Below are 57,671 nucleotides of genomic sequence, written 5' to 3'. Positions count from 1 at the left end.
CTTGGAAAGACATGGGTTATCAACTTCTGTTTCCAATCGCGTTGATCATGATGCTGTGGTTTAGAAAAGGGTGGTTAGTGCAGTGGTGCGTGATTGTAATGATGAGCGGTACACTGTTGATGCCGACCAGTGCAATGGCGGAGAACATTTCTGTTAAAGCCGAGCAGCCACAAGTTGTGCAAAAAGTGACGACCTTCGACAAGGTGGCGCAATGGTGGTGGGATTTGTGGCTGACGCCAGACCAACAAGGACAGCGTTTGTTCAACCAACAAGCGTATTTAGAAGCTGCAAAACACTTTGTCGATCCATTACGCAAAGGTACGGCGTACTACTACGCTAGCGAGTTTGAACTCGCGCACAGTGCGTTTTTGGAGATGCAAAACGACCCGTCCGAAGAGGTTCGAGATTACGGTCTTTATAATGCGGCGAGTGCATTGGCGCGTCAGCGTGAATATTTGGCTGCACGTGACTTGTTAAAATCCCTAGCCAACAAACCAACGTTGAGCGAGAGGCTAAGACCAGATGTTGAGCATAACTTGAAAGTGATTGGTGGTATTGTAGAGGACATCAACCGGATGAGTGAGAGTCAGGCAGGAACAGAGCAAGAAGCATCAACCGAGCTAGGCGATAACCCTCAAACCGCAGAAGGGGCGGATGAAAAAACGTCAGCGGAGTTGATGATTAAAGAGACGTTAAGTGCAGACGACATCTTAGGTAGCCAAGAATTAGCCGACAAATGGTTAAAGCGAGTCGAAGCGGATCCTAAATACTTCTTAAATGCGAAGTTTCAGATTCAATTGCGTTCAATAGAAACCGGAGAATCAACCTCTACTGCGAACGAAAATACAGAGGAGGCGATGCAATGATGAAAAGCCACCGTTTTACGCACTTTGCTTTACCCTTGTGGTTAGTTATCTGTTTCGGTTTCCTCCTGAGCAGTAGTGTGTTGGCTCAAGATATTCGTGACGTTCAACGAGAGCATGGTGTTGAGTTACAAGCGTGGGTTGGTAAACAACCAACGGCTGGAGAGAAGCGTAAAACACCAAGTTTTAGCGTCAATGAGCAAGTTATTTTAACCATCGAAGTGGCAACGCCGCGTTGGTTTACGGGTGGTACGAGAATTGGCAATATTGAAATACCCAATGTTATCGCCAAACAGCGTAATCAACTAGCAACCAACTTTACTGAGCAAAAAGAGGGACAAACTTGGTCGCGTCAACGCTGGGAAGTGACTTTGTATCCACAAGCATCTGGTGATTTTGTGATTCCACCTGTCGCTGTGGGCGTTCAGGTGTCGGCGCCGGATGGCGAGAAGGTGTCAGGCACACTTTATACGCAGCCGATTAAGTTCAAAACTGTCTTGCCATCGGGATTGTTGAGCGGTGATACGCCTTGGTTTTCTGCAACGCACGTAGACGTAAAACAAGAGTGGGAAACCTCCACTGAGTCACTCAAAGTTGGGGATGCAATCACGCGTAAAATCACCATTTCGGCTCAAGATTCACTATCTGTATTGCTACCAGACTTGTTGAAAGGAGAATCAACAACCCGTTACCAAGCGTATCCTCAACCTCACCGTCTGACAGATACGCAAACACGTGGCGATTACCAGTCAACACGCACAGAAGAGAGCGTGTACGTGATTCAACAAGGTGGAGAGTTAACCCTGCCAGATTATGAGTTCCGTTGGTGGAACAGTATGACTCAGCAAGTGGAAACGGTGATGTTAGAGGGCAAAACTTTTGCCGCGAAGCACACGTTGAAGTCCTTTATCAGAACATACTTTGCATGGATTGTTTCCACGCTTGTGTTGCTGGGTTTTGTGATTATTTCATTGGTAGCCATTAAACGTTACTACCGCAACAGACCGACACCAGCATGGCTGACGTTCCACCGTTTGTTAAAGGCTAAACGTTGGTCTGAAGCAAGGACCATATTGTACAAACAATTGCGTTTAAATACGGCCGAGCTAGAAATGACCAAAGCCGATACGAGTGAATCGTGGCAAAAAAGTGCGTCGCGAATGCAAAATGGTGAAAATAGCGCTCATTTACTGAAGTCGATGTGGCGCAAAATCCAGACCAAACAAAAACGCTTTAAATTCCGTATTCCGCGAGCGTTACCAGAACTGGACAAAGTCATTGGAAGAGATGGCAATGAATAAAACGGGGCGCTAATATAGCGCCTCGTTTTTATTAGAGAATAGAGTTCAAATGAGCCAAGAGTTTATGCGCCGCGCATTGGAAGTGTCCAAAAATGCGCTTCCTGAATGTCAACCCAACCCGCCGGTTGGCTGCGTGTTAGTGAAAGACAATCAAATCGTTTCTGAAGGTCATACTCAAGCGATTGGTGGCAATCACGCGGAAGTGGAAGCGCTGAATGCGTATCAAGGCTCGTTAGAATCGGTGACGGCATACGTTACGCTGGAACCGTGTTCGTTTGTTGGTCGCACGCCTGCTTGCGCGGTGACATTAGTCAAATCCGGCATAAGCAAAGTCGTCGTAGCCATATTGGACCCCGACCCGCGCAACAGTGGTCGAGGTATCGAGATTCTAAAACAAGCAGGTATAGAGGTAGAAACGGGTTTGTGCGGCGAGGAAGTCAGCGAGTTTCTTACCCCTTACTTAGGCAAAGCCTAATCCAAGCTTTACGTTGCACTACGGTGCCAGTTTATGTGGTGAATGAAGTGCGTCAAAATTGAGTTAAAACTCATTAAAACAAGCGATACCGCCCATTTATTGCACTTGGCTGCGTGAACGATCATGCTGTTAGATTAAAATAGAGAAAGTGACTTTTGAAAAATTTAATAGCATGAAACCGACCGACCTTAATCTTATTCCCATTTTCACTGCCATCTATGAAGAGCGTAACTTGTCTCGGGCGGCGGCGCGTTTAAACATCACCCAGCCTGCGGTGAGTAAAGCGCTAGCAAGGCTACGTGATATCTACGATGATCCATTGTTTCATCGTTGCGTTAAAGGTGTCGAGCCTACCTCGTTTGCGATGGATATTTATCCTGCTCTTCTAGCTTCAGTACAAAATTTCACTTCGACATTATCGGCCTCTAGTGAGTTTGACCCTAAAGTGTCGAATAGAGTGTTTTCTATTGCCTGTGTGTCCGTTGCGAGCTTTGAGTTGCTACCTCAAGTCATGAAACAAATCCGTGTGTCGGCGCCAAATGTTGCATTAGAAGTACATCCGCTTTTTACGGAAGATTTTGAAAGTGATCTGCGGTTACAACGATACGATTTGATCATTGATATCACACCAAGAGCAAGAACGGTGCTAAAACTGGAAACTGTACTTACGGAGCGTTTGGTGGTGGTATGTAGCGAAACGCATCCACGCCTGAATGACGAGATTACGGCTGAACAATTTTTTGAAGAAGAACACGTAGTGGTTTCGCAGTGGCAGAGTCGTAAGAGCTTGTTAAACGCCGATGACATTGTCGACTTGGATAAGAGAAAGATTAAGTATCGAGCCTCAGGCGTACTAGAAATGCTCCCAATTATTTGTGGTAGTGAATACATTGGTTTAATGCCAGAGTCGATGATCAACTTGTTCAATAACACCTATCATGTTAAATCTTTATCAATGCCATTTGATGAACAAATGTATGAGCTTTGCACAATCTGGCATCCTAGTCGCACAAACGACAGCGCCCATCAATGGTTGCGTTCACAGATTAAGCAAGCAGGAAAAGTCATCAACCAATAGGAAGTGCAATGAAAAAGACAATACGTGCCATCCTTAACGGAAAAAAAGCTGGGAATCCAGAGTTAAGAGATGCAATCATGAAAATGAGAGAAAAAGGCATCGACGTACAGGTGCGTGTGACGTGGGAATCTCAAGACATGCCGCGGCTAGTGAAAGAAGCGGTTGATGAAGGCATTGAACGTATTGTTGTCGCTGGAGGCGATGGAACCGTCAATGAGGCGGCTTCTGCGGTTATTCAAATTGACGAAGAAAAACGCCCTGAGTTAGCCATTATTCCCCTTGGTACCGCCAATGACTTTGCTACCGCTATTCAAGTACCTAATTCCATTAAGGCGTCTTTATCTCTTGCTGTTGAGGGGCAGTCCGCTTTGGTCGATTGCGTCAAAGCGAACGATCGCTGCTTTATTAACGTGGCAACAGCAGGGTTTGGCGCAGAAGTTACAGCAGAAACGCCTGTTGAACTCAAAAACTTTCTTGGCGGTGGAGCTTACACGCTAACTGGTGTTGTAAAAGCACTTGGCTTTAAACCATATGACGGAACAATAACGATTGAAGGTGGTGCGTATCAGGGAGAAATGTTGCTCGGTGCGTTTTGTAATGGGCGCCTTGCTGGAGGTGGGCAAGAGTTAGCTCCAAAAGCGATGATTAATGATGGGCTGATGGATCTAACATTGGTGCGCCCATTTTTACCTCATGAGCTGCCTAAAGTAATCGACGAGATCAATAACCCGAGTGAGAAAGGAGAGTTTGTGAAGTACACAAGAGCAAGCTGGTTGGAGATAGACTTCCCGAATCCATTACCTCTTAATTTAGATGGAGAACCTTATCATTCGAGAACCATTAGATTTGATGTTCAGCCTAAGAGTATACGATTAGTCGTACCGCAAGATTGTCCTTGCTTGACTAGCTAAACGAGCGTTCTCCATGATTATTGCTTAACACAGCCACTAAAATGTGGCTGTGTTGCTTGTGTTGAGGTATCGTCAACTTCTTAACGTTTTTGAATGGTCTCAACGTCTATCTGCGTAGTTGTCCAATCTGAGTCAACCTCTCCTCGAATCATTACGGTATCTTTTGGTGTCACTTCTTGACCCATCCAATCTTCGTTGTCGATCTCTACTTCGATTTCACCAGTGTTGTCTTTGAACAAGTAAGTCTCGTTACCAAATGATTGAACAATATGCCCGGTTAGCACTACAGCGCTGTCGTCGGTTGCGTTGCGCGCCTCTTTCACCGTATTGATTGCACTGACTTCTGGGCCATTAAATGCGGCGAAAGCCGAGCTTGAAAGTAGGGCAAGCATGGATGTTAACAATACTCTTTTCATTATCCTCTCCTGATATTAGAAGTAATAAGTTGTGCCTACATTAAAGGATGCAGTGTTTGCGTAGCTGTCTAGTTGGTATTTTGCGTTTACACCTATGGTGAGCTGCGGGAAAATTCTGTATTCCGCACCCACTGAGAACATTGCGCCTAGCTCGTTGTTTTTCTCCGCGCTATGGAAAAGCGTGTTGGTCATTTCCACATCGTCGTTCGTGACAAGTTCGTATTCTTGATGTTTAGAAACCTTGGCATCGTATTGCGTGTAAGTTAAACCCGCTTTGAATTTTGTTGTCCATTTATCATTTAATGCATAGTTAAACACAGGAGCCAACGACACTTGCTTGGCTTTGATTGACGCATCCCAATCCATTTCATGATGGTAATCTTTGCCATCGATTGACTTGATACCTAGGTTTTTTGAACGACTATCATCAAGGTCAAACTGGCTGTAACCCAGTTCCAATGCCCAGTTGTCATTAAATGCGTAACCGACAAAGCCTGAGAAAATACCGTCTTCAAGCTCAGGGTTGAGTGTTACGTTGTCAGTTGAAAAGTGAGGTTCCAAATCATGGTCAGTGGTGCCTAGTCCATATTCCAGACCTACATAAGGAGCCGCAGATACCGAAACTGAGCAGGTAACAAGTAACGCAAGAAGTGTTTTGTTCATTTTATTTTGCCTCTTCAAATCAACTTAGTGAGTAGAAGCGCATTTTGTGTGAAGAAGCGTGAAGCGATCGTGAAGAAACGAAAAAATGTTTAGAAAAAAGAGCAAGGGGCGATAACCGAGGGGCGGTTTGAGTGAACAAACACCAAGCTCTTTATATAGAGTAAGTTAAGTTGCTGCGACGTAACACACCGCAAACGGGACATTAAGGCGAGTAAACTCTTTAATCCAACGCCATTGGTTGTCTTGGAGTTTATCGCCCGGCCCTTTTACTTCAATCCATTCGAACTCGTTTCCTTTAAAAGCAATCAGATCAGGCATCCCATTGCGGTAAAGCTTTAGGTCACTCAATTGTATTTTAAATAGCGCCATCAACATGTTAGTTGGGATAGTGTTGAGTGCTGTTTCGAGTAGCTCTTTACTTATTAAGTTCCAATGTACAAATGGATTACTGATGCCAAACTTCTCATCGTATTTTGTCAATAACATCTGGGTGTTGCCCGCTTCTAGTTCGGCAAAAGCGGTGTCTATCAAAGCTTGGCGCTTGGTAACAAAATCCGAGTGATATAAATCTAAAGGACGGTGTTGATAAGCGTTAATGAATGCCCCTTCAATAGGAGCAAAAATCGCATCCCAAAAAGTGAGACCAAGTAATGCATTAAGCAGTGCATTTTCGGCATAAAATACAGTCCAGCCTAAGGACTCAAAATACGCTTTGCTGGCGAGTTCGACTCTCTGTTGAGATAAATCCAGTTCAAGGCGGTATTCCGTACAGGTTGGCTTCGTCACTCTTGGCACTTTCTCGCCTTGTTTTCGTTTTAACCGTTGCTCAAGTTTTTGTGCAACTTCGAGCTCAGACACATCGATCGGTGAGTTAAGCATATCTGTGACAATGTCACAAAATAAATCATCATGGTTTAATTTGTCATAGATACGTGCGCGTCGTTCTCGGCTCGGTGTGAGTTGAGTTTGGCCAAATAGAGATAGGGCGGTCTCTAGATCATTAAGCCGTTCGTAATCACGTGCTATGTCATTCAACATGTGCTCGCGTTTACGATCTACGTAACGGTGTTTAACGGGCTGAGGCATTGCCTCAATTAATAAGTCGAGATTGGCTTTGTCTTTTCGGTCAAATTGCCAGTACAGGTTGGCCAACTGGCTCAGTTCAATTAAGCGGTCTATTTGCTCACGTGAATCAAAGAATCGACGCGCTTTACTTAACTGGTATTGTTCGAATTGGTGTAAGCCTAAGTCATCAAGCACGAACTGACTGAGGTCTTGATGGGTATTAGCAAAAAACAGCGTCAGCAAAACATCAATCATGTGTGCGGAGTTAAGCTTAATCACCGTGAAATCCAGAGCCTCAAATAGCTCGAAACGCTCTTCACTTAGACATGCCACTAATGCCTCTTTCTTGAGAGATTTAGGATGCTCAGGATAGAGCGTGACGATCTCTGGCTTGGTCAGTAGATTCGCTGCTAACTCCTGTATCGTTAGGTCAGGGGAGAGCGAGACAAAACCATGAGTTGCCAATTCATCCAAAGCCGACTGGATGTTCTCAATTTCTTGATAGTTGAGTTTGTCGCTACGAAACCAGCACCCTTTGCGGCTGTATAGGCGTACAAGAAGGCACTGTGCAGGCTTGCTTAAGCTCTCAAACGCGGACAGCCATTTGTGTTCATCTTGGCTAAGTAAGTCGCTGTACCACTCGGTAGCGTGCTGTGTGAGCTTAAAGAAGTTATCGAGATAGTAATCTGGCGCGAGTTCGACGGTGTTTTCCATAACCAACTAACAATAAAAAAGGCTTAACCCATAGGTTAAGCCTTTTTCGAATCAATTTCTGCAGATCTATTAGATAAATAGAACTGGACTGGCGATTAAGCGTTTTTCAGTTGTGCTACTTTCGCTTCAGTCAGTGGCTTAGTGATGAACGCTAGTACGATACACACTGCCATCATTACTGCTGAGATAGTGTAAGCAAGACCGTAGCCGTCACCGTTAGTCATTGAGAAACCAACAACAGCTGCACCGATTGCACCACCGATACCCCATGCTGTGTATAGCACACCGTAGTTAGTACCGTAGTTCTTCAGACCGTAGAATTCAGCCGTTAGAGTAGGGAATACTGCTAGAAGCGTACCGTAACCTACTGCTGCGATTGCTGTACCGATGATTAGCGTGAACTCAGTTTTGAACGTTGCGAACAGAACCATGTTGATGCCCTGTAGAACGAACGCTAGAAGAAGAGTGCGTACGCCACCGATCTTGTCTGCAAGCATACCTGCCGCTACACGACCGCCTGAGTTAAATACCGCAAGGATAGACGCTAGGTAAACCGCGTTTGGTAGGTTCGCTTGAACGCTTGCGATAGTTGTGATGTTACCAATGATCATTAGACCAACAGAAGCTGCAAACGCGTACATGATCCATAGAGAGTAGAACTGTGGCGTTTTCAACATTGCTTTCCAAGTTAAGTCATCTGACTTTTTCACCGCTTTAGGTGCTTGGCCTTCTTTTACTTTAGGCTCCGCAGGTGTGTAGTCTGCTGGTGGGTTGTTGATGGTTGCTGCAAGAGGAACCGCAATCGCTAGGATACCAACACCAAGAACCATAAAGCTAGTTTGAATGCCCATGCTGTCTATTAGCGCAGAAGTTACTGGCGCAAGGTAAATAGCCGCTAGACCAAAACCTGCCGCAATAATGCCGTTAACCATACCTTTCTTCGAAGCGTGGAACCACTTCATCGCAGAAGGTGATAGGCATGCGTAACCAAAACCGATACCTGCACCTGTGATCACACCGAAGGTAATGTTCAGCATGAGTGGAGTGTCAACAAAGCCAGACGCGATCATGCCCAGACCTGTAAGAACAGTACCTAGGATAAGGATCATTCGAGGGCCCATGCGGTCTTGAAGAATACCTGCAATAAGAAGACAGATAGAGAAAGTGATGGTTGCAGTTGCGTAAGGTGCAGAAGCTTCTGCAGCACTCCAGCCTGATTCAGTTACCAGTGCCTTGTTGAATACACTCCAAGCATACAGGATGCCAAGACAAAGGTTGATACAGAACCCTGCTAACAGGATGCGCATAGCTTTATCAATCTTGCTCATTTTTATTCTCAGTTTTTCCTCTTATTGGCAATGCCGCAAAGAAGGTTGGTTTAAAGATGTTTTTTCTCAAAATTAGTTTGCGTTTTTCAACGTTTAACGCAATGAGCGCGGATTATAACCAATAAATATGTGATTGGAATCTCTTTTTACGGTTACTGATAAAATAATTTGCAACATTAAAAGTGGATGTGAATTCATGGTTTTGTATGTAGTAAGAACGTTGTAAAAAAGTGATATTTTTTGTTCGCTAATAACGAATGATGAGTCAAGACAGAGAGGTTTTACGCTGTTGAGTGCACAGTTCACATTTCAAATAAAAAATTTCAAAATGTTTCCATGTTAACCATCTGTAACAAAAATGGCGAATTTATCATCTAACTGTCGTAAGTATCAGATGCAAAGGGTTTCTTAATTTTTAATTGTTAACCTTTTGTAATAATTGAAGCTGATTAGCTTTTATGTTCATTAAGTGAGCAAAAAAGTAACTTGTAATTGCTGATTTTAGGCGCAGAATATAGTGAAAAATGAGTTTTCATTTATGAAGGGATGCTTTTTAGATTTGTTGTGAGGTGACTTATGAAACTGTTCCTATTACTCATGGCTTCGGTATCCGCTGGTATCGCATCAGCAGACCACATCCATTCATTTATGTTGGGCTTATCTATTGCTTCTTTAGCGGTAGGTAGCTGTTATTTCTTCGCATTTCGCAGCTCGCGCTTTCCACAGCTTGCTTTATTCCTACTCATTTGCGGTATGCTTTCTAAGTTGACGATAACCGTAGTCGGTGTGATGTGGGGAATGTCCGCGGAATTAATCACGTCTCCAATCGTATTCGCACTTTCATATTTATTCTTTTCGCTTGCCGTTACCTACTTATGGTTTAGCTACAGAGAGAGCATCACTAAGATTCCTGACCGATTTAAGTCAGCGTAAATCAACACATTAGAATAAAAAAACGCCAGCACATTTGCTGGCGTTTTTAATTAAACGTAATTTTGTTCGGATATTGCTTTTAGTTTGATCGTGGCAATACCGTTAGGCACTCATTGGAACAAGCACCATAGTACCAATAATCACCGTGATAAGGCCTGCTAGAACTGGAACGGATGTGCGTTTTACAACCTCAAACGGGCTGATGTTTGCCATACCTGATGTCGCAACGATTACGCCAGATACTGGTGAGATAGTACGGCCTAGGTTTGATGCTTGAAGCATCGGGATGATTAGGAAAGCAGGGTTTAATCCCATTTTCGCAGCCAAAGATGGTGCTAACTCCACGAACGCATAGAAAGGCGCGTTACCCGAACCCGTTGCAATTGCTGCTGCAACTGTCAATGCAGTTAGAATAAGCATTAAAGCAACGCCGCCTGCACCAGCATTATCTGCTAGATGAAGTAGGTTATCGATAGCACCGATAGACATCAGACCTTGTGCAAAAACCCCAGCGGCAACCAAAAGCATCACAACGCCTTTGAACGCGTCAGCCATGCCTGCGTAGCAAGAATCTAAATCTTCTAGTGATTTCTTACCATCGAACTTATTTACAACATAATGGATCAGAGCTCCAAGGAAAATCGAACCAACCACAATAGTGTAGATGTCTAGACTAAGTCCTGGAATGGTACGACCGTTGAATAGGAAAACGCCGATGATAGGTAGAAATGGAAGAGCTGCATAAAACGCTGGTGCGTCAGCTTTGATCTCTGATACATCAATTTTTTCCATTGGTGTATTTTCTTTCTTATCTAAGTATTTGTTCCAGAAGAACGCTGCCGCTGCCATGACGATGATTGCGCAAATAGAAACAGGCAACACAGTTTGTACCGCAAACACATCAAGCTCTAAACCAGACTTTTCTGCTGCGATAACAACATCACCAGAAGTAGGAGAAAGAATGATTGCCGCTGGAGAGGCACACACTGCAACGGCTGCTGGACGAGAAATGCCCATCGCGACCATCATAGGGAATAGTGTCGCCATTAATAGTACGCCAAGGCCTGTTGCAGAACTTACCGCAAGAGACATTAAACACGCCACAATGTAAGCCGCTACCAAAAGGACGTAAGGAGACTTGATGACAGAAAGCGGTTTAGAGAACTGTTTCACTACCACGTTGTTCGCGCCGATATGAGTCATGTATGACGCAAAACCACAAAGCAGCATGATTTGCATACCAAGACCGCCACCGCGGTATTGAAGCATGTATTTCACGTATTCAAGCGCATCTGTCACCATGTTACCAGTTGAGGTGATTTTTGACGGCAGCACGTCGTGCCCCAAAACGCCAGTCATAAGAAGTAAAGCAATACCAGCTGTCAGTAACACGCCCGCAGCTTTATAGCCTTTGACAATAAAGTAACCCACCGCAATGGTAACCACTAAGCCAATTAAGAGCTCTAACATAGGGATCTCCGAATGTTATGTAAAAAAGAAAGAAACTGTTTCAGTTTATGACAAGGAATTTACAGAATTCTTAGCTGTGGCACGAGACAAATATGGGGCTTGCATGATCTGAGACAAATAATAATTTAATAAATAATTTCGTTAGATTGTATTGTTGGAATTTGGTTTTCTAAGTGTTATGTGCTGGTTTGAAGCTATTTATAGGAAGGAAAATATGACTAGGAAAGTGAATGAATAAAGAGTGAATTGATTCACAATAGGAAAAAGACTTTACTCAGTAAGCAATTATTGGAAAACACTCTTCACAACAAAAAAGCTTCGCCGAAGCGAAGCTAAGTAATCGTAAGAATGAGGATAAACTATGCGTATCGACGAACCATAAGGTTCCAACTACGTTGCTGCCGTTCGAACTCTGCTTTAATTTGCTGGTACTTCATTTTCGTTACAGAACATTCGTATTTCTTTACCACACTGGCAGTTTTGGCACCGAGTACTTCTTTGCGCATCTCGTAGTATTCCTGCATGTGATGAACTAGAGTATCAAACTCGTGCTGTAGCTGATCGAGGATTGTTTGCGTGTTCGGTTTCGATTCTAGCTTTTCTCTTGCTTTCTTCAAAAGTTGACTCGCACGGGCTTTTTCAATTCTAAATGTAGGCGTTGTGCGCAACTTAGATGTGAGTCCTAGCCAAGAACATGACTTTATCAACCACTTCGTTGGGTCGTAATGCCACCAATACACGCCATTGCGATAGTCATTCTCGAAAATATGATGGAAATTATGGTAACCCTCTCCAAATGTGAAAAAGGCGAGTACACCATTATCGCGAGCAGTGTTTTTGTCTGTGAAAGTTTGCTTACCCCAAATATGTGCGAGGGAGTTAATGAAAAAAGTCGTATGGTGACTCATAAAGAGTCGAGCCGCACCAACGACCAATAACATCCCCCAGATATCACCGTAGATCAGTCCGAGCATGACTGGGAAACCAATATTAGTCAGTAGGGCAAGTGGAACATAATACTTATGCTGCCACATGACTATTTTGTCGCGCTTTAGATCACGGCAGTTTGTATATTCGTTTTCCTTTGATTTATTGTAATCACGTAACATCCACCCAATGTGAGAATACCAAAAACCCCGCTTGGCTGAGTACGGATCTTTATCGTTATTGTCGACATGTTTGTGATGCACACGATGATCAGAAGACCAATGTAATGCACTATTTTGCAAAGAAAATGCTCCTCCAATCGCAAAAATGGCGCGCAAAATAGGATGAGCTTCGTATGTTTTGTGGCTCCAGAGACGATGATAGCCTGCTGTAATAGAAAGGTTAGTAAAACTAAATGCAATCACTCCCCAAATTAGATGTTCCCAACCCAGCCCAAAATGATATGCATACCAAGGCATTACAATAAAAGTTAGAACAAAACTGGCAGAAAATATTAATGTATTCAACCAGATAACAGGTGGTTTGTTTTGAGTCACAGGTGTATCCCTAACTTTGAGCTAACAACTGTTCGCCAGAATATCAGCGTACACATGTAAGTCAAATTAAAGTTAGACAAATGTGACTATTCCTTTGGGTGTAGATTAAGGAACTTGATGGGATATTTTGCTTTTAATTGAATAATGAGTAGTATTAAAAAATGAGCTCTGGCTTAAGGTGTATAAAATCTGCCAAGAAACAAGTGTTATAAAGGTGGAATATACCGAGACTCTATAAAGAAGCAAAAATGTAAGAAAATAGGAATACGTAATGGATTTACGATTAGCGGAATATAAGGACTACGAGCGCATTGCGCATCTTCATGCGGATAGCTGGAAGCGTCATTACCGTGGCATTCTTAGTGATAACTATCTTGAGAAAGAAGCGATTGACGACAAACTACTGATTTGGCAAACCCGTTTGACCAACCCACCATTCAATCAGCACATTGTCTTGGCGGAGGAGGGAGGTTTGCTACTTGGCTTTGTTTGTGTGTTCGGCAACCATGATTTCGAGCGTGGAACCTTTATTGACGCATTGCATGTTGATGACAGTTACCGTGGTCGTGGGATTGGTAAGCAGCTATTACTTGCTGTCGCAGAATGGCAACAGCAGTACTTTAAAGACACAGGTCTTTATTTAGAAGTTGTGTCGCAAAACATTTCTGCGATTGAATTCTATCGCCACATTGGTGGACAAGAGGATCAAGAGCGAACTTGGCGCGCACCTGATGGCAAAGAGGTGTTAGAAAAAGTATTCCGTTGGAAGAACGCCCAGTCATTAGTTAGTGGGATTGAGGAAAACGTGATTTACTCCTAACCTAGCGTTCTAAAACATTAGATAAGAGCAGTCTCAACACTGCTCTTTTTTGTTTATGCACCCTAACGTTATGTTTTATTGAAAGCTTTCTAGAAGTTAACCCCCATGGCTTTTAGTTCGAGCTCACATTGCTGAGCATTTTCAAACTGAATAGCAGCCATGCCAACTGCTCGGGCACCTTCAACATTGTAAGGCATGTCATCAAGAAATACTGTCTCTTCGGGGTTAAGCTGATACTTTGAAAGTAGAGTTTGGTAGATCTCCGCTTGTGGTTTTAGTAATTGAACTTCAGAAGAGATGATTGCTCCATCAAACAGTGGCCAAAACTCATAGGTAGTACGAAGATGTTCCACAATTTCGTTGATGTTGTCTGTGAGCGCATATACGCCATATCCGGCTCTTTTTACTCGTTTTAACAGCTCTATACTGCCGTAAAGTAATATTTGAGTGTGTTTTACATAATAAAAGAAGCGGTCCATTTCTTCCGTCGTTACTTGGTGTTCACGTTGATAACGCTGTTTTGCTTCCCTTTCGGAGATCGTCCCTTTATTTAAATCTTTCCAGATTTGTGATGAAAATAGCATCTGAGCCATTTTCTCTGATTCTACGGAACCACCAAATGTTAAGCGAACGATTTCTACTGGAGACCAGCGTACCAACACATTACCTACATCAAAAATGACATTTTTTATCTGGACAGAATTCATAACACACCCCAAGCCAATTGTTCTTCACCACGCTATATGCGGTGAGTGCTGTTTTTGAATCGTTGGAAAGTCGTGCCAAAGGCGCGACTTAAGTTTCTTACACAAAATGAGATTAACATCCAATTGGATACAGAGCGATTATCGCAAAATTGCACTAAACTATATGCAACTTTGTTTATTTGGTTGTAAATCAAGTGTAGCTGTCTTAAAAGATTGAAACTAAAGATAAGTATTGCGAGCTGTTTACGTCATTTCGCGCTGCTTATAAATGATGATTAATATATAATTAGTTAATAATAAAACGATAAAAGTGAATCAAAATCACACTATTGTGCGTCAGGCGGAGTAAGCAAAACAGATTATATGGACTCGATACGTAAGGTTTATCAATATGCAGAACCAAACCTAACTCTCGTTGGCTGGATGGGGTTTCTTGGCTTTCCGCTGTACTACTTTGTCTGGGAGTTTGCCTTTCCACAGGCTTATGAAAATTTACCTCTTAGATTGTTTTGCTCGTTATTGTTTTTCGGCATCATTTTTAGAAACCGCTTATCATCGACTTGGAGAGATTATGTTCCTATTTACTACCAAGTGACGATAACGCTGTGCTTACCGTTTTTCTTTTTTTATATGTTACTGATGAATGACTGGTCCAATGTATGGGTTATGTCGTTTATGTCTGCAATTTTCTTACACATTTTACTGGTTCATGTTACTAGGGTCATGTTTGCTCAAACCTTTGCTGGGATAGGTTTAGCAACATTCTTCGCTTGGGTTGCAAAAGGGTTCCATCTTGACTTGACCATGGATTGGACTCATGTGCCAATCTTTCTGTTTATTTATGTCTTCGGTAATTTGTTCTATTTTCGTAACCAAGTTGAACATGAAGCGAAAGTCTCGCTGGCAAAATCATTCGGGGCAGGGATCGCACATGAAATGCGTAACCCGTTGAGTGGGCTTTGCACTTCAATAGATATTATCCAGTCGATCTTGCCCAACATGAAAGAGGCAGGAAAAGAGCAGTACGTCATGAGTGTAGAGGATGTCACCTTATTACGTGAAGTGAGTCAGGATGCAATGAACATTATCCAATCGGGTAATGAAACCATCGATTTATTGCTGACTTCGATTGATGAAAATCGAGTTTCTCGTTCTAGCTTCAAAAAATATTCAGCTCACTCGGTCGTTGAACAGGCAATTGAAAGCTTCAGTTATAAACGTGCCACTGATCGATTTGCCATATCGTTGGATGCGAGAAGTGAGTTTGAGTTTCTAGGTAGTGATACGCTGCTTAAATACGTTATGTATAATCTTTTCAAGAATGCCTTCCATCACCGTAAATCTGAAGATTTTCACATACATGTATCCATGATAAGTTCAGAACGCTTTAATCAAATTGTTGTAACCGATAATGGTGCTGGTATTGCTCCTGATGTTCTACGCAATATCTTTCAAGACTTTTACACCACCGGCAAATCAGGAAGTTATGGTTTGGGCCTACCGTTTTGTAAAAAAGTCATGCGTTCATTTGGGGGGAACATTGAGTGTCAATCTCAGTTAGGGGAGTGGTCTCAATTTACGTTAACTTTCCCACTAACGACATCTGATACCGTTACTGAAATCAAAAACGATCTGACTAAACTCAAAACCATTCTAACGGTGACTAGCCAAGATATCTTGGTGTCTAAAGTAACAGATATTAGCCGTTTTATGGGCTTTGACTCGACAATTTTAGATGTCAACCAAGTACTCAAAAAGAAAGAGTACGAGTTCGAATTCGATCTGATTTTTATCGATCTTGAGAGCTTAGATCCAAGAGCAAACCAATTGGATAGATTAGAATCTCTCTTGTCTTTCACTGAAGCACGCATAGTTTATCTTTTTGAGCATCATCCGACTCAGAGAGCACGTAAGGCTGCATATGAACCTATTTGGATCGAAACGCAAGCCTGGTTATTGAATACTAAACCAACTATTGAGCGTCTCTTATATGATTCAAGCTATGTATCGACACCAACGGCCTCGGTGACGTTAGATAATTCAAATAAGCGCACAATTATGGTCGTGGATGATAATGAATCTTTGCGTAAATTCACGGCAATGTTACTTGAAAAGCAAGGCTTTGAAGTGATTCAGAAAGAAGACGGGCAGCAGGCTCTGGATACACTAGAGCAAGAAGATGTTGATCTCATTCTGATGGATATCGAAATGCCAATTATGGATGGTGTAGAAGCGTCTAGGCGAATTCGAAGCTCGGATAAAAACTATGCGTCGGTACCTATTATTGCGCATACAGGGGATAGTTCACCTGTCACGTTGGACAAAATTGGGTCTTCGGGTATGTCTGACTTCATCGTAAAACCGGCGGATAAAAATCGTTTGTTCGATAAAATCGCAAACTGGATCTAATCATTCGCGACTTGTTTTCTTGAGGCGAGTTGCTCACAACGAATAACACGAATAAAGAGCTCAGCAAAACTGTTGAGCTCTTTAGTTTTATCTACACACTAACTTACACAAACTCTAAGTCAGGGTGTGCAAATGCTTGTTGGCAGACAGTGAGTACATGATCAACTTCAGCAGCTGTCATGTCTGCATTGACTGAAAAACGGATGATGTTTTTGTTCCTTCCAGTTGCAGGGCGGCAAAACACTGCGCCGTAAACATTTCGCTCTTCGAGAAAGTCGCGGACTCGCTCAGTGTTTCTCTCGTTGCCGCATTCTAATGCGATAATTTGTGATTCACTGCGAATAGTAAATCCAATGCGTTTTAAACCAACGGCTAAAGACTTGGCTCTTTCAAACAGAATATCTCGCTTATCATCTGATTTTCTTATGACGTCCAGTGTTTTCTCTAGCCGAATGATCTCTTGCGGTAATACGGTAGAACTAAATATTGCAGGGTACGCCACAAATGGAAGCGTCTTCGCCAGTTTTTCTGGGCCTAAAATCGCGCCAGCACGATAAGCAAATGTCTTGGCAAGACTAACGGTAATAAAATCTACCTTATGAGTTAAGCCAAGACCCTGCAGTATCCCCGCACCTTGTGGACCGTGTGTACCTAAAGAGTGTGATTCATCTACAACCAGGCCGCAGTCAAACTCCTGTGCTATTTCGTAGATATCACGTAGAGGAGCGATGGTCCCGATAGTGCTGTAAACCGAATCCACAACAATGATCCCTGAACCGTGACGTGAAATCTGTTTTCTTAGGTGACTGGTGTTGTTATGCATGAACGGATGAATTTGTGCTCCGGCAATACGTGCGCCTTCCCACAAAGACATATGTGCAAAGAAATCAATGTACACAGGTATGTTCGGTGCACAAATAGTCTGCAATAAACCGACATTCGCAGCCCAACCAGATTGAGAAAGTAGACAACTAGGCATACCAACGAAACTGGCTAGTTGCGTTTCAAATGCAGGTTTCGATTCATCATCTTGTAAGAAAATCGCGGACATCACGACGTTGTCATCGTGCTGGGAAATCGCATCACGATGCGCGTTTTGAATCTCCTTATTATGAGACAGTGCAAGGTAATCATTGCTTTGCAGGACAACGGCATTACACGGTGGGCGTTTACCAAGAACAAGGTGTTTTTTGTTCTCATTCGGTTCGATTAGATCTTGAATATAAAAATCTAGGCGTTCCTCGATAAAGGAGGGAAGTGGTTTGCTTTGTATAGTTTCACTCATAATAAATCTCTTCTTCATATGGAAAAACGCCAGCGCTGACACTTATTCATATTGCGGATTTTGGGGAGAGTGTCACTAACCAGGTTGCATAAGTTTGCAGACCCTTGCAAACTCGACATTTGAGGGTTGGATGGTGGCTGTAACTCTATAGGGGCCCGGGGTCTAAACTAGTTTGTGCTTAAAGTTTATACGGCGATTTTGCGGTGTTTTTTCGTGCTTCATATCTGGATTTTGGATGAGGAATATAAAGTTTGAAAAGTGAAAAAAATGGGCGCATTAGATAACAAAAAAGGCGCGAAAATCGCGCCTTGAAACATGAGTAGATAAAAGACAAGCTTATCGCTTATTACGTAAATAGCGCTTACGACGCTCTTCTTTACGCTTCGCTTTTTCTTCTTCTTTACGGGCGGTCTCAATCTCGACTTCAATCAGCTCTTGAGTGATCATTTCTGGGCGTTCTAATGTAATTTGGCCCAAAGTGCCTTGACGAAGTTCGTGCAATAAGATCTCTGATACTTTGTGTAAGTCAACACGTCCACCTGCACGTAGTGCACCGCGGCGACGACCAATTTCTTCCATGATCTCGATATCTGATTCTGGAAGCTCTTCAATTTGATAACGCTCTTTAAGTTTGTCTGCATAATGAGCTGCTAGGTATTCAATGGTATAGAATGCGACTTCGTCATATTCCATCGCTGTATCTTTTACCGCGCCAGTAGCCGCAAGGCGGAAGCCACTGTGTGGATTTTCCACTTTTGGCCATAAAATCCCTGGAGTATCAGATAATACGATGCCATTTTGCAGGTTGATACGTTGTTGACGACGTGTAACCGCGGGTTGGTTACCTGTTACAGCGATTGTTCGGCCTGCGAGGGTGTTAATGATCGTCGACTTTCCAACGTTTGGGATACCCATGATCATGGTGCGAATGTTTTTACCAATTTCTTCTCGGTGTGGGGCAAGTTTGCGGCAAAGCTCCATGATTCGATGCACTTCTTGTGGTTCAGAAGTCGTGATCGCCATTGCTTTTACATGTTGCTCTTGCTCCAAGTGCTCAATCCACAGTTGAGTTAACTCTGGATCGGCCAAATCACGTTTGTTCAAAACTTTAACGACAGGTTTGTCACCACGGATTTGAGAAATCAAAGGGTTTTCACTACTGAAAGGAATACGAGCATCCAGTACTTCGATGATCACATCCACTTGAGGGATTGCTTCTTCGATCTCTTTACGTGCTTTGTGCATGTGGCCAGGAAACCACTGGATTGAGTTATTAACCATTTGAATTTAATACCTTAATTTTTCTAATGCTCCAGCGGTTGTAAAAGTAGCAATGTGAGTCTTGAGTAATACAATACTAGAACGCATTTTCTAAAACTGTGTTTACTTCAAGCTGCTCGAAACCGCGGAGTTGAGCTTTCTTTCATGTTAATACGCCAGTTTATCATGGAATGATGATGAATCATTCAAGATGAAAGTAAAAAGCTATGGCGTGCAAACCTAAAAGCACACATCCCTTATGTATACCGACTCGCAGTGAATATCCGTCTGGGTGAGAGACCGAACGCAAACGCTGTGTAGTCAAAGGTGGATTGTGTTGTCAGATTGTTCTGACGAATTTTGGTTTTTTACTTTTATATCAGAGTGTTATTTTTATTTCACTATTGAGCTAAGTTTGACTTTTATCTGACAAAAACTAGTCTGAGCTTCCATTCAGAGGAAGCAGTCATGCTCAGTATTCTTAGAAGTATTACGGTATCGTCCGTCGCCTTAATTTTTTTAGCGAGTTCTTTTTGCTCAACTGCCAAACAGAGTCCTAAACCGAAGGTCATCGTTGGTGTTATTGCGCAAGACGAAGCTAAAGACTCGTTTGACGGTAGCGTTGGTCCTTCGTACGGAATTAGTCTTGAGTATTTGTCTAACATTACTAAAGCTCTGGATTATGAGTTAGAACTTCGGACTTACAAGCATATTCCGTCTTTACTTGCGGATGTCGAAAGCAAGAGGATTGATGGTGCGGTTGGATTTAGTAAAACAGCAGCAAGAGAAAAGCGTTTCTTGTTTTCGATGCCTTTCTTTTCGAGCACTATCGCTGTTTGGTATCGGAATGCCACTTACCGAGATAGTGATGCGCGTGATCTTAAATGGGTGTGTGTTGAGGGCAGTGTGTATTGTGACAACCTCACTGAACGTGGTATCGATAAGATACATTATGTTAAAACACGTTTAGAGGCGTTTAATGAAGTTAAGCGAGGTAAAGCGAACGCGCTGATTTACACTTATGTTGGTATTACCCAATATTTGGATTTGAATGACATTGTAAAAGGGGTTGTCGATATTCCCAGTTGGTTGAAAAACGAAGAGGTGAGTTTTATCGCTTCGTTGGACAAACAGAGTCTGATCGATGACATCAACAAAATCCTTCAGTGGGAGCAAAATGGAAAAAACATTCGCTCCGTCGCCTCGAAAAATCCTTACCATATCAGTGATAAGTTATTGGTAGATTACCGACGTAATCATCAAAACAAACTAGTGATAACTTACAGCAGCAGTGACGAAGCTTATCCGTTTCTCTACCGAGATTCGCAAACGGGCGAGTTAGATGGCTTCTTTCCAGATTTTGTCGACTTATTGCAGTCTCGTACTGGCTTGAGCTTTAAGTATGTGAAGCCGACGTCGAGCCTTTCAAATGGATTAACGGCATTTGATGCCGATATAGTCCCCATCTCTTATGTGGGTGAGCTACCTAAGTCAGATTGGTTGTTCACTAAACCATTCATGCACAGTAATTACGTGGCTATCCAAGCGGAGCAGAGCAAGCGCGATAAACCTGCACTGAAAGAAGCGGGTATTCTGCTCACTTTGAAAAAGCAAGGGTTAGTTCATTTGGGCACTTGGCAGCAAGGCCAAGTTGATCATTATGATGATTTGAAAAAGCTGCTTACCGATTTGAAATCGGGCGTTTTGGATGTGGCTTACATTCCTGACGATATCGTTCACAACATGATTGCACAAGATCAAGTCGATGGCTTGGTGATCAATGCGGAGGACGTTTTGACGTTCTCTAATGCATTTGCGGTTGCAAACCACAATACACAACTTCAACACATGTTGAACAGCATCATCGAAACCATTGATTCTAACGAGATCGAAAAACTGCTGCGTTCTCACCGAAGCTTCAAACTGACTTATGGCTATGACGCGGAGCAGATCGCTACATTTGTTGTTGCTGGTTCATTCATATTCTGTCTCATGTTAATTGCGGCGTATTTCATCTTATCTCACATGCGACTTAAAGTGAGGTTAGCCGAATTTAATGCTGACAATGAGGAAGCGGAAAAGCAATGGCTGATGGACATCATCAAAGAGATCAATAGCTTGGTTTTTATCCATAGTGAAAATAACCATATGGAGATGAGCAATTGTGCCAACTACAACAGTAAACAGTGCCAACAATGTAAGTTGAAAAGTGATTCTGCGCACGCTCCTCTGGTGAATAATTTTGATGAACTGACCACTGTTATCGCTGGAAAGCGTATTTCAGAAGAGGTTGCCTCGTCGGGCTGTGAACTTGATATTAAACATGTATATCGAGAACGCAAAGTCATCGCTTCTCCTAGCGGTAAGAACAAGTTTGTACTGACTGTTATTCAAGATATTACCCAGCAAAAAGAACGTGAGCAGGCGTTAATCGATGCGCAAAAAGAAGCGCAAACCGCGGTACGTGCGCGCGAAAACTTTTTGGCAACCATGAGTCACGAATTAAGAACGCCATTGTCGGCAGCACACGGCATCCTCGATTTGCTAAATCGCCAAGTGACGGCAGATTCAAATCGCGAGTTAATTGCCCAAGCCATACGCTCGCTCAATCATTTGAATACGCTAGTAGACGAAGTACTGGATTATTCAAAATTAGAGGCAGGGCACTTAACCGTCGCCCCAGTTAAGACCGACTTGCTTAAAACCTTGTGCGATGTGTTTCGAAGCTTTGAACCACGAGCGCTTGCGAAAGGTTTGGATTACAAAGTGACAATCAAACCATTTTCGAATGCTTTCATTGAAATCGACGCGCTGCGATTGGTGCAAATTACCACCAATCTACTCTCCAATGCGATGAAGTTCACTGCCGAAGGAGAAGTTGGAATCAGTGTCATTCTTCATGAAAAGCAGCTTATTTTGAAAGTGGCGGATTCAGGTATCGGCATGACGGATGACCAACTCGAAGGCATTCTCAATCCTTTTGTTCAAGCGGATGACACTATTACGCGTAAATATGGCGGTACTGGATTGGGGCTAAGCATTGTTGACCGATTGATCGACTGCATGAGCGGCGTGCTCTGCATCGATTCACAATTTGGCTTGGGCACGACGATTACTGTCAGACTGCCAATTGAGCATTGCGACTCTGAGCCAGACGTTTGTTTGAACTGGACGTATAGCGAGAGCTTACCACTTAATATTCGCCAGTGGTGTGACGCGTGGAAAATGCGTCCAGCGACGTTAAAAACAATGGTGGCGAACCTTCACCCTATACACGACAGCGATGCCAGTTTTAATGGCCTAATGCTGCGTGACGAACAAAGGGTACTTGGCAGTCTTACGCTAAGAGAGATTCAATATCCAGATACATTGTTCAATTTGCTCAGCCAAACGCAGCAAGAAACCAAGCTTAGTGACGTAAATCAAGAAGTGGTTTCTTGGGTTCTCGGCACGGTACTGGTCGCAGAAGATAATCCCATTAACCAAAGTGTGATAGCAATGCAGCTTCATGAACTTGGAATCGAACCTGTCATTGTGAACAACGGCCGCGAAGCATGGGAATACATCAACCAAGATGAAAGCGTTGTGTTGCTGCTGACCGATTTTCATATGCCAGAAATGGATGGCTATGAGCTTGTTAGGTACGTGAAAAATTCCGAATTTAAAGCAATTCCAATCATCGGTGTGACAGCAGAAGATGCTCGTCTTGCCATTGAACGTACACAAGATATCGGCATTGATGACGTGCTCTACAAGCCCTATGACCTTAATCAATTAAAAACCGTTTTGGTTCCATTTATTGGCGAAAAAGAGAGGGGGAGGCTGCCCGGCTGGATTAAACGGTTCAAAGCACAGGACGCAAAAGAGATTGCGCGCGTGTTTAGTCAATCAATGTCTACAGATATAAAAAACTTAAACGCCGCATCGACTGAGCGAGACAAAAAACGGGTCATTCATGGCATCAAAGGAGCGGTTGGGACGATAGGGGTAAGCATGCTGGCTGAGCTTTGTATTGAGGCAGAACGAGTTACTGCTGCGGAGTTTGACAGGCGAACAGCGGAGCTAATTTTACGAATCGAGCAGGAGATCGAAAACATAAACTATTGGGTAGAGACAAATGAATACACAATTTAATGTGATGGTGATTGATGACCATCCGCTACAAACCACAATACTTACGCAAATATTGGAACGCTATTGCGCGCAAGTCATCCCTTTTAACTGTGTGGATGCCGCTATTCAGAGTGTGCAGGAACAATATTTTGACGTGATTTTTTGTGATATCCAAATGCCCGGAAAAGACGGCATCGATATGATGGAAATGCTCGATAAAGTCCAGTACCAGGGGCAAGTTGTACTGGTCAGTGCAATGGAATTGACCATTATTTCTGCGGTAAGAGCCATGTGCGAGGGATTTAGTTTTGAAGTATTAGGGAAGCTGCCTAAGCCATACGATGAAAATGAAGTCGTTGATTTGTTGGGTAAAATAAAAGATGAAAAAGCGAAACAAGTCAGCTTTGCGCAACCTATTGAAGTGGAAGATCAAGAATTCCTGTTTGCTCTGGCTGAAGGGCGCGTGAAAAATTATTACCAGCCTTTAGTCGATGTGCAAAGTGGGGAAGTGCTTGGGTATGAAGCGCTCGCGCGTTGGAATCATCCTATTTATGGTGTGTTACCCCCTCATTATTTTTTGCCAATTGTAGAGCGTTGCCGCCTTTCTGGAGAGTTGTTTCAAGCTGTATTGAGTAATGTTATCTATGACATGAAACACCGCGGATTGACGCAAAACGTATCCATCAATGTAGACCATGAAAATTTAGAAGATACGGCGTTCTCTCATTACTTTTTACAGCAATGTTTAGAGAGCGAGATTGACCCATCACAAATCACCATTGAAATTACAGAGCGAGATACATTTCAGACTAGCGCGTCCCTGTACAAGAATTTACTCAAGTTGAGGATGAACGGTGTCACTGTCTCAATAGATGATTTTGGCACGGGGTCATCGACGTTTGAAAAACTGGCTCAACTGCCATTCAACGAGTTAAAAATCGATCGTTCGTTTGTACAAGGTGTCGAATGCGATATCAAAAAACGCAACATCGTTGTTGCTATTTGCGCGTTAGCGAAAAGTTTGAATATACGACTGGTCGCGGAAGGTATTGAAGACGAAGTCACACTGCAAGCGATACGTGAGTATGGCATTGATCTTTGCCAAGGCTTCTACATTGATAAACCCATGCCACTAGAAGCCATAACCATACTAAATGAAAGATATGAATAAATTGAATTACTTGATCTTTGACGATCATCCTCTCGTTTGTGTTGCAATCAAGTCGTTGCTGGAAGAGTTAGGTAAAACAAATGGGGTATTTACTGCAACATCAGCGAAGATGGCATTACAAATATTGAAAAAGGAAGAAATTCAACTGTTGATCTTAGATGTGAACTTGGCAGATTGCGATGGGTTTGATTTCTACAAACGTATCAAATCCCATGGTTATGAAGGCAAAGTCATTTTCTTCTCCGCTGAAACTAGCCAAATGTACAGCCAAATGGCTTTTCGTTCTGGCGCTGATGGCTATGTGTGTAAATCGGAAAATCACGACATTCTTAAAGACGCGATAGAAGCGGTAGAGAAGGGGTATACCTTCTTCAAATTTAAGCAAGTTGTTAATAGCGTTCGAGAAATGCCACAACTTTCAAGCAGAGAAAGCGCAGTAATGAAGTATTTATTACAAGGAAAGTCCAATCGAGAAATCGCTTCAGTGCTATCAATAAGTGACAAAACAGTCAGCACATACAAACGTCGTCTATTGGATAAATTTAACGTAAAGAACATTGTTGAGCTAACAAGAGTGGCGGGGGCGTAAGACCGCATCATGACACTTAAAAGTATCGCGTTGTCTCTTTTCATCGCAACATTACTATTCGTCACTTCTGTCACAATGATTGGTGCGGTGTTAATTTCTTATGAAGTAAAGCAGTTCAACACTTACGCGAATAATTTAGCCAAAATAAAACAAAAAGTAATTCTCATGGGGCTATTGACGGAAGCGCAGCTCGAGCAATACAAAGGCATGAGCGTGAGTGAAGTAGAAGCGCAAACAGAGCTGAGCTTTCAAGATGCGATTTACTCCCTGTCACGTTATGAAAAACTTAATTACGTTGAAGCTGTTGCACGGAAATCGCTTCATCAGGCTGAAGCGTATTTATCAAATGCGTTCAATCGACAAAATGCCGTTATGTATTTTCGTTCTTATACTGGAAACAAACTCATCTTAGAGAGACCGATTGAAGCGCTAGAGGGAGTGAAAGCCACATTTGATGTTGATTGGTGTAAAAGTAACTATTCTTGTGTGTTAGCCGCGTGGAAAGAGCAACTAACGGACCGGGTATTGTTTTCCCTACCATTTAAAACGACATACTCCGATGACATGGCGATAAGCATCATGAGTCCGGTTTACTTTCAAGGTGAGTTAGTGGGAGAGTTTTCGGAACAATTGTACCTCTCGCCGCTTTATAATGATGGGAAAGCGGTGGATGTTCAAATTGCGAATGGGAACAAGCAAATGGTGATTTACTTCGCTGGCTACCCCTTTCCATCATTCGCGTACACCCAATCATATGTCGCAGACAACAACAATCTCATTGTTTACATGTACCCATTCAGTAAAATTGTACTGGATTACGTGTTCTTGTTTATCATCTTCTTTTTCGTAACTTTAGCGTATTACAACAAAGCTTATGAATCTAAAGAGAGCAAACTTCGCCTCGCGAAAGCACTGACGAACGTGACGAAAGATGATTTAACGGGATTGTTTAACCGCAGAGTCTTTCAAGATAGCGAATTCAAACGTCGTTTGGAAACCGCGCCATATTCCGTCATTGCAATAGATGGCGATAGGATCAAGCGAATCAATGACCATTACGGTCACCATGTAGGGGACGAAGTTATTGGGATTATTGCTGATGCTATGTCTAAAGTGTTTCGAAATAGTGATTATCTAGTTCGAACTGGTGGTGATGAGTTTGTTGCGATTCTGCCAGGTTGCAGTATCAGCCAATCTTCAATATTGGCGAAGAAGCTTCGTAGTGTCGTTAAAGATAACCGACTAAAGACCTTGGATATCGAAGTTAGTGTGAGTACTGGTATCGCGGCGAATGAGTTACACGAAACGCTTCAGGACGTTATTGTACGTGCAGATGAAGATCTCTATGAGATGAAAAAACACAGACAAAAGTCCCATTAAGCAGGTCTGGTATTGACTAAATGCAAAGTTACGGAACATAACCATGACATAACTGTTTGATTAATTTGACCAAACAGAATGAGTGGTCTTTTATATTAGAGCAGTCAACAAATAGTGATTGCTCTATTTATTCTCGACCTTACATCTGGTGTCGCACGTGAACAAAGATCTCGACTTAAACTTACTTAAAATACTTGTCTTACTGGATAAGCACCGTCAGCTCAAGCCCGTTGCGAAAGCGATGGGGAAGAGCGAAGCGTCAATTAGCAAATACCTTGCCCGATTGCGACTCCAGCTAAACGATGAATTGTTTATTCGGCATCCTCACCACATGGAACCGACGGACTATTTAAAACGTCAATTACCTAAAATTTCCGATGCACTCGAGAAGCTTGAAACTTGTCTAATTAGAGATGAGTTTGAACCGGAAAATTACGAAAAAGACATCACCATTTGTTTGCCGCAAACCGCTCAATACTCATTTGGGCATTTACTTGCAATGGATTTAATGGCGCTGTTTCCCAAGGCGCACATTTCGATAGCAACGATTACAGAGTATACGATAGAAGAGATAATCCTAGGCAAAGTGGATGCGCAGTTACATTACTTCAACGAGGATGTTCCGAAATCTGTTTATCAGAAGTTCATCGGCTATGCGCCTGCTGTGGTAGTTGTCCCTGAAGAGCTGGGAATTACCACCCTGGAAGAAGCGGCCAAACTTCCCTTTATCATGTTAGAGATTATCGGTTGGAAAGAGAAAGAGCAGCTCGTTAAGCGTGCAATGGAAAGCCACGGTATGGTCATCAACCGTATTGCGGCTCTAGACAACGTAAGCAGCGTATTGAAGCTAATTAAGCAAAAAAGCGCCGCAACCGTGTTACTTGAATATCAGGCGCCAATTGATGGATATAAATTTATAAGAGTGCCAGAGCATTTTTACCCAGATGGCTGGCCAAAAGTGGTTGTACAGGTGAAGCAAAGCTTAAGACATGATGCAATGCACCAGTTGTTAATCGGTGCTATTGCAAAATACATGAGCGCTTAGCGGCAAAACTCAATGTTTTCTGACTGAGGAATAGTATGCAGAAGTTCAATCAACGTGTCCGCATGGTACTTTTTCAGAATACGCGTTTTGTAGGTGCTGATTGTTTTAGCGCTGAGTGAAAGTTGTTCAGAAATCTTCTTATTTGAGTAGCCTTGTACAAGATAATGGAACACCATGGCTTCGCGATTTGAAAGTGTTACGTTACCCGACGATGGTGTGTGAGTCGACTTAAACATTGAGTAACCGCGTGAAACACTCACAATTGCGTCAATAATGGTCTCTCTTGTTTCATGTTTGCTTAAGAAGCCATTTGCGCCCATTTCGTACGCTGCTTTAGAAAGACTCGAGTAGTCACGTGAAGAAACAAATAACAGTCGGCCACGATATCCTGTCGCTAAAATGTTTTTGGCTAAACGCATACCATCGCGGTCGCCAAGCACTACGTCTAAAATAATCAAATCAATCTTTTGGCCTCGGACAAGATCCATCACTTCCGCACTGTCAGTGGTTTGAATCACTTCAGCTGCGTTGATTATAGATTCAACTAGAGAAGCAAGTGCTTCGCTATACAATGGTTGAGCGTCGATAATAAGAACATTATTCAAAGTTAACCTCACCTAATACATCAACTAGTGTGCTGTCAGGCGACAGCGCAATTGGATGAATAGGATTGTAGGAAAAACCTTGCTAAGAGGAAGGAAAATGACTCTTTCCAAAAGTGAAAATCAGTGTCTTGATTATGGGAATAACGATGTCAGGTATTGAAATACCTAGTGATAGGATGATTGCTTAAAACTTACGCTGACAGAAAACTAACAAACTGAAAGTGTTCTTTCAGTGTTCTATGCCTTCAGATTTTCTTGCGATGCCTCTAGCGCTTCGATTTAAACTCGTGTGTTCACAAGCGCAGTTTTATACCATGCCACTTGAAGAGAGCTTGTTCTACACCAGGCATGAGCACAGTAGCCAACTTTGCACTGATATCTGTTGGATAGGTTTGGCTATTGACGCTGAACATCACTTCAAATTATTTCTAAACTTTTCATTGACTCGGTCGCTAAAAGTGGAGGTGTTAATTCGCACTTTGGCCACTCATAATGTCGTGTTCAAAAATGAGACAATTTTACATGGTTTGGTATGGAAATGTGCGTTAGCCGTCCTTTTGATGGTTTACAAATTTTGTTGTAACGACTAAAAAGGACTTTTGGATTTTTAGCCAGAGAATGGCTTCTCATGGCGTTTGCATCAAACTTTTTCTGATGCGTATTTTTGGTTGGATAATTGGCTTTATGAGTAACGTAACCAGCACCATTTTGACAGAAAGTGGTACCAATGAGCTTGAAATCATCGAGTTTCATTTAGAAAAAACATTGCCAGATGGCAGCACAAAAACTTGTTATTACGGCATTAACGTTGCGAAAGTACGAGAAGTGATTCGCGTGCCAGAAACAACCGATTATCCAAACGCACAACCTCATATGATTGGTGTGTTCTCATCCAGAGATGTACTGACGCCTTTAGTGGATTTAGCTGGTTGGTTAGGTGTGCCAACACGACAAGATCTGGAGCGCAAGTTTGTAATCGTTACGGATTTCAACAAAATGACCAATGGCTTCTTAATTGACAGCATTTCGCGTATTCATCGCATCTCTTGGAATGATGTGGAATCACCAAGTCAGTTTTTGGAAGCGGGCGAACAAGATTGTGTAGTAGCCGTTGTCCGTAAAGAAGGCAACCTGATCATGATTCTCGACTTTGAAAAAATCATCGCAGACATCAACCCAGAATTGAGTATGGAAAAATACGATGTGAAAGGGGACAAGTCGGTGGATCTCAACCAGAGAATGGTCGGTAAGCGTAATGCTAAAACGATCATGGTGGTGGATGACTCAGCATTTATTCGCTCTTTGATCCAAGATACATTAGCTTCTTCAGGCTACAATGTGATCACATGTAAAGACGGTGGTGAGGCGCATGAGAAGTTGATGAGTTTGATCGAGGTTGCGAAAGAAGAAAACTTGCCAGTTAAAGAGCTATTAGATGCGGTGGTTACGGACGTAGAAATGCCTCGAATGGATGGTATGCACTTAGTGAAGAGACTACGCGATACCGAAGCGTTTCATGAAATGCCGATCATTATGTTCTCGTCATTGATGAGTGAGGATAACCGAGCGAAAGCACTATCTCTTGGCGCAAATGATACGATTACCAAGCCAGAGATTGGCCGCATGGTGAATATGATGGATAAATACGTGTTTAACTTTGCGTAAAAAACCGATCAGATGAAACAAATAAGGCTGCCGATTGGCAGCCTTATTTTTATTGAGGGCAGGGAAGAATATCTAAGGTGTAACTCTCGTTTGGAGTCTGCGGTGGCCCATATAAAATTCCGCATTGTGTAAGGCTAGCTCTTTTTTCGTCGGCTGCAGCAATGACCATTTCGCGAGTTGTTGAACCAGCCGGGTGATGAAATGTTTTCCAATCCGAGTCTTCTTCGTTCAGTCCTTGCACGAGTAACTTCATCGATTCGCTATCAGAATCAGGATATCCATATAAAAAAACACAGCGCTTTGAACCACCAATATTACAGCCGTCAAATGGTAAATCTGCCATTAAAGCACTGTCTACGAAGTTTGAAACGTAAGGCTTGCTTTCCAATCCCGCAATCGCCATTTTCCCATAACCCACGCCTAATGCTGACGCAATAGCGCCTTTCATTCCTTCCAAACGTGCTTCACGTGCATCGCTTTGAAGGTTTAAAAAGCGTGGCGCGGCAGTGACAGCAAGAATACCGAGCACGACAATAACTACGACTAACTCTATTAGAGTAAATCCCGTTTGTTTTTTCATATTATTTTCACAGCAAGTTAAAGGTAGAAAAACACTGACCGTACACTTGTTTATTGTGTAAATAAGTACGGTAATGATAAATCGATCAGTAGTATAAAGAGGTGAGTTGTAAAGTGCTATACCGACGCCGCACTAATTGACTGAATCCATTAAATGCAATGGAGAATTCACGGGTCTAATTCTGCTAGATTTTAAGAGGTCATTAATTCCGCTGAAGAAATGCTGCGTGAACAGGCGAGCATGAATCCTCTTCGATGTAAGCAAACATGTACATCAGCGGAATGAAATACAAAATGCAAATGAGGGCGAACCGCACAAATGGATTGTCTTTTTATTCACTTTGATGAATGCTACGCGGAATTCATATCGCAGTATGCCTGAGGTATTCATCATGCGAATGTGCTTTGGTCTTGTGTTTATTTTTCAAATATAAGAATAATCTAAATGGAATTCGATTCGATAAACTTCCTTGCAATAGGTTTGATATTTCTTGGCTCTTATGTCCAGACCGCAATCGGTTTTGGCTTGGCTATTGTTGCCGCACCTTTACTGATTCTTTGGGCGCCAGAATATGTTCCTGCGCCAATCTGTTTAGTCGCGTTATTTATTTCGTTGATGAATGCGATGAAGCACCGCAGTAGTGTTGAAATCGGCGGCTTAAAGATGGCGTTGATTGGGCGAGTGCCGGGATCAATTGCTGGTGGCTTGCTACTCTTTTTTGTATCTACACAAACTCTCACGCTTTGGATTGGTTTGTTGGTGCTGTTTGCAGTCGTGGTGAGTGTTTTACCGTTTCGGGTTGAGCCTACGCCTTCGCGTATGACATGTGCTGGTTTCTTTTCTGGGTTGTTTGGTACCAGTTCTGCGATTGGAGGCCCTCCGATGGCGTTATTGTTGCAGCATCAAGAAGCAAATCAGTTACGCGGCAACTTATCGGCTTTTTTTGTTTTCAGTTCGATTATTTCACTAATAGTACAAATCCCAGTGGGCTTCTTCACATTGCATCATTTGGTCATTACTATTCCTCTATTACCTGCTGCGGCGCTTGGTTACTGGCTAGCAATGAAAACTACCCAGTCGTTACCAAAAGAAAAGATTCGGTTTGGGGCACTTATGTTGTGTTTTGTGAGTGGCTTTACCGCCGTCGTACAAGCGTTGAGCCAATAATGCCATCTGCATCATAAAGTCACTGCGGGATTGCATTCCTTTTTATGTATGGCGGACTTGTTTACTTACGCCAAATTGGTCGTTTAGATGGGCGATAGTTTTATGAATAACACTCGTTATGGCACTTTTATGGCAGCATTCTCCTTTGTGATCTGGGGATTGCTACCAATTTATTATCGTTATTTACCAAATGCTTCTATGGATGAGTTGCTAGCATGGCGAATCATTGGGTCTGTACCTGTCGGGTTTCTAATTGTACTTGGGATAACCCGTCGAGGGCTGAATTGGAAAGAAATCTGGCTTGATAAAAAATCCTTGTGGTACACGTTTGTGGCGAGCAGTTTGATGTGTATTTCTTGGAGTGCGTTCACTTGGGCTTTGACCCATCATCGGGTCATCGATGCCAGCTTAGGCTTCTTTATTGGACCATTAGTATCTGTTGCGCTGGGCGTATTTATTCTTGGGGATAGGCTCTCAAAAGGCAAACTTATTGCAATAGTGTTGGCAACAATTGGTGTTATGTATCAAGTGATTCACTATGGTCAGCTACCCGTTATCGCACTAACGATGGGGTTGTTCTTTGCTTTGTATGGGCTGTACAAGAAGAAGATAAATTATGACTGGAGTACAACCTTGTTTGTTGAGGCGTTGTTACTGACTCCAGTTGCACTCGCATATTTGCTCTATAAACAATGGGCAACTGGTGAACTGGCTTCGGGCACAGATACCACAACATTGCTTTTGTATTTTGGCAGTGCACCTATCACACTTTTACCACTCGTATTTTATTCTATCGCAATACGTATAACTAATTTATCAACCGTCGGTCTAATGCAATACATCGAACCAAGCTTGCAGTTTGTGTTGGCAGTTATGTTTTTTGGCGAGTTGTTTGACGAAGTGAAAGCGGTGACCTTTGCATTTATTTGGGTAGGGCTGTTGTTCACAATTTTTGAAAGTATTATCAAAGGGCATCGGCGCAAAAAGCTGGTCAAACACCCCTTATAGTGGTTTCAATATTCTCACATATTAGCTTCTTTATTCTTATGCCCTCATTCGAGGGCATTTTTAATACCATAAAGCATTGGCTTTCGTTTTTTGCCCGAATAGAAATCATAACTTGAGATTATTTGACGCATTATCATAATGATACCGCTATAGTTATAGCCAAGTGACACGCTTATATAAGTGAAAACCAGATCAAGAAGGACGACATATGATCACAGCTCTGTATGCCAACATTCTCGCAATACTCATTATTTGGTTGGCTGTTCAAGTAATTAAGCAACGTCGCTTAAATCAAATTGCTTATGCCGATGGTGGGGTAGAGGCTCTACAAATTGCTCGTAGTGCCCAGAGTAATGCGACAGAATATATCCCCATCACCCTGATTTTAATGGCACTTTTAGAATTTAATAGTGCTTACCCAACATGGATACATCTCACCGGTATTATTTTTGTAATTGGTCGAGTTATTCATGCTAAAGGCATATTGAAAAAAGACTTGAAAAAGCGCATTAGAGGGATGCAGGTGACATTTCTGGTGATACTTTCATTGGTTGTGTTAAATATGATTTACCTGCCATACGATAAGTTATGGTAAGTCTGCGACGTTACATTCCACCACCTTGGGTACTCGTTCTGATTGGATTAGTACTGAATATTGGCGCGATCATCGTTACTAGCTTAGTCCTTGATAAGTTGGGTAAACAGCACTCGCAGCTCGCAGAGCAAACAGCAGAAAACTTGTATTCCATCCAACTCGCATGGAACAGTGTGGAAACCCTAGAAAGGAAAAGAGAAGCTTTACTGCTGCATGTGCACATAAGTCAGAGCGTAGCGATACCTTTAGAGCTAGAAGAGGTATTAGCAGGGCATTTATCTTCTTGGGTTCTCAACGAGTCGGATGAAATAAAAATTGATCAACTTCCTCAACTGATGTCAAAGATAAATCAGGCACAAGCTTCGTATAGAGACCGCATCGATAATTACTACATTGAGAATGTAGAGCTCAATGAGGTAATGGCAAAGCAGGATGAAAAGATCGCTTGGTACAAGAATATCGGACTCTTCTTGCAAGTATTCGGACTTGCGTTAATCCTTGCACGCGACTTAGCTAGGAAGCAATAAAAGCAAGAGCTAAAGATCAGGTTTATTGCGAAATGCCAATGGTAGTTTGCAAATTGCAATTTATTCTGTGAGCAAACAGTAGCTATTGGTTAAGTTTTAATGAAAGTGATTAAATAACAACCTGTTTTTGTGCACTGAAAAGTTGGCACGCCTCATGCTTTAGTATGAGTGACCCTTTCTAAGCCGAGGGTCACCTAGCCAACTGACGTTGTTAGTGAACCATCTTGTTCACAAATATATACAGCCAATCACGACTCCTTGTGGTTGGCTTTTTTTTTATGCGGTCTAGAACTGTGCTTTAATCCAGATCATGCGATGGTCGGAAGATACATCCTTACCATCACCATACTTACCGATACGTGCATCGTTAAATAGTTTATGGCCTTCTTCATAAGACGCTGACCAGTACACACCAGAGTCTATTACATTCAAATTTGCTGAAGGCAAGGCATAGTCTACCCCTAAGCCAAACGTTGAAGTGATGCGATTCGGATATGGGTGAGTTGAACTGCGGTCAACAGCGTGTTCAGCTGCACCAAAGCTTGTTGGGTAAAGCTCACCATTCATCACGGTTTGGTTAACCAATGGATCGTTGTGCAGCTCCTGCATTACAGAGCTAATACCGTCACCAGACACTGGATCAAGGTTTTGATCACCCATCATTACGAATTTAGCGCCGTTCGTTAAGCCACCTGTTTTACCCGCATCGTCGTAAAAATAGTCTTTGCCTTGAATGTAATGATGCCAAAACTCCACTTCTGCTGCGTTTTGCGCTTTGTTTTTACCGGTGTCGAATACTGGTGGAGTAGGATGAGACATCAACAAGTGTACAACTTCCTCGCCATTGCGAGTTGGAATGATGATTGGCGCGTCGACGTGATTTTTCGAAGATAGACGCACTTGATCCCATTCTTCCGCTGAGTACCATTCATCACCACACTTCATGCCGTCTGGAATCTTTTGCGAACCGTCACAGATAGTAATGGTTGGAATTTTCGCACCTTCCATATCTTTCCATTTAAATGCTTGGAATGTACGTGTGTTTGCCGTGTCAATTTTATACTTAGACATAAGGGCAAATGCATATTGACCATGGTACATGCCAAAGCCCCATGCATCACCTGGCATTTGACCTGCGGTTCCGTTGTTGTCGAGATCAAACTCACTCAACAACCCTGTATTGGTTGAATAAGATTCAGCATAAGGGTATTCAATAGGCTCAAGGTTTGCTTCACCGCCCGCGCCATCGATACTTTGCGCGACAGACAAGTAGTTCTTCTGGAATCCTTCAATGGCTGCTTTGTTTTTACCTGTTCCATCGTTGTTGTATTCCGCCATCATGAGAACATCAGGACGATTCTTTTGAATGATTGCTGCAACGTTACGAATTTGAATGACTTTTTCCGCAGTGGTTTTGTCTTCGGCTGCGATTGAACCGTCTAAATAAGAGGTGACCAACGCAGCTTGCTGCGTTGGTTCAATTTGCATTTCATCTACCAAAGTTTCGAAGGTAGCGCGGTCAAAAGAGAGGTTGTAAGTCGCTATTTTTACTTCTTTAGGCTGAACATTGACGTATTCAGTATCGTCATTACATCCAGATAGTAGAGCGGCGCCAACAAGGACAGCGATAGAGGTTTTGATTGCTTTCATGGGTACGTCATACCTTATAATTAATTCGGCTGAATATTAAAGTCATCAGTCATTGTTTTAAGCGATATTAGTCACACAAACGTTTTCATATTTACATGTTCAATTAGTTTTTGTGTGATTTGTGCAATAAATGCAACACTTTCAACACCAGAAGGTTATATGTAAATTGTTAAAAAACGGTGTCGTTATTGATGCGAAATAGAGAGTCCGCCACCGTTAAAAAGAAAAGCGTAGAATTTAAGAGTGCATGAGATGTTTGAGTTGTATGCTTATCGCCGTGTTTTATTTTTTATGTTTAGATTTCCGTATATAATAAGCAGTCAATCAGAAGTGAGGACGACCTCACCGCTCTATCTTTTCTCGGGGACGACCCCATCTCGTTGGGAAATGTGACATGGCTTGGGGAATTCTCTTCATTGCGGGCTTGTGTGAAATCGCATGGGCTGTCGGTCTTAAATATTCACAAGGGTTTACCAAATTCGGTGCTTCGGCATTCACTATTGTCTTTATGTTATTGAGCTTTTGGTTGCTTGGCATTGCGTTAAGAACCTTGCCTTTAGGCATTGCTTATGGAGTATGGGTAGGGATTGGCGCAATAGGCACGGCAGTCGTGAGTATTTATCTGTTCAATGAGCCAGCAACACTTATCAAAGCCTTAAGCTTGCTAATGATTGTCGCTGGTATCGCAGGGTTAAAAATATCAGCTTAACGTTAGGCTAAACACAAAACAGCCAGAGTCACTCTGGCTGTTTTTCTAAATGTCGTGTTTACGGTTCTAGGTAGGTATATCAAGCGTTGCGCTTAACAAAAGGTAACCGTAAGTGATGACCAAACGCATTAATTAATGCGCCTGTAACAATCAGACCGCCACCGACGTACGTCCAAATGATCGGAACCTCGCCAAAAAAAATGATGCCTAACAACACAGAAAATACGATCTGGATATACGAATAAGCGGAGGCTTTACCCGCTTGTTGAGTTTGCATCGCTTTGGTTAACCCCAATTGCCCAATTTGGGTAAAGACACCAACTAGAACCAACATGAAAGTCAGATATAGATCGGGCATTACAAAATCGTCGCCAATCAGTAAGAGTGAAGCGGGGAGAGCAACCAACGGGAAATAGAAAATGATCACTGAGCTGTCTTCTGTCTGACTCAGTTTTCTGACAATGACGTAGGCAATTGAGCTACCAAATGCGCCTAAGATCGCAATCATGACGCTAAACATTGGTAAAGCGCTATCTGAGCCTTGCCCAGTTTCTGGGCTTACCATGATATAGATGCCGAGTAAGCACAACGCAATACAAAGGAAAGTTGACGGCTGGATGCGCTCTTTCAAGAAAAATACGGCGAGTAGTGCAGTAAATACCGGATGAATATATTGGAATATCGTCGCTTCTGCCAAAGGTAAGGTGGTCACTGAATAATATACACACATCAGAGCCATCGTGCCCACAGCACCGCGTGCAAATAGTAATGGCTTATTATTGCCCCATACAGAAATTCGTTTTCGCTTTACATCGAAATAACTAATGATAAGTGAAACGAGCGCTCTTGCTGCAACGATTTCAAAAACGGGGATACCGTAGTTGCCGACGTGCTTTACTGTAGCCGACATCAGAGCAAAGCCGAACGCGGAAAGCACCATAAAGCGCACACCGATGGGAATCATAGTGTTGAATGAATTGGACATTTTACTGCTCATTTGTTGCGACAGATCTCACTTTAGCATACTTAGTTAGCGATTAAATCCTCTCAACTCAAACACTTCTGTCGACAAGATGAATAAACAGTAGAATACGTAGCAATTAATCTGCCTCTCTTCAGCGTAACAATAAAAACTCGATATTTAAGGAGCTTACATGATCCCGATAAAAGCAACGCATGTTTCAGGCGTTGTCATTTCAAAAATTGATGGCATAGAAAAAATGCTGTTACTCAAACGCGTAAAAGGTGGCTATTGGTGCCATGTTGCAGGTGGTATCGAAGCGGGTGAAGCCGGGTGGCAAACCATTTTAAGAGAGTTAAAAGAAGAGACACTAATTGACCAAGTTGAGTTACATACAGCAGACTTTCTAGAGCAGTTCTACGAAGCAAAAAATAACCGTATCATGGTTATCCCATGTTTTGTGCTATTTTGTCCGCCTAACCAATCAGTTGTTCTTAACGATGAGCATACAGAGTATCGCTGGTGTACGCTTGAAGAAGCTAAGCAGCTGGCTCCGTTTGCCAATCAGCATCACCTCTATGAACATGTATGGAAGCATTATGTAGATGTGGCATCACTAACGCCATTTACGCTGATCGATCAAAAGGGCTAAATGAACGGCAACGGCTTTGATTAGTTTTTATAGAGAGGTTTGTTCTCATAAAATGAAGCGTTAGGATTTGCGCTGAGCGTTCACAATAAAAAGGAATAACATCTATGGATGAAGTTACATGCCAAGAGACGTATCAAGGAAATCACTTACAGAAGCGTTTTTCCGTCTCGCAAAGGGTCTCAATTGAGCCCCTCAACACGAAACACGCGTCCGCTTTACTAGAGGTTGTGAACACTCACCGAGAGAGCCTTGAGGGCTATCTACCTTGGACGGATTCTGTCACGAATCATAGAGAGGCCGTGAACTACATTTCCCTGCGAGTGAACAGTAACGCGCTGGATTCCCACTGGTGTGCAATTTATTTTGATGAGCAGCTTACGGGTGTTATTGGCATTAAAGGTGTGGATTTACATACACGTGTTACTGAAATTGGCTACTGGCTTGCCAATAATGGGCGAGGCCATCGTGTGATTGATCAAGTACTCGCAGTATTGATCCCTTTTTTGAAGCAGAAAGGGCACGCACAATTCATTCAGTTCCATTGTATGGAAGATAACATCGCTAGCATCAATATTGCTGAGCGTGCAGGCGCCACATTAAAAGAATACGTTGATCATGAGTTTGATATGCTTGACCGCTCTCAACGACTAGGCATTTATGAACTACGTTTGATGTAGTATCCACCCCAGAGATATTTTAATCAGAGTTCGAACTCTAACTTCACGAGCGCTACAATAGTAACATTGTTGCGCTCGTGTTAACTTGGAGCGTCATTGGTAGAAACTAGGCTAGGAGAAGCATCATGAACGCAATCACAGAGGTTGAAGTAGATAACTTGTTACAGCAAAGCCTCGAACGCTTAAAAGCGGCATATGCAGCCGAGCCTTATCCTAGTTTGGATGAACGTAAACAGCGCCTCGTTTTGTTAAAAAAATCGCTGCTTGAGAACAAACAAGCTTTGGTTGAAGCGTTAAGTGACGATTTTGGCTATCGTTCAGAATTTGATACCGCCATGACCGACGTTTTGCCAACGGTCTCGCATATTAATTATACCCTCAAACGACTAAAAAAATGGTGCAAACCCAGCAAGCGCGAATCCGGCTTATTGCTCGCACCTTCTAAAGTCACCGTTCAGTATCAACCGTTAGGTGTCGTCGGGATCATTTCACCGTGGAACTTTCCTGTGATTTTGAGCCTTGCGCCTTTAGTGACAGCATTGGCTGCTGGCAACCGCGTGATGATGAAGCTCAGCGAATTTACGCCAAAAACCAATAAAGTCATCGTCGATATTTGCCGTGGGTTGTCTGAGTATGTCGAAGTTTTTGAGGGTGAAGCAGACGTCGCACAAGCATTCAGCCAACTGCCATTCGATCACCTTTTGTTCACGGGTTCTACGAGTGTTGGTCGCGCAGTGGCAAAAGCGGCAGCGGAAAACCTTACCCCGGTGACGTTAGAGTTGGGTGGAAAGTCCCCGGTGATCATTGCAAAAGATGCAGACATGAAGAAAGCCGTTGATGCTATCTTGTTTGGTAAATGCATTAATGCAGGCCAGATTTGTGTCGCGCCTGACTACGCGTTTGTACCGCAAGAACGTGTCGAAGAGTTCATTTCGTTATTCTTAAAACGTTTTGAAAAGCTCTATTTAAAATCCAACAAGAATCAAAAGCTGACCCATATTGTCAACCAACGACAATATGATCGTTTGACTGCGCTACTTGAGGATGCAAAAGCGCAAGGTGCTAACCTTCACACTGTTGAAGCGTCGCCCCAAGAGGAACGACTTCTGTATCCTCATTTGGTCACGGATGTGTCGCCGAATATGCGAATCATGCAAGAGGAGATCTTCGGGCCATTTCTACCTGTTAAGCCCTACAATGCCGTTGATGAAGCGATTGACTACATTAATCAGCGCCAAAGACCACTTGCGCTGTATGTTATGTCGGACGACAAATCGACCATCAAACATATTGTACGCAACACCCACAGTGGTGGCGTCGGCGTTAATGATACGGTTTTACATGTTGGCGCTGAAGATGCGCCTTTTGGTGGCGTTGGTGAATCGGGTATTGGGCATTATCACGGAGAGGAAGGATTCAGAACTTTTAGTCATGCGAAAACCATTCTTCACACACCGAAATGGTTGCCAAGAACGAGCGTATTAATGCGCCGTAGGGCTATGGCGATAAAAGCGATCCAAAAGATCTTTGTTCGATAATAATTATGATTTGATTGATAAAAAACCGCCCGAATAGGCGGTTTTTTGTTTCTATATGCTCTGAAACGCTGAGCACCAAAGTCCGAGAAACTTCCATCGCGTGCTACCAACAAAACAAAGAAAGGCTCTTGTTGAAAGAGCCTTGTTCAGGAAGTGTCGAGAGATCTTGGCAAGTTTAATGCAGAACTTCACTGCTGAATCTTAGATATCTACAGTCGTTCATCAGTTCTTTAAACGCCTTTCGGTCCAGCTTAATCAGAGTTTCATGATCGCCAGCTTCAAGGTAGACATGTTCCAAGTTTGCTAGTCTTTCATCGCAAACTGTCGACATGTGGTAAGGGCTACCAATCGGTGGAATAGCGCCGTGTTCACAATCGGTGAAGAGTCGGTAAACCATACGCTCTTTCACCAAGTGGAAGGTGGCATTAAATTCGTCGTTTAATCTCGACAAACTGATTTTGTTGTTGGCAGGTAAGACCGCCATCATATGACGCCCTTCATGATCCTCTAGAATCACACCTTTTGCGATATTCATTAAAGGCACACCTGCTGCAACACCACTTTGTAGCGAGCTATGACTGTGGCTGTGATTCACGGTTTGAAAGTGAATGTTATGCTCAGTCAAATATTCATCTAATCGGGTTGCAATCGTCATATAGCCTCCACGTGTATGAGACCCATAAAAAGTATAGGTTAGTCGGGCGACAATCGCGCATTTTACTCGGCGACACTGACGCTCTTTACGCTCCTGTTCTACGCTTATTGCAAGCCAGCGAGAAAGCATGGTTAACAATAATAAATAGGGGGCAACATGAGCAAGCCAATCATCGCTGATAACAAGCCGATCAAAGTAGAGTTGAAAGCTGGGCAAGAATATTACTTCTGCCGATGTGGGCGTTCTAAAAAACAACCTTACTGCGATGGGTCTCATTCGGGAACCGGCTTAAAGCCAATGAGCTTTAGTGCGGAAAAAGACGAAGATGCCTATCTCTGCCAATGTAAGCATACCGCCAATGCTCCTTTTTGTGATGGTACACACAAGCGATTTACCGCAGAGCAAGTCGGTAAAGAGGGACCGGAACAAAAGCGAGAGAAAAGAGACAAACCAACGGCGTCTGCTACTCAAGAAGAACCAACCCTCGAGTTTATCCACCAATTAGCGAGAGAAGGACTCTCTAAACTCGGTCATCATGGTCCGATGGCTGCAATGGGGGTTCCTAGGCATTTGCTACCACATTGGGATGCTATACAAATTATGGTGGCGCAAATGGCGACACAACCGTTGTTGGAAGACGTTCCTGTGTCTACCGAGTTGATTGTGGGACCAAACGCGCGTAAGCCGCTCAGACTCGCCATTCCTTTGTTGGTGTCGGACATGAGTTTTGGCGCACTTTCTGAAGAGGCGAAAATTGCACTAGCAAAAGGTGCAGAGTTGGCAGGGACTGGGATTTGCTCTGGTGAGGGTGGCATGTTACCGGAAGAACAAGCCGCTAATTCACGGTATTTCTATGAGCTTGCTAGTGCTCAATTTGGCTACGACGAATCTAAGCTTCTTAATGTTCAGGCGTTTCACTTTAAAGGTGGGCAAGGAGCAAAAACGGGCACGGGTGGTCATCTGCCTGCAAATAAAAATGTAGGTAAGATCTCTCAGGTGAGAGGCATCCCCGAAGGACAACCAGCGATATCACCACCAACGTTCAAAGATCTTCACACTACTCACGATTTCAGAAAGTTTGCTGACAGAGTTCGTGGCATCACAGGCGGTATTCCAATTGGATTTAAACTCAGTGCCAACCATATTGAGCAAGACATTCAGTTTGCGCTTGATGCTGGGGCTGATTATATCATCTTAGATGGTCGCGGTGGTGGCACGGGTGCGGCGCCAACTATGTTCCGTGATCATATTAGTGTGCCCACCATCCCTGCATTAGCTCGTGCACGTAAGTACTTAGATGAAAAAGGCGTAAGTGACCGCGTCACATTAATCATCACCGGTGGGTTGCGAGTTCCTACGGATTTTGTCAAAGCGTTGGCACTTGGAGCAGACGGAGTAGCGATAGCAAACAGTGCGATGCAATCGATCGGTTGTGTCGCGGCTCGCATCTGCAACACCAATAATTGCCCGGCAGGCATTGCGACACAAAATGCCGATTTGAGGCAGCGTCTCGACGTTGAAAAGTCATCCCAGCAACTGAAAAATTTCTTCGAATCCTCGGTCGAGCTCATGAAAGTCATGGCGAGGGCGTGTGGTCATCACGCTCTGAATGAATTTAGTCATCATGATTTAGCGACCTGGGATCACAACATGGCGAAGCTGTCTGGGATTAAGTATTCAGGTATGGACTTAAACTGATCTCTATCCATATTTTCTGCATATAGGTACATGTTTGATAACAATTATTTATTCGCTGAAATGTTTGAAATTTTGACTTGGCGTTAACTAAAAAAACAGTGTATGAACTACGCTGTTTGAGGTGGATATTCGATTTATTGAATAACAAAGAGTGGTTACCACAACCACGACACGAAGGAGCATTATATGAGCAAAGCAAACGGCGGTTCGGTAGGTAAATGTCCAGTTATGCATGGTGGGCAAACATCTACAGATAAGTCGGTGATGGATTGGTGGCCGAATGCCTTGAACTTAGACATCCTGCATCAACACGACTCCAAAACCAACCCATTTGGTCAGGACTTTAATTACAAAGAAGAACTGAAAAAGCTAGATGTCGAAGCACTTAAAAAAGATTTAAAAGATTTAATGACTGATAGCCAAGACTGGTGGCCTGCCGACTGGGGACACTACGGTGGTTTAATGATCCGAATGGCATGGCATGCAGCGGGCAGTTATCGTATTGCGGATGGCCGTGGCGGTGCTGCTACAGGCAACCAACGCTTTGCTCCTCTCAACTCTTGGCCAGATAACGCCAACCTCGATAAGGCTCGACGCCTTTTATGGCCAATCAAGAAAAAATATGGCAACAAACTAAGTTGGGCAGACCTGATTGTCCTTGCCGGTAACATGGCGTACGAATCCATGGGTTTTAAGACCTTTGGCTTTGCGTTTGGACGAGAGGACATCTGGCACCCAGAAAAAGACACTTACTGGGGCTCTGAGCAAGAATGGTTAGCCACAAGTGACGCTGATAACAGCCGCTACTCTGGTGAGCGAGATTTAGAAAACCCGCTTGCTGCGGTAATGATGGGTCTTATCTATGTGAACCCTGAAGGGGTAGACGGTAACCCAGATCCTCTCAAAACAGCACATGACATGCGAGTGACCTTTGCGCGAATGGCAATGAACGATGAAGAAACCGTCGCGCTCACAGCTGGTGGTCACACGGTGGGTAAGTGTCATGGTAATGGTGATGCCGCAAACCTTGGCCCAGAGCCCGAAGCAGCAGACGTTCATGAGCAAGGTCTTGGCTGGATTAACCACAAAACACGTGGTATTGGCCGTGACACGGTAACGAGTGGCATTGAAGGTGCTTGGACAACACACCCTACACAATGGGACTACGGATACTTCCACCTACTATTTAAGTATGACTGGGAACTGAAAAAGAGCCCAGCCGGCGCATGGCAATGGGAGCCAATCGACATTGAAGAACAAGACAAGCCTGTCGATGTTGAAGACGGTTCTAAGCGCTACAATCCAATCATGACCGACGCCGATATGGCGCTCAAAATGGACCCTGAATATCGTAAGATTGCAGAAAAGTTCCAAAATGACCCTGCGTACTTTGATGACGTTTTTGCTCGTGCCTGGTTTAAGTTGACACACCGCGATCTAGGACCAAAATCATGTTATTTCGGCCCTGATGTGCCAAGCGAAGATCTTATTTGGCAAGACCCAACGCCCGCAGGTAAGACAGACTACGATGTTGATTTAGTAAAAACAAAAATCGAAGCAAGTGGCCTATCCATTAGTGAGTTAGTAAGTACGGCGTGGGATAGTGCGCGTACTTACCGTGGCTCTGACCGCCGAGGCGGTGCAAATGGCGCGAGAATTCGCTTGGCTCCGCAAAAAGATTGGCAAGGGAACGAACCTGAACGTCTAAGACGTGTTCTTGCGGTGTTAGAAAAAATAGCAGCAGAAGAGGGCTGTAGTGTTGCAGATGCTATCGTGCTTGCTGGTAACGTAGGTATTGAACTGGCTGCGCGTGCCGCAGGTCATGATGTTTCCGTACCATTCGCGCCAGGCCGAGGTGATGCCACCCAAGAGATGACGGATGTGGAATCGTTCGAAGTACTTGAGCCTGTTGCTGACGGTTTCCGAAATTGGTTGAAGAAAGACTACGCGGTTAAGCCAGAAGAGCTTTTATTAGATCGTGCTCAGCTTATGGGGCTAACGGCGCCAGAAATGACGGTACTTATCGGTGGTATGCGCGTTCTAGGCAGTAACTACGGCGGTGGAAAAGAGGGCGTATTTACTGACCGAGTAGGCACTTTGTCGAATGATTTCTTCGTGAACCTTACTGACATGGCATATACGTGGAAACCAGTGAGTGCTAATCAATATGAAATCCGTGATCGTAAAACCGATGCTGTGAAGTGGACGGCTACTCGAGTGGATCTTGTCTTTGGTTCAAACTCGATCCTGCGTTCGTATGCGGAAGTGTATGCGCAAGATGATAATCAGGAAAAATTCATCCATGACTTCATCGCCGCATGGACGAAAGTCATGAACGCGGATCGTTTTGACTTGCAATAAGTGAAACGATGCCCGTCGGTAAATGGGTTGATGAATAAGTAAGAGAGGCGGGCGAAAAGCTCGCCTTTTTCTTTACCTATCTTTTTACTTTGATTGTTACTTTGATTGAAAGTTAAGCTCATTTGAACCATAATAACTGGACCATATGAACCATAGGAGCTTGATATGGCAACTGCAGCATTAAAAAGCTTCAAACCGAAACAACCTCATAAAGCCAATTTCTGGTTTATGTTGGGTATTGAAGACGCTGAAACAGGTCGCACTGATGCGGTTCACAAAGGCTTTGAGCCAAAGGTGTATCGCAATATTGTTGAGCGTGTGAAGCTTTCTCAGAGTGAGTTTCAAAACGTCACATTGATACCTGTTAGCACGATCAAGCGTCGTCTAAAAAACGATGAGCGCTTCAATACGCAAGAAAGTGATGCAATCTATCGATTAGCGATGTTATTGAAACTCGCGACAGAACTGTTTGACGACGAAGAGCGCGCGTTAAAATGGATGAGAGAGAATGTGTACGGCTTAGGTGGAAAACGTCCACTTGATATGGTCTCGACCACGGTGGATTTTGAAATCGTAAAAGATTTGATCGGCCGTTTAGAGCACGGGGTATTCTCGTAATATGAAGCTCTATCGTCTCACACAAAAGAAATTTGCTGACACGCCATTCAGCCCCGTTGGCGCAAAGTTGTTTGGAGGGCGATGGAACTCAAAAGGAACCGAAGCCCTCTACTTCTCTGAATCGGAATCCCTTTGCTCGTTGGAAGTATTTGTTCACGTAAACAACGATCCTGCTATCACCAAACTTTACGATTTATATCGTATTGAAATGCCAGAATACCTCATCGCCACCTTAGATGAAGAAGATCTCCCTGTGACGTGGCGGGCAATACCGGCGAGCGAGTCTACGCAGTACATTGGTGATCAGTTTCTCAATGATCCTCATCCAGAGTTTGCCGCGCTGCAAGTGCCTTCAACGATTTCACCTCGTGATAAAAACTACGTGGTGAATCCAAATCATCCCAAAATGAAAGAGATCATCAAGAAAGCCGAAAAGCTCGATTTCGCGTTTGATCCGCGCATTTTCAAATAGACGCCTAGCTTTGTCTTGCTTTAAAGCATTCAGCGCTTACCTGAGATAAGCGCTGAAGCATAAAAGTTTATTCCCTTGGTTATTCGGTCGTAAGTGAACTGTTGCGCTTCATTTGTACTGTTGTGGTAATGCCCAAGCACCAACTCAGCACCTTTGTAAGATAAATGGCTGTCATCCGTATACATCGCATTGTTTGCTCCAACTCTCATTCGACATACGCCATTTCTGCAAATGGCATCGGTCAAGTCGACAAACTCAACGTGCTCAAATTGCTCAAAGTAGTTCACTAACTTCGCCACGTTTTGAGGGTGATGTTGTTTGGGAGAAAAGTCGCAGGCAGACTCTTCTGTCTCGCCAAACAAACGCGCTTTCCAAAGGCATTCTCCTACCGCAAACGGTGCAGAAGGGGTTGGACCGAAAACGACCACTTCCTTTCCTTTCAGTTCATTCAATAATTTGGTTAATGATGCTTCATAATCGGCTTGTGAAAGCTCTTTATTGAAATTAGAAGAGATAACAACGCGACGAATGGAAGGGGTACTTAGAATGGTATCGACAGCCTCATTGAAGAACTGTCGGCAAGAAATTGAGCCAGCAGCTTCTAGGATGTCGACATAACCGACCGCACAGGAATCTTGAGTAAGTTGCACCACGCCAGTTGGTGTTACTTCGGATAGACGCTTCACGTAAACCATGCTGTGACTATTGCCTAACACAGCGATGGCGGGCTGCGGCGCAGACGAACACACATCGTTAACGTTGGTGTTGCCGTTGCAATCTAAACCATAACCGTTGTTAACGCGCATGGCCTCGAAAAATGCGCTTCTTTCTGGAAAACCACCGTTCTGATGACCGATAACGCCGAGCGTTAGCAAGGGCAACGTCAACAACACAATAACCGCGGACACAGTGCGCATGCTCATGGCTTTTCGGCTACGGAACGGCTTTTCAATAAAGCGCCAAGTGAAGTAAGAAAGTACAAAAAGAGTGACAACGTAAAGTGGGATATTGATGTCTTGTGTTGTGTCCAACACGTAGCGGTAAAAGACAAATAATGGAATGTGCCACAAGTATAAGCTGTAGCTGATTAAGCCGACGAACACGACCCACTTTAGGCTCAGTAATCTACCGCAGACATTGTCTTTAGAGGCAAACAAAATCACCAACGCGCTACCGATGACTGGCACCAGCAGCGTAATGCCCGCGCCATCTTGCGATTTTTCAAACAAAAGCGCGGAAGCCAATATCAAAACGATGCCAATGGTTGCTAGAGTATCGTTAGATTGAACTTGGACTTTTCTCATCACTAATGCGAGTAATGAACCGGTTGCCAGCTCCCAAGCGCGAGAGAAGATCATGTAAAAAGCGAAATCAGGATCGTTGCTCGCGTAGACAATAGTCATCAAACTCAGCGCAAATACCGCGATGAAAAAAGTCAGGTAAAACGCGTTTTTACCACGAGCGAGTAGCATGAGTAGTAAAGGAATGACAATGTAGTATTGTTCTTCAACGCCCAAGCTCCAAGTGTGAAACAGCGGATTGGCTTGATCTTCTAAACCGAAGTAATTGTGGCCTTTTAGATACAGAAGAATGTTGGATGAAGAAAGAATAGAAGACACTGCGAACTGACCAACGTCTTTGTGTGCTTGCGGCAAAAATAGCCACCAAGACATCAAATAGCTGACGGCGATCACCACCAGTAAGAGGGGGAGTATACGACGAATGCGTCGCTCATAAAAATCACCAAGGCTGAACTTCTGGTTTTCTAAGTCGTTAATCACGATGGCAGTGATCAAATAGCCGCTGATCACAAAGAACACGTCGACGCCAATAAAGCCACCAGCGAATTGCTCAACTCCTGCATGAAACAAAATCACCAACGTGACAGCAATCGCCCTTAATCCGTCTACTTCTGCTCTGTAAGTCATATCGTGTTGCTCCAACATTCCGTTTAATGAAGTAGAGCAAAATATGAACCAGAAATAATGTTTATTTAAATCAGTGCCTTAAAATGATCATCAAAATGAAAATGCTAGGTGGGTTAACGAATTCCCAAATTGAATTTCAATATGGAAACCCCATAAAGAATGATCTTAAGAAGTGCTAAATCAAAGAACGTAAAGCGCGAGGCACTTAGACTTCATTGAAAATGATTACGCTAAAGAAACGATGACAGAGAATACGATTCAGGAAAAAATTGCCAGCTTTACTTGTATCGAAGAGGCTTTGAATTACTTCGACATCGAGTTTGATAGCCGATTTATCGAAAACAATCGAACCGAGTTGGTTAAGAGGTTTAACGGCTACCTAATCCTCACTAAACCGGATGATTGGTTTTCAGGTCGTCGTGCTTTAAAGAATGCTTACTGTAAAGTACAACGCAGTTTGCTCAGTAAAACGACGCGCTCTGCGTGTCGAGGTTGTACATCTTGTCAAAGACGTTAATTCTGGTGGCTTGCCTAAAAAGAACCCTGCATCTTGGTGTCACAGGGGGAAGAGCAAGGTTCTTTTGGTTTCGCTATTGGTTTGTCGCGAGTTACGAATCAGCTTTACGTAGATGAATTAACCCGCGTGATACGCAGGGTAGTCCACCAAGCCTTTTTCACCGCCGCCGAACAATGTGGCAGGGTCATGTTCTGCCAGCGGATAGCCATGCTTGATGCGGCTTGGTAAGTCTGGGTTTGCAACAAACGGACGGCCAAAGCCAATCATGTCGGCTAAACCACTTTCAATCGCGTGTTGCGCCTTTTCTGCGTTGTAACGACCGGCATAGATCAGTGTGCCTTTATACGCCTCACGAACTGCGGTTTTAAAGTCGTGCGGAGTGTCTGGCGCGTCGTCCCAATCCACTTCAGCAATGTGAATGTAAACCACATTGAGTTTATCAAGCAGCGCTGCAGCGGCGGTGTAGGTTTCGACTGGCGTACTATCAACGGTGCCATTTAACGAAGTGAATGGTGCAAGACGAACACCAACACGCTCAGCGCCAATAGCTTGCGTCATCGCCTCTACCACTTCACCAAGAAAACGCAGACGGTTTTCAATTGAGCCGCCGTATTCATCGGTGCGGTTATTCGCTTCAGAATCGATAAACTGGTTAACCAAGTAGCCATTCGCTGCATGAAGCTCGATACCATCGAATCCGGCTTCTATCGCGTTTAGGGCGGCTTGGCGGTACTCTTCAATAACGTTCTTGATGTCTTGTTTGGTCATTTCACGTGGCTCAACCACGTCGACAAAACCCGGTTCGTCTGTGCCGTTATCGACAAATACTTTCACGTTTTCTGCTTTTAGCGCAGAAGAAGAAATAGGCTGCTCACCGCCAATGTTATCAGGGTGAGTCACGCGACCAACGTGCCACAATTGCGCGAAGATAGTGCCGCCATTCTCGTGCACCGCATTGGTTACCTTTTTCCAGCCAGCAATTTGCTCTGGGCTGTAAATGCCTGGTGTCCATGCATAGCCTTGACCCATTGGCGAAATTTGTGTGCCTTCAGCAACGATTAGGCCCGCTTCAGCACGTTGAGCATAGTAGGTCGCCATCATGTCGTTAGCGATATTACCTGGTTGAGAAGCACGAGAGCGCGTCATCGGAGGCATAACGATACGGTTTTTTAATGAGAGAGAGCCAAGTTGAATGGGTTGAAATAATGCGTCTGTCATAGGAAACCTCGTTATTTTTGAGTTTGGATGAGTTCGATTTGGTAACCATCGGGATCTTTAATGAACGCGATGTGAGTTTCTCCGCCTTTCATTGGACCTGGCTCGCGAGTAACGTTGCCACCAAGCGCTTTAATTTTTTCGCAAGCGGCGTAAATATCTTCAGACCCCAGTGCCATGTGTCCGAATGCGTTACCCAAGTCGTAACTGTCGGTATCCCAGTTATAAGTTAGCTCGATGGTCGCGCCATCTGGTTGATCAGGGTTACCAACAAACACCAGTGAGTAACGGTATTCTTGGTTTTCAAAACGATCCAAAACACTCATTCCCAGAACTTTTGTATAAAATTCGATAGATTTGTCTAGGTCAGCAACACGGATCATCGTGTGGAGAAACTTCATAAGTCGCCTTTTCATAACGTTGCGTAATCACTATGCAAACCATATCGCCACTCTAAATAAACTGGAAATTATCGTTAATTATCAAAATGATTATTTAGTGTTATGAAAAGCGAGGTTGCTGGCCCTGCAACATGCAAACAAAGATTACTCGCCGTTTCTTTTTAATTGTTGGCATATGCTAATTACTCTTTTGAGAAACCGAGTAACTATCATGTCCACAAACAGCTACTGTCATTACACTCACGAGTCTCATCATCAATGTGCGGTTTGTTCTTCAATTAATGTGAATCCGAACTCTTTGGCCGTGAACTATCAATACCTAGCCGATGGCTCTGTTGTCGGAGAGTTTCACGTTTTACCGCGTCATCAAGGTTACACAGACCTGTTGCATGGTGGTATTGCCAGTTCGCTTCTCGATGGTGCAATGACGCATTGTTTGTTATCTAGAGACATTCAAGCCCTTACGGCGCAGTTGGATGTGCGCTACCATGCACCTATTCAGTTAGATGATCGAGTCACGATTACTGCACACTGTGAAGGTGAACGACGCGGTATATATCAACTGGTGGCTCAATTGCGGGTCGAAAGCGAAGTTAGAGTGACGGCTAAAGGGAAGTTTATTCGTCCTAAAAAGGCATAAATAAAAACGTGTTCTACGGAGAGGCAATGAAGAAATTTGATGAGCTGTATGCAATTGCGACGAGAAAATCTCAATATGACCAAACCAATACTTGGTTTAAAGGCGTAGAGACTTATCTGGAGGCCATTGGCAAAGAAGTTGATGAAGTCCGCGAAGAGATTCGCGAGGATCGCCTTTGTCATTTGGAAGACGAGTTAGGCGATGTGTTGTGGAACTACCTTAACGTATTAAAAGCGCTGGAAAGAGAAAAGGGTATAGATCCTGAGAAAGTACTCGAAAGAGCCTGCACTAAATACGAGCAGCGTGTATCTGCGATTGAATCGGGACGCTGTTGGGATGAGATAAAACAGCAGCAGAAACAAGCCTTGAACGCGGAACATGAAGCCGCGCAGTTAGAAGATGTAAAGAGCCAATAACTGCGCTTGGTATTGAAAGGATAGGTTAATAGGGAATACCTAGTCAGCCCTTGGAGCTGTTGACCAACAGTAGGTCACAAGGTGGTTGATCAAGTAACGTGTCTACAGTGCTGCCAGACCAAAATTGAGATGACATGCTTCGTTTACATGCCCCCATAATCAAAATCGCTGCTTGTGATTGCTTAACTGCTTTTGGTAACGCCGTTTCAGGGTTTCCTTCTGGCAGCAGTAGTGGTACTCGAGTTAACCTTTGCGCACTAATAAAATCTGTAATGCCTGCTTTTTGGTTGCTTAATATCTCTGCACGATAGCGAGAGAGGTATGGCGCGACGTATCGGCAGTAAACGAGCGTCATTTTCCCGCTTAAGGTTTGTTCTAATTTTGAGCCTCGCGAGACGATGGCTTTATCTACTATCGACTTTTCATCCCCTCGATGAAGTGGGTCGATTGCACAAAGCATGTTGGCGTGAGAAGGCCATGAACGCTCACTCAGTAGCAACAAGTCGCAATCTTGTTGTGCTAGTTCTGTGAGCATCGTTTGAATCTCGTGTTTGTTAAAGTGTCCCACGAGCAGTAAGTCAGTGTGGTCAACAAGTCGTTTCGCAACTTGCTCAACCCAATGACTCCCTTTGAAATGCTCGTAAGAGAGCGTTGGCGTTTCAAGCTCTTCTTCTTCACAAAGTTCGACAATTAATGCGTTGAACTTTAAGGTCCAAGCTTCAAACTCAGCTTGTCTTTTTTCTATATGGTCAGAGTTGAAACTGAGAAAATGAGCGAATGCGTGATCTTCACTTCGGCGATGGTCTTCCACTAAAACCACAATAGGCTGAGCCAACGCTGTCGAAAATTGAATCACTTTACGAAGCACCTTACGACTTGGTAAGGCGGCCTGCTGAGTCAGAAAAAATACAGGTGCCATTGATTACTCCATTATCAAACAAGGCGAATGAGCCTGACACACATTCAAGTCTATACCATGAACTGATGCAGAGGCGTTTTGTTTCTGCGAGCGAAATATAAATTCCGCAATTAAGTCAACTATCGCCTAGAATTTTAACATCAAGAATTCATGCCTTCGGATAGCACATATCGTCAATGCGGCGAATGTGGTAGTGAAAGCTATAGGTAAAAGTAATGATAGATTCCAACCAATTGCAAATTAACCGCAAAGTGCCACATTTGCTTGCTGAGATCATTAAAGCGATAGAATCGACCGAAGACTTGAGCTTTTTGAAAGACTATCAAGAAGCACAGATTGCGAACATTTTGGAATCGGTCAACATTGCTTACCGTAAGCGTGTCATAGAAGCAGTGCCGCCAGAGAAGTACTGGACGGTATTAAATTTGCTGCGATACGACACCGCCAAGCACATTCATCAATCACTCAACAAAGAGCTGCAACATGAACGCTTAGCGTACATCACGGATTCGGAACTGATCATCTTTGCAGACTTTCTACCGACCGAGTTTGTGGATGAGTACCTTATCGACCAAAGTGAAGAGTCGGTCGCGCATATCCAACAAGCATTGTCGTATGAAGACAACAAAGTTGGACGTTATGCCGAGCCTCACTTTCTGGTCGCAAACCCTAAAAACAGCGTAGGAGGCATCAAAACCGAGCTGCTAAAACGCGGGCAAAGTCCTGTGCGGTTGATTATTGTGCGTGATGCAAGTGGTGTGATTGGTACGATAGAGCCGCATACCCTGTTGCTGCACGAAAATCATATCAAACTTACCGACTTGACCGTAGTTACGCCAATTCTAGAAGATATTCAAACGATTCAAAGCGTCAGCAAACAAGTCTCGATTGATGGTGGAGCACATTGGTTTCCTATCATGGCTGGTGGCAAAATTATGGGCGTCTTGTCGATGGCGACCATTGCGATTACGTTGCGCGAACTCAGCCTACAAGCTGTAGTGGCAGAAAACGTACGAAGCGAAGAAGATTTGTTCACACCATTAAGCGTGGCGACAAGGCTAAGAGCACTTTGGTTGGTGATTAACTTGCTGACCGCTTTCGTAGCCTCCGCCATCATTGGGCTTTTTGATAATGTGGTCGAGCAAGTCGTTGCGCTTGCGATCTTAATGCCCGTTGTGGCGAGTATGGGCGGCATCGCGGGTAGCCAAACCTTAGCGGTGGCCATTCGAGGTATCGCACTAAACCACTTGCACCAAAGTAACTTGAAGCTATTGGTGAATAAGGAATTAAAAATCGCCACCATTAATGGTTTAATTATGGGATTGGTGATCGCGGGTGTCGTTTACATGGTGTTTGACTCTTTGCCATTGGCGATTATTATTTGCTGTGCCATTTTCCTCAATAGTTTGGCGGCCGCGGCATCGGGTACGTTGATACCATTCACGTTGAAAAAGTTTAACATTGACCCCGCCGTGGCTGGCTCGGTAGTATTGACGACCGTTACCGATGTCGTTGGTTTCTTTGCGTTCTTAGGCTTAGGTGCCATTTTCTTGATATAAATATCCAATTGACGCGTTAACCAGCAGAACCAATCGCACCATTTCCCAACCCAGTATTTTGGGCGAGCTTGCTTCACTCAGCATTCCTCCGTTTTCCATAACCGATGAACACGTCGTTTCGGTTCTTACTTTGTATATCTCTTTACTGCCCAGTTCTATTCCCCAAATTTCCCACTACCGATCTCGCTTAACGCTGGCGTGCCAAATGCCAATTTCAAACGCCAGATGATGCCCATTTTCTTGGCTGTACACGCATTACTTCACTCAAACAAAAAATAAGGAAACAATTTTGAATAAACTCATCGTATTCACTGGTGGTCCCGGTGCAGGGAAAACTTCGGTAATCGAACAGCTAAAAACACAAGGCTTTATCTGCGCGCCAGAAACCGGTCGTCACGTGATACAAACGCAGGTTGCCAATCACGGTTCAGCATTACCTTGGAATGACAAACAAGCTTTTCGAGACGAAATTATGAAGGCAGAAGTGAGCAATTACCGAGCTTTCAATGTCCACCAAGGGAATGTGTTTTTTGATCGCAGTATTGTGGACGTATATGGCTACAGTAAGTTGGAACAACTGCCAATCTCGCATGAGCTCATCACGCATTGCCAGACGCTTCGTTATCATTCTCAAGTGTTCATTTTTCCACCTTGGGCATCGATATTCAGCAATGACGAAGAGCGAAAGCAAGATTTTTCTGAAGCGGTGGCTACGTATCAACAGATGGTCAACGCTTATCACAAATTTGGTTATCAATTGATCGAAGTGCCCAAAATGTCAGTCGAAGACAGAGTAGCGTTTATTCTCGGCTCAGTCATCGAACAAGGCTGAAAGATGATTGATGCAAACAAATGAGTAAGGCTATTGTGAGCACGACAACAATATGCGTAAAGGGAGTTATTTATACTGGATAAAATTCAATAACTTAATTGAGTGTTATGTCTTTTAAATATCTTACCTTATTGCTCGCAACGACGAGCATGAGCAGCTTTGCTGATGTAGGCCTGCCTTCGGGGGATGATTGGTTAAACCATGTGACGAATGGCCTAGCCCCATATTGGATGATGGAAAGCGCGCATGGACAACCTGAGGGGAATTTTCCGACTTTTCGTTGTGATAACGGTGTCATTCTCGATCCACAAAAGCCGTGTGGAGAATTAAACAAAGGGTGGATTAGCCCGCACTTCGATCGCGAATACACCCGCATGAAATCGCGCCAAACTTACGCTTATGGCGTACTTTTTCATCTTACGGGTGACAAGCAAGCATTAGAGCTGGCAAAGAAAGGGGCTTATTACCTGATTGATCATCTACAAGATGAGAAAAACGGCGGCTTCGTGAGCTTTACGCGTAGTGGAAAACCGGGGATGGAGTGGCAACAACGAACTTCTCAAGACCAAGCTTACGCCTTGGTGGGGTTGGCGATGTACTACTACTTAACGCAAGATCCAAAGGTTGAACAAGCACTTATCGACCAGCAAGCGTTTATATTTAAACAATACCGACGAAGCGATGATCGCGGTCTGGCGTGGGTTTTGAAAGATGGTGATGGGGAAAGTGAGAAGCAGCAAGAGTTAGTCGCTCAACTTGACCAAATTAATGGCTACCTGTTGTTAACGGCGCCACTTTTACCAGAACCAGCGCAAGCCAAGTGGAAGCAAGATCTGCAATGGCTGATGCAAGTGATGCTAGATAACTACCATTCCGTCAAAGAGCAGCGTTTTTATGGCGCGATACACCACAAAGCGGTAATGATGCCAGATGCGAAACACAATGATTTTGGACACACCATCAAAGCGTATTGGATGACGTATCTCACTGGTCAGTTGTTGGAGAATTCCAATTGGACAGAGTTTGGTTTCAAAGGAATGAAACACACGCTTAAACAAGCGCAATACCAGCAAAACTTTGAGCAAGTCAAAGCGCTTTTCTCACCAGAATGGCAGAGTAAATGGACGCAAGAGAGCATTCCTGCTTGGCAATCAAGACCATACAAGCACTATAGCTCGTCTTGGGAATGGGCAGAGCTCGATCAAGCGGCAATGACAGTTTCCCTTGTTGATGGTTCGATGAAAGAAACGCTTCAATACACGTTACCCACTTTTATGGATGCATGGGTGGATCATCAATATGGAGGCGTCGGTCTAAGCCCTAAATCAACCAAAGCGTTCCATTGGGGAAATGGTTACCACCAGTTTGAACATGCGTTGGTCGGGTATTTGTACGCGCAACAAATGGCAAAACAGCCTGCCAAGCTTTACTACGCGCGACCAGCAGAGAATAAAATGCCACTTAATCCATATTACTTTAGCGCAGACGTAAAATCGTTGTCGTCACAAAGTGATGGAGTCACCACCGCGACATTCACCAATATTCGACCTTAGGTTGGTCGATGGTGATGTGTTAATTAAAGTCCGCGTAAAAGCCAAAGCAAAATTGTAGCAGTAATATCAATAAAGGCTAACCAACTGGTTAGCCTTTATTTTTAATAATCTTACATGTAATGGTGACAACACATATAGTTAACGAATGTTTATTTGTAATGACCGCTGAGTGTTTCTAACAAATATCTAACTATAAATTAACTTTCATTGATTAGGGTATATCTCACAACTAGGACAACTTAGAGCTTGGAACTTTATGCAATCCTGTTCATAATAATGGTTTTGAGAGAATCATTATGTACATTTCTATACTAACGCACGAGAGAGATACGCCGTTATCAATCAACTACATTAATTGCATGTATCCAGCTGACAAACTATTTAGCTCTTGTGTCGAACTAAGAAGCAAATTAGATAATGAGAAAATTCCCGTTAATACCATAAAAGATACTTCTCTTGCGGGACCATTACGTAAGCTTCCAAATGATATTACAGGTGAGAAAAGGTTACAAAAGCTTAAGGAACAGATAGATCGCAACATGGCGGTTAAGTCTGGTATGTTAACCGATCGAATGCACTGGAAAAACAAAGCTGTTATTCCTTCACGTAAATTTTCGTCTCTAGCTCCAATACAGTCGTCAACTCTAGCTTCTACTGCAATGAAAGCAAATAGTGGAAGGGCCATGGCCTTAGGGATGGTATTACAGAAAGGCAGAGCTATGCTTCTCTTTGATATTATCCGACAAAACGTTAGAGTACTAGCTAATCGAGTACACAATGCAAATCTAGAATCATCTGGCTGCATTTTGATTGTTAATGTGAAGTATTTGAAAGTCGAAAGGGAATATGGGAAAGCTCCTCAACTATCTAGAGTTTCATTAGCAAGTATAATTCCTCAAGAAGACAAGTATAACTTTGATTCGAGTGCTTATGTTCGTGGTCAAATTGCCAATATGTGTGAAGCTAGTGCTAAAGCTCCGATCAATACAAAGTTTCAAATTGTAAGCGGTCAGTATGACGATTCATACTCGACAGCAGTCTTGTTTATCAAATGCACATGGGAATAACATGAGAATTGTTAACGTTTTATTAGTAGTGCTCCTTGTTACGGCATGTAACGATACTACGTCAAAGTTTGAGGCAACTAAAACGACAGAAAGCCTCCTAACTAAGAATCGAGAAGCTCCAGAGCAGTTGTACAGCGAAGCAAATAAATTTTATGAACAAGGTGATGTGCAAGGAGCAAAGTCTTTATTGATCAAAGCTATCGAAGTGGATGATGTTCATAGTAAAGAGCTTTTAGGGATAATCCTTCTGAAAGAGCCAAAAGTCATGGATGTTAAGCGGGGCTTTTCTTTAATCTCAGAGGCTGCTGATGATGGGTTGGCGAGTGCACAATTTTATTTAGGATCATGTTTGTATGATGATGGCTGTGGTTTACCTGAAAATAAGGTGCTTTCAGCCTATTACTTGACGCAAGCGTTAAATAATGGTGAAGGTGGTGCACAAATGCTACTTGGATTTCTAGATGAAGAAATAGGTGACACTGCGATTGATCAAAAAACATATGCGGTAGAGCTGAATCGCTATATAGAACAGCTCAATTAATATTGCGGCTTAATGTTTTATAGGGTTTTAATCGAACCTCAAACAGAGAGTGCTGGACTTCTACAAAGCAGTAGAAGCCACAGCGAAGCTGCAACAATAATCGAGTGTGTAATAGAAAATAAAAAGCCGTCAGAACCACTGGTTTTGACGGCTTTTTATTCTATGACAGGTAGAGACTTCAATTTTCAGCGTGATAGGTCCATGAAAACTTAAGTGAGATTCCAATCACGTCGCATGATCTCACTAGTGTCATTGGAAATAAATGAATTGTTTCTGATACATAGAACGTATTAACATGGTTGCACTGGGCCCTTATGAGTAAATTCATTGAATATACCATTTGAGAGAGAGGGTTTAATTTTAAAAATAACAGTTAGTTGGAATCTAGGTTAAATGAAAATAAAACTATTTAAAAAGCTACAAGTTGTATTTCTTGTGGTGTTGTTTCTCTAGGTTGTCCAAGCG

52 protein-coding genes (1 of these 52 cut by a window edge) are annotated in these 57,671 nt (G+C 43.4%); 34 read left to right on the top strand and 18 right to left on the bottom strand.

Annotation, left to right across the window (positions count from 1 at the left end; all coding sequences use genetic code 11):
• From H9L11_RS21870 to yegS, 5 genes are all read left to right on the top strand, one after another.
• A protein-coding gene (locus tag H9L11_RS21870; RefSeq protein WP_064376981.1) for a VWA domain-containing protein crosses the window boundary here: on the top strand, window positions 1-866 show its 3' portion. 865 nt of this gene lie to the left of the window's left edge; 866 of the gene's 1,731 nt are visible here — the last part of the coding sequence; the start codon falls outside the window, past its left edge; its stop codon occupies window positions 864-866.
• Complete coding sequence (locus H9L11_RS21865) at window positions 863-2,164, top strand: BatD family protein (RefSeq protein WP_064376980.1); 1,302 nt, start codon at window positions 863-865, stop codon at window positions 2,162-2,164. The genes H9L11_RS21870 and H9L11_RS21865 overlap by 4 nt, the downstream gene beginning before the upstream one ends.
• Before the next feature lie 49 nt (window positions 2,165-2,213).
• The gene (locus tag H9L11_RS21860; RefSeq protein ID WP_005376542.1) at window positions 2,214-2,639 is read left to right on the top strand and encodes a bifunctional diaminohydroxyphosphoribosylaminopyrimidine deaminase/5-amino-6-(5-phosphoribosylamino)uracil reductase RibD; all 426 of its coding nucleotides are present in this window, start codon (window positions 2,214-2,216) and stop codon (window positions 2,637-2,639) included.
• A 172-nt stretch (window positions 2,640-2,811) separates the two neighbouring features.
• On the top strand, window positions 2,812-3,717 hold the full coding sequence (locus tag H9L11_RS21855) for a LysR family transcriptional regulator (RefSeq protein WP_053349403.1): 906 nt from the start codon (window positions 2,812-2,814) through the stop codon (window positions 3,715-3,717).
• Between the two features lie 8 nt (window positions 3,718-3,725).
• Window positions 3,726-4,628 (top strand): lipid kinase YegS, encoded by a 903-nt coding sequence (gene yegS, locus H9L11_RS21850; protein WP_053303508.1) that lies wholly within the window; start codon window positions 3,726-3,728, stop codon window positions 4,626-4,628.
• Between the two features lie 80 nt (window positions 4,629-4,708).
• Here yegS and H9L11_RS21845 read toward each other — a convergent pair whose 3' ends face one another.
• From H9L11_RS21845 to H9L11_RS21830, 4 genes are all read right to left on the bottom strand, one after another.
• The gene (locus H9L11_RS21845; RefSeq protein WP_017635355.1) at window positions 4,709-5,044 is read right to left on the bottom strand and encodes a NirD/YgiW/YdeI family stress tolerance protein; all 336 of its coding nucleotides are present in this window, start codon (window positions 5,042-5,044) and stop codon (window positions 4,709-4,711) included.
• Between the two features lie 15 nt (window positions 5,045-5,059).
• On the bottom strand, window positions 5,060-5,707 hold the full coding sequence (locus H9L11_RS21840; RefSeq protein ID WP_053303510.1) for an AcfA family outer membrane beta-barrel protein: 648 nt from the start codon (window positions 5,705-5,707) through the stop codon (window positions 5,060-5,062).
• Window positions 5,708-5,872: 165 nt separating this feature from the next.
• Window positions 5,873-7,486: a VRR-NUC domain-containing protein gene (locus tag H9L11_RS21835; protein WP_205391195.1), complete on the bottom strand. Its 1,614-nt coding sequence runs from the start codon at window positions 7,484-7,486 to the stop codon at window positions 5,873-5,875.
• Window positions 7,487-7,581: 95 nt separating this feature from the next.
• Window positions 7,582-8,814 carry an OFA family MFS transporter gene (locus H9L11_RS21830; RefSeq protein ID WP_205391194.1) on the bottom strand — a complete coding sequence of 411 codons (1,233 nt, stop codon included), beginning with the start codon at window positions 8,812-8,814 and terminating at the stop codon, window positions 7,582-7,584.
• A gap of 576 nt (window positions 8,815-9,390) precedes the next feature.
• Between H9L11_RS21830 and H9L11_RS21825 the strand changes: the two genes are divergently transcribed.
• A complete protein-coding gene (locus tag H9L11_RS21825; RefSeq protein ID WP_005376535.1) occupies window positions 9,391-9,747 on the top strand; it encodes a hypothetical protein in 357 nt (118 codons plus the stop codon).
• Window positions 9,748-9,849: 102 nt separating this feature from the next.
• Here H9L11_RS21825 and dcuC read toward each other — a convergent pair whose 3' ends face one another.
• Window positions 9,850-11,217 (bottom strand): anaerobic C4-dicarboxylate transporter DcuC, encoded by a 1,368-nt coding sequence (gene dcuC, locus H9L11_RS21820; protein ID WP_005376528.1) that lies wholly within the window; start codon window positions 11,215-11,217, stop codon window positions 9,850-9,852.
• Between the two features lie 359 nt (window positions 11,218-11,576).
• Window positions 11,577-12,701: a fatty acid desaturase gene (locus tag H9L11_RS21815; protein ID WP_017821552.1), complete on the bottom strand. Its 1,125-nt coding sequence runs from the start codon at window positions 12,699-12,701 to the stop codon at window positions 11,577-11,579.
• A 271-nt stretch (window positions 12,702-12,972) separates the two neighbouring features.
• Between H9L11_RS21815 and H9L11_RS21810 the strand changes: the two genes are divergently transcribed.
• Entirely contained in the window at window positions 12,973-13,521 is a 549-nt protein-coding gene (locus H9L11_RS21810; RefSeq protein ID WP_005376525.1) for a GNAT family N-acetyltransferase, read from the top strand.
• An 89-nt stretch (window positions 13,522-13,610) separates the two neighbouring features.
• Here the strand turns inward: H9L11_RS21810 and H9L11_RS21805 are convergent, their stop codons facing one another.
• Window positions 13,611-14,228, bottom strand: a complete 618-nt coding sequence (locus H9L11_RS21805) for an HAD family phosphatase (protein ID WP_017635351.1) — start codon at window positions 14,226-14,228, stop codon at window positions 13,611-13,613.
• 363 nt (window positions 14,229-14,591) lie between these two features.
• On the opposite strand from H9L11_RS21805, the gene H9L11_RS21800 reads away from it, so the two are divergent.
• Window positions 14,592-16,637 carry a response regulator gene (locus H9L11_RS21800; protein ID WP_170890133.1) on the top strand — a complete coding sequence of 682 codons (2,046 nt, stop codon included), beginning with the start codon at window positions 14,592-14,594 and terminating at the stop codon, window positions 16,635-16,637.
• A gap of 103 nt (window positions 16,638-16,740) precedes the next feature.
• On the opposite strand, the gene cqsA is transcribed toward H9L11_RS21800, so the two are convergent.
• Window positions 16,741-17,922, bottom strand: coding sequence for an alpha-hydroxyketone-type quorum-sensing autoinducer synthase (gene cqsA / locus H9L11_RS21795; RefSeq protein WP_053349163.1), 1,182 nt, complete (start codon window positions 17,920-17,922; stop codon window positions 16,741-16,743).
• Window positions 17,923-18,258: 336 nt separating this feature from the next.
• Window positions 18,259-19,203, bottom strand: a complete 945-nt coding sequence (ylqF, locus tag H9L11_RS21790) for a ribosome biogenesis GTPase YlqF (protein ID WP_005376521.1) — start codon at window positions 19,201-19,203, stop codon at window positions 18,259-18,261.
• A 447-nt stretch (window positions 19,204-19,650) separates the two neighbouring features.
• On the opposite strand from ylqF, the gene H9L11_RS21785 reads away from it, so the two are divergent.
• The 5 genes from H9L11_RS21785 (at window position 19,651) to H9L11_RS21765 (ending at window position 27,480) form a co-directional block, all read left to right on the top strand.
• Window positions 19,651-23,316, top strand: coding sequence for a transporter substrate-binding domain-containing protein (locus H9L11_RS21785; protein ID WP_205391193.1), 3,666 nt, complete (start codon window positions 19,651-19,653; stop codon window positions 23,314-23,316).
• Complete coding sequence (locus H9L11_RS21780) at window positions 23,300-24,466, top strand: EAL domain-containing response regulator (RefSeq protein ID WP_054576033.1); 1,167 nt, start codon at window positions 23,300-23,302, stop codon at window positions 24,464-24,466. The genes H9L11_RS21785 and H9L11_RS21780 overlap by 17 nt, the downstream gene beginning before the upstream one ends.
• Window positions 24,459-25,055 (top strand): response regulator transcription factor, encoded by a 597-nt coding sequence (locus tag H9L11_RS21775; RefSeq protein WP_017635347.1) that lies wholly within the window; start codon window positions 24,459-24,461, stop codon window positions 25,053-25,055. Before H9L11_RS21780 ends, H9L11_RS21775 begins: the two co-directional genes overlap by 8 nt.
• A gap of 9 nt (window positions 25,056-25,064) precedes the next feature.
• A complete protein-coding gene (locus tag H9L11_RS21770; RefSeq protein WP_017635346.1) occupies window positions 25,065-26,435 on the top strand; it encodes a GGDEF domain-containing protein in 1,371 nt (456 codons plus the stop codon).
• A 157-nt stretch (window positions 26,436-26,592) separates the two neighbouring features.
• Window positions 26,593-27,480: a LysR family transcriptional regulator gene (locus tag H9L11_RS21765; RefSeq protein WP_017635345.1), complete on the top strand. Its 888-nt coding sequence runs from the start codon at window positions 26,593-26,595 to the stop codon at window positions 27,478-27,480.
• Here the strand turns inward: H9L11_RS21765 and H9L11_RS21760 are convergent.
• Window positions 27,477-28,085 (bottom strand): response regulator transcription factor, encoded by a 609-nt coding sequence (locus H9L11_RS21760; protein WP_017635344.1) that lies wholly within the window; start codon window positions 28,083-28,085, stop codon window positions 27,477-27,479. The two genes, H9L11_RS21765 and H9L11_RS21760, sit on opposite strands and share 4 nt — an antisense overlap.
• Before the next feature lie 684 nt (window positions 28,086-28,769).
• On the opposite strand from H9L11_RS21760, the gene H9L11_RS21755 reads away from it, so the two are divergent.
• On the top strand, window positions 28,770-29,750 hold the full coding sequence (locus tag H9L11_RS21755) for a chemotaxis protein (protein WP_025998672.1): 981 nt from the start codon (window positions 28,770-28,772) through the stop codon (window positions 29,748-29,750).
• Window positions 29,751-29,799: 49 nt separating this feature from the next.
• On the opposite strand, the gene H9L11_RS21750 is transcribed toward H9L11_RS21755, so the two are convergent.
• Complete coding sequence (locus tag H9L11_RS21750; RefSeq protein WP_005376513.1) at window positions 29,800-30,330, bottom strand: prepilin-type N-terminal cleavage/methylation domain-containing protein; 531 nt, start codon at window positions 30,328-30,330, stop codon at window positions 29,800-29,802.
• Window positions 30,331-30,774: 444 nt separating this feature from the next.
• Between H9L11_RS21750 and H9L11_RS21745 the strand changes: the two genes are divergently transcribed.
• The 4 genes from H9L11_RS21745 (at window position 30,775) to H9L11_RS21730 (ending at window position 33,627) form a co-directional block, all read left to right on the top strand.
• On the top strand, window positions 30,775-31,497 hold the full coding sequence (locus H9L11_RS21745; protein WP_042520743.1) for a sulfite exporter TauE/SafE family protein: 723 nt from the start codon (window positions 30,775-30,777) through the stop codon (window positions 31,495-31,497).
• A 102-nt stretch (window positions 31,498-31,599) separates the two neighbouring features.
• Window positions 31,600-32,505: an EamA family transporter RarD gene (rarD, locus tag H9L11_RS21740; RefSeq protein WP_031778926.1), complete on the top strand. Its 906-nt coding sequence runs from the start codon at window positions 31,600-31,602 to the stop codon at window positions 32,503-32,505.
• A 208-nt stretch (window positions 32,506-32,713) separates the two neighbouring features.
• On the top strand, window positions 32,714-33,100 hold the full coding sequence (locus tag H9L11_RS21735) for an MAPEG family protein (protein WP_005376510.1): 387 nt from the start codon (window positions 32,714-32,716) through the stop codon (window positions 33,098-33,100).
• Window positions 33,094-33,627 (top strand): hypothetical protein, encoded by a 534-nt coding sequence (locus tag H9L11_RS21730; protein ID WP_033906497.1) that lies wholly within the window; start codon window positions 33,094-33,096, stop codon window positions 33,625-33,627. The genes H9L11_RS21735 and H9L11_RS21730 overlap by 7 nt, the downstream gene beginning before the upstream one ends.
• Window positions 33,628-33,912: 285 nt before the next feature.
• Here H9L11_RS21730 and H9L11_RS21725 read toward each other — a convergent pair whose 3' ends face one another.
• The gene (locus tag H9L11_RS21725; RefSeq protein ID WP_205391192.1) at window positions 33,913-35,277 is read right to left on the bottom strand and encodes an endonuclease/exonuclease/phosphatase family protein; all 1,365 of its coding nucleotides are present in this window, start codon (window positions 35,275-35,277) and stop codon (window positions 33,913-33,915) included.
• A gap of 394 nt (window positions 35,278-35,671) precedes the next feature.
• Here H9L11_RS21725 and H9L11_RS21720 point away from each other — a divergent pair, with 394 nt between their 5' ends.
• Window positions 35,672-35,986 carry a multidrug efflux SMR transporter gene (locus H9L11_RS21720; protein ID WP_005376506.1) on the top strand — a complete coding sequence of 105 codons (315 nt, stop codon included), beginning with the start codon at window positions 35,672-35,674 and terminating at the stop codon, window positions 35,984-35,986.
• A gap of 79 nt (window positions 35,987-36,065) precedes the next feature.
• On the opposite strand, the gene H9L11_RS21715 is transcribed toward H9L11_RS21720, so the two are convergent.
• On the bottom strand, window positions 36,066-36,971 hold the full coding sequence (locus H9L11_RS21715; RefSeq protein ID WP_033906499.1) for a DMT family transporter: 906 nt from the start codon (window positions 36,969-36,971) through the stop codon (window positions 36,066-36,068).
• A 169-nt stretch (window positions 36,972-37,140) separates the two neighbouring features.
• Between H9L11_RS21715 and H9L11_RS21710 the strand changes: the two genes are divergently transcribed.
• From H9L11_RS21710 to H9L11_RS21700, 3 genes are all read left to right on the top strand, one after another.
• The gene (locus H9L11_RS21710) at window positions 37,141-37,599 is read left to right on the top strand and encodes an NUDIX domain-containing protein (protein ID WP_033906500.1); all 459 of its coding nucleotides are present in this window, start codon (window positions 37,141-37,143) and stop codon (window positions 37,597-37,599) included.
• Window positions 37,600-37,703: 104 nt separating this feature from the next.
• Window positions 37,704-38,276 (top strand): GNAT family N-acetyltransferase, encoded by a 573-nt coding sequence (locus H9L11_RS21705; RefSeq protein WP_033906501.1) that lies wholly within the window; start codon window positions 37,704-37,706, stop codon window positions 38,274-38,276.
• Window positions 38,277-38,401: 125 nt separating this feature from the next.
• Window positions 38,402-39,814: a coniferyl aldehyde dehydrogenase gene (locus tag H9L11_RS21700; RefSeq protein ID WP_033906502.1), complete on the top strand. Its 1,413-nt coding sequence runs from the start codon at window positions 38,402-38,404 to the stop codon at window positions 39,812-39,814.
• A 175-nt stretch (window positions 39,815-39,989) separates the two neighbouring features.
• On the opposite strand, the gene H9L11_RS21695 is transcribed toward H9L11_RS21700, so the two are convergent.
• Entirely contained in the window at window positions 39,990-40,469 is a 480-nt protein-coding gene (locus H9L11_RS21695; protein ID WP_005376501.1) for a YbaK/EbsC family protein, read from the bottom strand.
• Between the two features lie 156 nt (window positions 40,470-40,625).
• On the opposite strand from H9L11_RS21695, the gene H9L11_RS21690 reads away from it, so the two are divergent.
• From H9L11_RS21690 to H9L11_RS21675, 4 genes are all read left to right on the top strand, one after another.
• Window positions 40,626-42,167, top strand: a complete 1,542-nt coding sequence (locus tag H9L11_RS21690) for a glutamate synthase-related protein (protein ID WP_033906503.1) — start codon at window positions 40,626-40,628, stop codon at window positions 42,165-42,167.
• Window positions 42,168-42,353: 186 nt separating this feature from the next.
• Window positions 42,354-44,528, top strand: a complete 2,175-nt coding sequence (gene katG, locus H9L11_RS21685; RefSeq protein ID WP_017820988.1) for a catalase/peroxidase HPI — start codon at window positions 42,354-42,356, stop codon at window positions 44,526-44,528.
• A 165-nt stretch (window positions 44,529-44,693) separates the two neighbouring features.
• Window positions 44,694-45,146 carry an antitoxin Xre/MbcA/ParS toxin-binding domain-containing protein gene (locus H9L11_RS21680; RefSeq protein ID WP_017820987.1) on the top strand — a complete coding sequence of 151 codons (453 nt, stop codon included), beginning with the start codon at window positions 44,694-44,696 and terminating at the stop codon, window positions 45,144-45,146.
• A 1-nt stretch (window position 45,147) separates the two neighbouring features.
• Window positions 45,148-45,618, top strand: a complete 471-nt coding sequence (locus H9L11_RS21675; protein WP_005376497.1) for an RES family NAD+ phosphorylase — start codon at window positions 45,148-45,150, stop codon at window positions 45,616-45,618.
• A 29-nt stretch (window positions 45,619-45,647) separates the two neighbouring features.
• Here the strand turns inward: H9L11_RS21675 and H9L11_RS21670 are convergent, their stop codons facing one another.
• Entirely contained in the window at window positions 45,648-47,546 is a 1,899-nt protein-coding gene (locus H9L11_RS21670) for an acyltransferase family protein (protein ID WP_172563777.1), read from the bottom strand.
• A gap of 241 nt (window positions 47,547-47,787) precedes the next feature.
• On the opposite strand from H9L11_RS21670, the gene H9L11_RS21665 reads away from it, so the two are divergent.
• Complete coding sequence (locus H9L11_RS21665) at window positions 47,788-48,063, top strand: nitrogenase-stabilizing/protective protein NifW (protein ID WP_053349151.1); 276 nt, start codon at window positions 47,788-47,790, stop codon at window positions 48,061-48,063.
• Window positions 48,064-48,180: 117 nt separating this feature from the next.
• Here H9L11_RS21665 and H9L11_RS21660 read toward each other — a convergent pair whose 3' ends face one another.
• Window positions 48,181-49,281: an alkene reductase gene (locus tag H9L11_RS21660; RefSeq protein WP_017820984.1), complete on the bottom strand. Its 1,101-nt coding sequence runs from the start codon at window positions 49,279-49,281 to the stop codon at window positions 48,181-48,183.
• 11 nt (window positions 49,282-49,292) lie between these two features.
• Window positions 49,293-49,679, bottom strand: a complete 387-nt coding sequence (gloA, locus tag H9L11_RS21655; RefSeq protein WP_005376490.1) for a lactoylglutathione lyase — start codon at window positions 49,677-49,679, stop codon at window positions 49,293-49,295.
• Window positions 49,680-49,890: 211 nt separating this feature from the next.
• On the opposite strand from gloA, the gene H9L11_RS21650 reads away from it, so the two are divergent.
• Window positions 49,891-50,319 carry a PaaI family thioesterase gene (locus tag H9L11_RS21650; RefSeq protein ID WP_031781242.1) on the top strand — a complete coding sequence of 143 codons (429 nt, stop codon included), beginning with the start codon at window positions 49,891-49,893 and terminating at the stop codon, window positions 50,317-50,319.
• 26 nt (window positions 50,320-50,345) lie between these two features.
• Window positions 50,346-50,735, top strand: a complete 390-nt coding sequence (locus H9L11_RS21645) for a MazG nucleotide pyrophosphohydrolase domain-containing protein (RefSeq protein ID WP_205391191.1) — start codon at window positions 50,346-50,348, stop codon at window positions 50,733-50,735.
• 43 nt (window positions 50,736-50,778) lie between these two features.
• Here H9L11_RS21645 and H9L11_RS21640 read toward each other — a convergent pair whose 3' ends face one another.
• Window positions 50,779-51,654: a universal stress protein gene (locus H9L11_RS21640; RefSeq protein ID WP_047101465.1), complete on the bottom strand. Its 876-nt coding sequence runs from the start codon at window positions 51,652-51,654 to the stop codon at window positions 50,779-50,781.
• A gap of 215 nt (window positions 51,655-51,869) precedes the next feature.
• On the opposite strand from H9L11_RS21640, the gene H9L11_RS21635 reads away from it, so the two are divergent.
• The 5 genes from H9L11_RS21635 (at window position 51,870) to H9L11_RS21615 (ending at window position 57,206) form a co-directional block, all read left to right on the top strand.
• Entirely contained in the window at window positions 51,870-53,213 is a 1,344-nt protein-coding gene (locus tag H9L11_RS21635) for a magnesium transporter (RefSeq protein WP_205391190.1), read from the top strand.
• A gap of 289 nt (window positions 53,214-53,502) precedes the next feature.
• Window positions 53,503-54,045, top strand: a complete 543-nt coding sequence (locus tag H9L11_RS21630; RefSeq protein WP_047101468.1) for an AAA family ATPase — start codon at window positions 53,503-53,505, stop codon at window positions 54,043-54,045.
• A 107-nt stretch (window positions 54,046-54,152) separates the two neighbouring features.
• Window positions 54,153-55,598 (top strand): AGE family epimerase/isomerase, encoded by a 1,446-nt coding sequence (locus H9L11_RS21625; protein WP_064376937.1) that lies wholly within the window; start codon window positions 54,153-54,155, stop codon window positions 55,596-55,598.
• Window positions 55,599-55,894: 296 nt separating this feature from the next.
• On the top strand, window positions 55,895-56,665 hold the full coding sequence (locus H9L11_RS21620) for a hypothetical protein (RefSeq protein ID WP_064376936.1): 771 nt from the start codon (window positions 55,895-55,897) through the stop codon (window positions 56,663-56,665).
• Window position 56,666: 1 nt separating this feature from the next.
• Window positions 56,667-57,206 carry a sel1 repeat family protein gene (locus tag H9L11_RS21615; RefSeq protein ID WP_033906511.1) on the top strand — a complete coding sequence of 180 codons (540 nt, stop codon included), beginning with the start codon at window positions 56,667-56,669 and terminating at the stop codon, window positions 57,204-57,206.
• Window positions 57,207-57,671 lie beyond the last annotated feature (465 nt).

This window comes from Vibrio sp. sp1 (assembly GCF_016920955.1).
GTDB lineage: Bacteria > Pseudomonadota > Gammaproteobacteria > Enterobacterales > Vibrionaceae > Vibrio > Vibrio alginolyticus.
The sequence above is the reverse complement of the archived record's forward strand: the minus strand, read 5'-3'. Positions and strand labels throughout refer to the sequence as shown.

Excerpts from the sequence above, each read along its gene's own strand:
- H9L11_RS21865 (WP_064376980.1), top strand. The coding sequence starts at position 863 with ATGATGAAAAGCCACCGTTTTACGCACTTTGCTTTACCCTTGTGGTTA.
- H9L11_RS21860 (WP_005376542.1), top strand. The coding sequence starts at position 2,214 with ATGAGCCAAGAGTTTATGCGCCGCGCATTGGAAGTGTCCAAAAATGCG.
- H9L11_RS21855 (WP_053349403.1), top strand. The coding sequence starts at position 2,812 with ATGAAACCGACCGACCTTAATCTTATTCCCATTTTCACTGCCATCTAT.
- yegS (WP_053303508.1), top strand. The coding sequence starts at position 3,726 with ATGAAAAAGACAATACGTGCCATCCTTAACGGAAAAAAAGCTGGGAAT.
- H9L11_RS21845 (WP_017635355.1), bottom strand. The coding sequence starts at position 5,044 with ATGAAAAGAGTATTGTTAACATCCATGCTTGCCCTACTTTCAAGCTCG.
- H9L11_RS21840 (WP_053303510.1), bottom strand. The coding sequence starts at position 5,707 with ATGAACAAAACACTTCTTGCGTTACTTGTTACCTGCTCAGTTTCGGTA.
- H9L11_RS21835 (WP_205391195.1), bottom strand. The coding sequence starts at position 7,486 with ATGGAAAACACCGTCGAACTCGCGCCAGATTACTATCTCGATAACTTC.
- H9L11_RS21830 (WP_205391194.1), bottom strand. The coding sequence starts at position 8,814 with ATGAGCAAGATTGATAAAGCTATGCGCATCCTGTTAGCAGGGTTCTGT.
- H9L11_RS21825 (WP_005376535.1), top strand. The coding sequence starts at position 9,391 with ATGAAACTGTTCCTATTACTCATGGCTTCGGTATCCGCTGGTATCGCA.
- dcuC (WP_005376528.1), bottom strand. The coding sequence starts at position 11,217 with ATGTTAGAGCTCTTAATTGGCTTAGTGGTTACCATTGCGGTGGGTTAC.
- H9L11_RS21810 (WP_005376525.1), top strand. The coding sequence starts at position 12,973 with ATGGATTTACGATTAGCGGAATATAAGGACTACGAGCGCATTGCGCAT.
- H9L11_RS21805 (WP_017635351.1), bottom strand. The coding sequence starts at position 14,228 with ATGAATTCTGTCCAGATAAAAAATGTCATTTTTGATGTAGGTAATGTG.
- H9L11_RS21800 (WP_170890133.1), top strand. The coding sequence starts at position 14,592 with ATGGACTCGATACGTAAGGTTTATCAATATGCAGAACCAAACCTAACT.
- cqsA (WP_053349163.1), bottom strand. The coding sequence starts at position 17,922 with ATGAGTGAAACTATACAAAGCAAACCACTTCCCTCCTTTATCGAGGAA.
- ylqF (WP_005376521.1), bottom strand. The coding sequence starts at position 19,203 with ATGGTTAATAACTCAATCCAGTGGTTTCCTGGCCACATGCACAAAGCA.
- H9L11_RS21785 (WP_205391193.1), top strand. The coding sequence starts at position 19,651 with ATGCTCAGTATTCTTAGAAGTATTACGGTATCGTCCGTCGCCTTAATT.
- H9L11_RS21780 (WP_054576033.1), top strand. The coding sequence starts at position 23,300 with ATGAATACACAATTTAATGTGATGGTGATTGATGACCATCCGCTACAA.
- H9L11_RS21775 (WP_017635347.1), top strand. The coding sequence starts at position 24,459 with ATGAATAAATTGAATTACTTGATCTTTGACGATCATCCTCTCGTTTGT.
- H9L11_RS21770 (WP_017635346.1), top strand. The coding sequence starts at position 25,065 with ATGACACTTAAAAGTATCGCGTTGTCTCTTTTCATCGCAACATTACTA.
- H9L11_RS21755 (WP_025998672.1), top strand. The coding sequence starts at position 28,770 with ATGAGTAACGTAACCAGCACCATTTTGACAGAAAGTGGTACCAATGAG.
- H9L11_RS21750 (WP_005376513.1), bottom strand. The coding sequence starts at position 30,330 with ATGAAAAAACAAACGGGATTTACTCTAATAGAGTTAGTCGTAGTTATT.
- H9L11_RS21745 (WP_042520743.1), top strand. The coding sequence starts at position 30,775 with ATGGAATTCGATTCGATAAACTTCCTTGCAATAGGTTTGATATTTCTT.
- rarD (WP_031778926.1), top strand. The coding sequence starts at position 31,600 with ATGAATAACACTCGTTATGGCACTTTTATGGCAGCATTCTCCTTTGTG.
- H9L11_RS21735 (WP_005376510.1), top strand. The coding sequence starts at position 32,714 with ATGATCACAGCTCTGTATGCCAACATTCTCGCAATACTCATTATTTGG.
- H9L11_RS21730 (WP_033906497.1), top strand. The coding sequence starts at position 33,094 with ATGGTAAGTCTGCGACGTTACATTCCACCACCTTGGGTACTCGTTCTG.
- H9L11_RS21725 (WP_205391192.1), bottom strand. The coding sequence starts at position 35,277 with ATGAAAGCAATCAAAACCTCTATCGCTGTCCTTGTTGGCGCCGCTCTA.
- H9L11_RS21720 (WP_005376506.1), top strand. The coding sequence starts at position 35,672 with ATGGCTTGGGGAATTCTCTTCATTGCGGGCTTGTGTGAAATCGCATGG.
- H9L11_RS21715 (WP_033906499.1), bottom strand. The coding sequence starts at position 36,971 with ATGTCCAATTCATTCAACACTATGATTCCCATCGGTGTGCGCTTTATG.
- H9L11_RS21710 (WP_033906500.1), top strand. The coding sequence starts at position 37,141 with ATGATCCCGATAAAAGCAACGCATGTTTCAGGCGTTGTCATTTCAAAA.
- H9L11_RS21705 (WP_033906501.1), top strand. The coding sequence starts at position 37,704 with ATGGATGAAGTTACATGCCAAGAGACGTATCAAGGAAATCACTTACAG.
- H9L11_RS21700 (WP_033906502.1), top strand. The coding sequence starts at position 38,402 with ATGAACGCAATCACAGAGGTTGAAGTAGATAACTTGTTACAGCAAAGC.
- H9L11_RS21695 (WP_005376501.1), bottom strand. The coding sequence starts at position 40,469 with ATGACGATTGCAACCCGATTAGATGAATATTTGACTGAGCATAACATT.
- H9L11_RS21690 (WP_033906503.1), top strand. The coding sequence starts at position 40,626 with ATGAGCAAGCCAATCATCGCTGATAACAAGCCGATCAAAGTAGAGTTG.
- katG (WP_017820988.1), top strand. The coding sequence starts at position 42,354 with ATGAGCAAAGCAAACGGCGGTTCGGTAGGTAAATGTCCAGTTATGCAT.
- H9L11_RS21680 (WP_017820987.1), top strand. The coding sequence starts at position 44,694 with ATGGCAACTGCAGCATTAAAAAGCTTCAAACCGAAACAACCTCATAAA.
- H9L11_RS21675 (WP_005376497.1), top strand. The coding sequence starts at position 45,148 with ATGAAGCTCTATCGTCTCACACAAAAGAAATTTGCTGACACGCCATTC.
- H9L11_RS21670 (WP_172563777.1), bottom strand. The coding sequence starts at position 47,546 with ATGACTTACAGAGCAGAAGTAGACGGATTAAGGGCGATTGCTGTCACG.
- H9L11_RS21665 (WP_053349151.1), top strand. The coding sequence starts at position 47,788 with ATGACAGAGAATACGATTCAGGAAAAAATTGCCAGCTTTACTTGTATC.
- H9L11_RS21660 (WP_017820984.1), bottom strand. The coding sequence starts at position 49,281 with ATGACAGACGCATTATTTCAACCCATTCAACTTGGCTCTCTCTCATTA.
- gloA (WP_005376490.1), bottom strand. The coding sequence starts at position 49,679 with ATGAAGTTTCTCCACACGATGATCCGTGTTGCTGACCTAGACAAATCT.
- H9L11_RS21650 (WP_031781242.1), top strand. The coding sequence starts at position 49,891 with ATGTCCACAAACAGCTACTGTCATTACACTCACGAGTCTCATCATCAA.
- H9L11_RS21645 (WP_205391191.1), top strand. The coding sequence starts at position 50,346 with ATGAAGAAATTTGATGAGCTGTATGCAATTGCGACGAGAAAATCTCAA.
- H9L11_RS21640 (WP_047101465.1), bottom strand. The coding sequence starts at position 51,654 with ATGGCACCTGTATTTTTTCTGACTCAGCAGGCCGCCTTACCAAGTCGT.
- H9L11_RS21635 (WP_205391190.1), top strand. The coding sequence starts at position 51,870 with ATGATAGATTCCAACCAATTGCAAATTAACCGCAAAGTGCCACATTTG.
- H9L11_RS21625 (WP_064376937.1), top strand. The coding sequence starts at position 54,153 with ATGTCTTTTAAATATCTTACCTTATTGCTCGCAACGACGAGCATGAGC.
- H9L11_RS21620 (WP_064376936.1), top strand. The coding sequence starts at position 55,895 with ATGTACATTTCTATACTAACGCACGAGAGAGATACGCCGTTATCAATC.
- H9L11_RS21615 (WP_033906511.1), top strand. The coding sequence starts at position 56,667 with ATGAGAATTGTTAACGTTTTATTAGTAGTGCTCCTTGTTACGGCATGT.